This window comes from Cellulophaga lytica DSM 7489 (assembly GCF_000190595.1).
Classification (GTDB): Bacteria; Bacteroidota; Bacteroidia; order Flavobacteriales; family Flavobacteriaceae; genus Cellulophaga; species Cellulophaga lytica.
This window is the reverse complement of the sequence record NC_015167.1, coordinates 1,974,899-2,032,569: the sequence shown is the minus strand read 5'-3', so window position 1 is coordinate 2,032,569 and position 57,671 is coordinate 1,974,899. Positions and strand designations below refer to the sequence as shown.

The 57,671-nt window shown below is 33.4% G+C and carries 47 protein-coding genes and 1 tRNA gene (2 of these 48 running past the window's edge); 36 read left to right on the top strand and 12 right to left on the bottom strand.

The window, feature by feature from the left end:
* The 5 genes in view from CELLY_RS09105 to CELLY_RS09085 are tightly spaced (at most 43 nt apart) and all read right to left on the bottom strand, a layout consistent with a single transcriptional unit that may run on beyond the window.
* Positions 1-25: the beginning of a DUF4230 domain-containing protein gene (locus CELLY_RS09105; protein WP_013621383.1), read on the bottom strand. It extends 614 nt beyond the left edge of the window; the window shows 25 of its 639 coding nt (coding positions 1-25); the start codon lies at positions 23-25; its stop codon lies off the left edge, out of view.
* A 43-nt stretch (positions 26-68) separates the two neighbouring features.
* Positions 69-818, bottom strand: coding sequence for a cyclase family protein (locus CELLY_RS09100; protein WP_013621382.1), 750 nt, complete (start codon positions 816-818; stop codon positions 69-71).
* Between the two features lie 20 nt (positions 819-838).
* The gene (gene hemW / locus CELLY_RS09095; RefSeq protein ID WP_013621381.1) at positions 839-1,969 is read right to left on the bottom strand and encodes a radical SAM family heme chaperone HemW; all 1,131 of its coding nucleotides are present in this window, start codon (positions 1,967-1,969) and stop codon (positions 839-841) included.
* Between the two features lie 4 nt (positions 1,970-1,973).
* The gene (gene ruvC / locus CELLY_RS09090) at positions 1,974-2,528 is read right to left on the bottom strand and encodes a crossover junction endodeoxyribonuclease RuvC (protein WP_013621380.1); all 555 of its coding nucleotides are present in this window, start codon (positions 2,526-2,528) and stop codon (positions 1,974-1,976) included.
* A 6-nt stretch (positions 2,529-2,534) separates the two neighbouring features.
* The gene (locus tag CELLY_RS09085; protein ID WP_141103776.1) at positions 2,535-2,987 is read right to left on the bottom strand and encodes a hypothetical protein; all 453 of its coding nucleotides are present in this window, start codon (positions 2,985-2,987) and stop codon (positions 2,535-2,537) included.
* A 293-nt stretch (positions 2,988-3,280) separates the two neighbouring features.
* On the opposite strand from CELLY_RS09085, the gene CELLY_RS09080 reads away from it, so the two are divergent.
* From CELLY_RS09080 to CELLY_RS09025, 12 genes are all read left to right on the top strand, one after another.
* A complete protein-coding gene (locus CELLY_RS09080) occupies positions 3,281-4,168 on the top strand; it encodes an AraC family transcriptional regulator (protein ID WP_013621378.1) in 888 nt (295 codons plus the stop codon).
* A 97-nt stretch (positions 4,169-4,265) separates the two neighbouring features.
* Positions 4,266-5,570, top strand: coding sequence for a GntP family permease (locus tag CELLY_RS09075; RefSeq protein ID WP_013621377.1), 1,305 nt, complete (start codon positions 4,266-4,268; stop codon positions 5,568-5,570).
* A 164-nt stretch (positions 5,571-5,734) separates the two neighbouring features.
* Positions 5,735-6,745 (top strand): L-rhamnose/proton symporter RhaT, encoded by a 1,011-nt coding sequence (locus tag CELLY_RS09070; RefSeq protein ID WP_013621376.1) that lies wholly within the window; start codon positions 5,735-5,737, stop codon positions 6,743-6,745.
* 81 nt (positions 6,746-6,826) lie between these two features.
* Positions 6,827-7,993 (top strand): mandelate racemase/muconate lactonizing enzyme family protein, encoded by a 1,167-nt coding sequence (locus CELLY_RS09065; protein ID WP_013621375.1) that lies wholly within the window; start codon positions 6,827-6,829, stop codon positions 7,991-7,993.
* A complete protein-coding gene (locus CELLY_RS09060; protein WP_013621374.1) occupies positions 7,968-9,416 on the top strand; it encodes an aldehyde dehydrogenase family protein in 1,449 nt (482 codons plus the stop codon). The genes CELLY_RS09065 and CELLY_RS09060 overlap by 26 nt, the downstream gene beginning before the upstream one ends.
* The gene (locus CELLY_RS09055) at positions 9,417-10,376 is read left to right on the top strand and encodes a 2-dehydro-3-deoxygalactonokinase (protein ID WP_013621373.1); all 960 of its coding nucleotides are present in this window, start codon (positions 9,417-9,419) and stop codon (positions 10,374-10,376) included.
* Positions 10,354-10,998: a bifunctional 4-hydroxy-2-oxoglutarate aldolase/2-dehydro-3-deoxy-phosphogluconate aldolase gene (locus CELLY_RS09050; RefSeq protein ID WP_013621372.1), complete on the top strand. Its 645-nt coding sequence runs from the start codon at positions 10,354-10,356 to the stop codon at positions 10,996-10,998. The genes CELLY_RS09055 and CELLY_RS09050 overlap by 23 nt, the downstream gene beginning before the upstream one ends.
* A gap of 23 nt (positions 10,999-11,021) precedes the next feature.
* Positions 11,022-13,079: a DUF5696 domain-containing protein gene (locus CELLY_RS09045; RefSeq protein WP_013621371.1), complete on the top strand. Its 2,058-nt coding sequence runs from the start codon at positions 11,022-11,024 to the stop codon at positions 13,077-13,079.
* 26 nt (positions 13,080-13,105) lie between these two features.
* Complete coding sequence (locus CELLY_RS09040; RefSeq protein WP_013621370.1) at positions 13,106-16,336, top strand: glycoside hydrolase family 2 TIM barrel-domain containing protein; 3,231 nt, start codon at positions 13,106-13,108, stop codon at positions 16,334-16,336.
* A 17-nt stretch (positions 16,337-16,353) separates the two neighbouring features.
* Positions 16,354-16,674: a VOC family protein gene (locus CELLY_RS09035; RefSeq protein WP_013621369.1), complete on the top strand. Its 321-nt coding sequence runs from the start codon at positions 16,354-16,356 to the stop codon at positions 16,672-16,674.
* Between the two features lie 152 nt (positions 16,675-16,826).
* Positions 16,827-18,281 carry a sulfatase gene (locus CELLY_RS09030; RefSeq protein WP_013621368.1) on the top strand — a complete coding sequence of 485 codons (1,455 nt, stop codon included), beginning with the start codon at positions 16,827-16,829 and terminating at the stop codon, positions 18,279-18,281.
* Positions 18,282-18,300: 19 nt separating this feature from the next.
* A complete protein-coding gene (locus CELLY_RS09025) occupies positions 18,301-20,406 on the top strand; it encodes a glycoside hydrolase family 127 protein (RefSeq protein ID WP_013621367.1) in 2,106 nt (701 codons plus the stop codon).
* A gap of 77 nt (positions 20,407-20,483) precedes the next feature.
* Here CELLY_RS09025 and CELLY_RS09020 read toward each other — a convergent pair whose 3' ends face one another.
* Positions 20,484-22,664 carry a xanthine dehydrogenase family protein molybdopterin-binding subunit gene (locus CELLY_RS09020; protein ID WP_013621366.1) on the bottom strand — a complete coding sequence of 727 codons (2,181 nt, stop codon included), beginning with the start codon at positions 22,662-22,664 and terminating at the stop codon, positions 20,484-20,486.
* Between the two features lies 1 nt (position 22,665).
* Positions 22,666-23,124: a (2Fe-2S)-binding protein gene (locus CELLY_RS09015; RefSeq protein ID WP_013621365.1), complete on the bottom strand. Its 459-nt coding sequence runs from the start codon at positions 23,122-23,124 to the stop codon at positions 22,666-22,668.
* A 292-nt stretch (positions 23,125-23,416) separates the two neighbouring features.
* Between CELLY_RS09015 and CELLY_RS09010 the strand changes: the two genes are divergently transcribed.
* The 4 genes from CELLY_RS09010 (at position 23,417) to CELLY_RS08995 (ending at position 31,898) form a co-directional block, all read left to right on the top strand.
* Entirely contained in the window at positions 23,417-25,069 is a 1,653-nt protein-coding gene (locus tag CELLY_RS09010) for a sulfatase (protein ID WP_013621364.1), read from the top strand.
* A gap of 11 nt (positions 25,070-25,080) precedes the next feature.
* Positions 25,081-26,565 (top strand): sulfatase family protein, encoded by a 1,485-nt coding sequence (locus CELLY_RS09005; RefSeq protein ID WP_013621363.1) that lies wholly within the window; start codon positions 25,081-25,083, stop codon positions 26,563-26,565.
* 411 nt (positions 26,566-26,976) lie between these two features.
* A complete protein-coding gene (locus CELLY_RS09000; RefSeq protein WP_013621362.1) occupies positions 26,977-30,144 on the top strand; it encodes a SusC/RagA family TonB-linked outer membrane protein in 3,168 nt (1,055 codons plus the stop codon).
* A 17-nt stretch (positions 30,145-30,161) separates the two neighbouring features.
* Positions 30,162-31,898, top strand: a complete 1,737-nt coding sequence (locus CELLY_RS08995; RefSeq protein WP_013621361.1) for a RagB/SusD family nutrient uptake outer membrane protein — start codon at positions 30,162-30,164, stop codon at positions 31,896-31,898.
* Positions 31,899-31,994: 96 nt separating this feature from the next.
* Here the strand turns inward: CELLY_RS08995 and CELLY_RS08990 are convergent, their stop codons facing one another.
* Positions 31,995-33,590, bottom strand: a complete 1,596-nt coding sequence (locus CELLY_RS08990; protein ID WP_013621360.1) for a helix-turn-helix transcriptional regulator — start codon at positions 33,588-33,590, stop codon at positions 31,995-31,997.
* Between the two features lie 154 nt (positions 33,591-33,744).
* On the opposite strand from CELLY_RS08990, the gene CELLY_RS08985 reads away from it, so the two are divergent.
* From CELLY_RS08985 to CELLY_RS08905, 17 genes are all read left to right on the top strand, one after another.
* A complete protein-coding gene (locus tag CELLY_RS08985) occupies positions 33,745-35,367 on the top strand; it encodes a sulfatase (protein ID WP_013621359.1) in 1,623 nt (540 codons plus the stop codon).
* A 32-nt stretch (positions 35,368-35,399) separates the two neighbouring features.
* The gene (locus CELLY_RS08980) at positions 35,400-37,325 is read left to right on the top strand and encodes an FAD-dependent oxidoreductase (RefSeq protein ID WP_013621358.1); all 1,926 of its coding nucleotides are present in this window, start codon (positions 35,400-35,402) and stop codon (positions 37,323-37,325) included.
* A gap of 48 nt (positions 37,326-37,373) precedes the next feature.
* Positions 37,374-38,471 (top strand): hypothetical protein, encoded by a 1,098-nt coding sequence (locus CELLY_RS08975; protein ID WP_169309924.1) that lies wholly within the window; start codon positions 37,374-37,376, stop codon positions 38,469-38,471.
* A 328-nt stretch (positions 38,472-38,799) separates the two neighbouring features.
* Positions 38,800-39,417: a tetratricopeptide repeat protein gene (locus tag CELLY_RS16720; RefSeq protein ID WP_169309923.1), complete on the top strand. Its 618-nt coding sequence runs from the start codon at positions 38,800-38,802 to the stop codon at positions 39,415-39,417.
* 132 nt (positions 39,418-39,549) lie between these two features.
* Complete coding sequence (locus tag CELLY_RS08965; protein WP_013621355.1) at positions 39,550-40,752, top strand: GAF domain-containing sensor histidine kinase; 1,203 nt, start codon at positions 39,550-39,552, stop codon at positions 40,750-40,752.
* 277 nt (positions 40,753-41,029) lie between these two features.
* Positions 41,030-42,109 carry an SMI1/KNR4 family protein gene (locus CELLY_RS08960; RefSeq protein ID WP_013621354.1) on the top strand — a complete coding sequence of 360 codons (1,080 nt, stop codon included), beginning with the start codon at positions 41,030-41,032 and terminating at the stop codon, positions 42,107-42,109.
* 60 nt (positions 42,110-42,169) lie between these two features.
* Positions 42,170-42,598, top strand: coding sequence for a hypothetical protein (locus CELLY_RS08955; RefSeq protein WP_013621353.1), 429 nt, complete (start codon positions 42,170-42,172; stop codon positions 42,596-42,598).
* A 394-nt stretch (positions 42,599-42,992) separates the two neighbouring features.
* Entirely contained in the window at positions 42,993-44,345 is a 1,353-nt protein-coding gene (locus CELLY_RS08950; RefSeq protein WP_013621352.1) for a TrkH family potassium uptake protein, read from the top strand.
* 187 nt (positions 44,346-44,532) lie between these two features.
* Positions 44,533-45,267, top strand: a complete 735-nt coding sequence (locus CELLY_RS08945; RefSeq protein WP_013621351.1) for a hypothetical protein — start codon at positions 44,533-44,535, stop codon at positions 45,265-45,267.
* Positions 45,268-45,467: 200 nt separating this feature from the next.
* Positions 45,468-46,220 (top strand): hypothetical protein, encoded by a 753-nt coding sequence (locus CELLY_RS08940; protein WP_013621350.1) that lies wholly within the window; start codon positions 45,468-45,470, stop codon positions 46,218-46,220.
* A gap of 169 nt (positions 46,221-46,389) precedes the next feature.
* On the top strand, positions 46,390-47,193 hold the full coding sequence (locus CELLY_RS08935; protein ID WP_013621349.1) for a VanW family protein: 804 nt from the start codon (positions 46,390-46,392) through the stop codon (positions 47,191-47,193).
* Positions 47,194-47,360: 167 nt separating this feature from the next.
* Complete coding sequence (locus CELLY_RS08930) at positions 47,361-47,597, top strand: SMI1/KNR4 family protein (protein ID WP_174258349.1); 237 nt, start codon at positions 47,361-47,363, stop codon at positions 47,595-47,597.
* A gap of 95 nt (positions 47,598-47,692) precedes the next feature.
* Positions 47,693-48,646 carry a 2OG-Fe(II) oxygenase family protein gene (locus CELLY_RS08925; RefSeq protein ID WP_013621347.1) on the top strand — a complete coding sequence of 318 codons (954 nt, stop codon included), beginning with the start codon at positions 47,693-47,695 and terminating at the stop codon, positions 48,644-48,646.
* A 217-nt stretch (positions 48,647-48,863) separates the two neighbouring features.
* Positions 48,864-49,319, top strand: coding sequence for a RidA family protein (locus tag CELLY_RS08920; RefSeq protein WP_013621346.1), 456 nt, complete (start codon positions 48,864-48,866; stop codon positions 49,317-49,319).
* A gap of 182 nt (positions 49,320-49,501) precedes the next feature.
* A complete protein-coding gene (locus CELLY_RS08915; RefSeq protein WP_013621345.1) occupies positions 49,502-49,876 on the top strand; it encodes a cupin domain-containing protein in 375 nt (124 codons plus the stop codon).
* Positions 49,877-49,990: 114 nt separating this feature from the next.
* Entirely contained in the window at positions 49,991-50,926 is a 936-nt protein-coding gene (locus CELLY_RS08910; protein WP_013621344.1) for a TolB-like translocation protein, read from the top strand.
* A gap of 63 nt (positions 50,927-50,989) precedes the next feature.
* Positions 50,990-51,478, top strand: a complete 489-nt coding sequence (locus CELLY_RS08905; RefSeq protein WP_013621343.1) for a hypothetical protein — start codon at positions 50,990-50,992, stop codon at positions 51,476-51,478.
* Positions 51,479-51,527: 49 nt separating this feature from the next.
* On the opposite strand, the gene CELLY_RS08900 is transcribed toward CELLY_RS08905, so the two are convergent.
* Positions 51,528-51,607 (bottom strand) — tRNA-Leu (locus tag CELLY_RS08900).
* Positions 51,608-51,770: 163 nt separating this feature from the next.
* Between CELLY_RS08900 and CELLY_RS08895 the strand changes: the two genes are divergently transcribed.
* From CELLY_RS08895 to pth, 3 genes are all read left to right on the top strand, one after another.
* Complete coding sequence (locus CELLY_RS08895; RefSeq protein WP_013621342.1) at positions 51,771-52,712, top strand: ribose-phosphate pyrophosphokinase; 942 nt, start codon at positions 51,771-51,773, stop codon at positions 52,710-52,712.
* Between the two features lie 45 nt (positions 52,713-52,757).
* Positions 52,758-53,369, top strand: coding sequence for a 50S ribosomal protein L25/general stress protein Ctc (locus tag CELLY_RS08890; RefSeq protein WP_013621341.1), 612 nt, complete (start codon positions 52,758-52,760; stop codon positions 53,367-53,369).
* Positions 53,370-53,455: 86 nt separating this feature from the next.
* On the top strand, positions 53,456-54,091 hold the full coding sequence (pth, locus tag CELLY_RS08885; protein WP_034646620.1) for an aminoacyl-tRNA hydrolase: 636 nt from the start codon (positions 53,456-53,458) through the stop codon (positions 54,089-54,091).
* On the opposite strand, the gene CELLY_RS08880 is transcribed toward pth, so the two are convergent.
* The 3 genes in view from CELLY_RS08880 to CELLY_RS17225 are tightly spaced (at most 30 nt apart) and all read right to left on the bottom strand, a layout consistent with a single transcriptional unit that may run on beyond the window.
* Positions 54,092-54,772 carry a hypothetical protein gene (locus CELLY_RS08880; RefSeq protein ID WP_038505809.1) on the bottom strand — a complete coding sequence of 227 codons (681 nt, stop codon included), beginning with the start codon at positions 54,770-54,772 and terminating at the stop codon, positions 54,092-54,094.
* Positions 54,769-56,862 (bottom strand): proprotein convertase P-domain-containing protein, encoded by a 2,094-nt coding sequence (locus tag CELLY_RS17230; protein WP_244846994.1) that lies wholly within the window; start codon positions 56,860-56,862, stop codon positions 54,769-54,771. Before CELLY_RS17230 ends, CELLY_RS08880 begins: the two co-directional genes overlap by 4 nt.
* A 30-nt stretch (positions 56,863-56,892) precedes the next feature.
* Positions 56,893-57,671: the 3' end of a reprolysin-like metallopeptidase gene (locus CELLY_RS17225; RefSeq protein ID WP_244846992.1), read on the bottom strand. Its footprint extends 868 nt past the window's final position; 779 of the gene's 1,647 nt are visible here — the last part of the coding sequence; its start codon lies off the right edge, out of view; it ends in the stop codon at positions 56,893-56,895.

The window sequence follows — 57,671 nt, the reverse complement described above, 5'->3', positions numbered from 1 at the left end:
AAAAAACCTCTATTAAACTATCCATTATTTATTTTATACGTTACAAAACAGCACTATTTAATACTGTTTTACTCTTCAATTTTATACAAAACAGGCCTACTAGGACTTGCATCATTCTCAAAAGGAGCTACTTGCAAATTTAAAAAATATGTGCCATCTTCAATAGTATTAGCAACATATATAAATTCTGTTATAGTGGCATTTTCTCTAATTTTACCTTCAAAATTCCAAAATGCCTTATGAGAAACTAACTTACCATCATCTTTTTCCTTATCAACAGATGGCAAATCTATTAGCAAGTGCTCTACTCCTTTTTCTCTTAAAAAAACAGCTCCTTCCTCTAACAAGTAAGGTGGATTGGTATTGGAATATTGCGCTCCTATTTTATCTTCTAAATTAGGAATTGTTCGTATAACAACAGCCTCTCTCTTTTTTTTACCTAAAGCATATTGCAATTGCTTTTTAGAAATAACAAAATCGTCTCCTATTTTTTCTGGTGCAATGGTAATTACTTCTGCCAAAAAGAAAAATTGTTTTAATTTTTGATTTACAGACACAAATTTCTCTGTAATATGCCCCACACACTCTGTATGCGTACCGTGTGCATGCGGATTAAAACTTATATTATTAAAGTTTACAGATGAACCCTCACTTACCAAACCAACAAAATCACCATCTGTATGTGGCTCTATAACTGGCGCACCAACATACCAAGCATTTACATTAGACTTATCCCCTTTTAAAGGCATAGAAATATCTAATGCATCATTTAAATTTATTGAATATTTTTTTGTTCTTACTGTAATAACTGCCTTCATGAATCTCTTTCTATATTAATTTATAAGTTAACAATAAACAAATCTGCTGCTATACCATCACTTAAAAATTTACCTTTTGCTGTCACTAAAAGTGTATTATTTTTAAGTTGCAACAGACCTTTTTCAATTTTTTTATTTGCCTCTTTTTCTAAATAAGTCACATATTTTAATCCAAAATCTTCCTGTACCTTTTGTAGTGAAACACCCCAAATAGTTCTTAAACCGGTCATAACATATTCATTATACCTATCCACTACAGACAATTCTTCTATCTCTTGTGGCAGCTTATTTTGCGCTAATGCTTTTATGTATTTAGGGTTATTATTCACATTCCAACTCCTGCTTTCCCCGTTAAAAGAATGTGCAGATGGCCCAACACCAATATATTTTTTACCCAACCAATATGCGGTATTATTTTTAGAAAAAAAATCTGGTTTTCCAAAGTTAGAAAACTCATAATTTACAAAACCCTCTTTAGCCAATTCTTTTACCAGAATTTTATGATGCTCTTGAGCAACACTATCTTTTACAGGAGCTATTTCTCCTTTTTTAATAAATTTTTCTAAAGCAGTTTTTGGCTCTACTGTAAGTGCATAACTAGAAATATGTGGCAAACCAAAAGATAAAGCTTTGTGTATGTTTTGCATCCATTTATCATTGCTCATTCCTGGAATACCGTAAATTAAATCTATTGTTATGTCTGAAAAGTATTTGGTTGCCAAAGCAATACAACTTTCAGCCTCTTTAGCATTGTGCGCCCTATTCATCAGTTTTAAATCGTCTTCAAAAAAAGACTGCACTCCAATACTAAGTCTGTTTACCTTTGATACTGCAAGTTGTTCTATTTTTAAAGTAGATAAATCATCCGGATTAGCCTCCAAAGTTATCTCTGGATTTTTAACAACATTGTAATTTTCGTAAACTTTTTTTATAAGCCTATTTATTTCATTGGCATTTAAAACAGAAGGCGTACCTCCACCAAAATAAATGGTTTCTACACTGGTTTGCTTAAACTCGTTTTTACGTAAAACAAGCTCCTTAGAAATAGCCTGTAGCATTTCTTCCTTTTTCCCCATAGAGGTAGAAAAATGAAAATCGCAATAATGACAAGCCTGTTTACAAAAAGGAATGTGTATATAAATACCTGCCATTTTTTTATTTTTTTACCCTATTTTGGTTTTGCTTTACAAAAGAATCCCAACCAGAGTAACTTTTACCTGTTTCTAATTTTCCGCTATTGTAAAAATGACACACTGCAGCAGCCAAACCATCTGTAGCATCTAAGTTTTTAGGCAATTCTTTTAACCCTAAAGTACTTTTTAACATCCCAGCTACTTGCTCTTTACTTGCATTACCATTACCCGTAATTGCCATTTTAATTTTTTTAGGCATATACTCAGTAATTACTAGTTGCCTAGATAAACCAGCAGCCATAGCAACACCTTGTGCACGGCCTAATTTTAACATAGACTGTACATTTTTACCATAAAAAGGCGCTTCTAAAGCCATTTCATCTGGGTGATACGTATCTATAAGCTCTATAGTGCGCTCAAAAATAAGTTTAAGTTTGGTGTAAGGGTCATTATACTTCTGCAATAAAAGTTCGTTCATTTGCAAAAATTCCATTTTTTTACCTACCACTTTTATAAGGCCAAAGCCCATAATAGTAGTACCAGGATCTACCCCCAATATAATTCTTTCTTTAGCCACTAATTTTTATTTGGTATTTATTACTAAAGGAATTCTAAATTTAGCACGTACAGGTATTCCTCTTTTTAAAGCTGGTTTTAATTTAGGCAAGCTTTTAATACCACGAGAAATAATACCGTTAAACCCTGGTATTTGATTTGTAATAACAGAATCTTGCTCTATATCTAAAACAGAAATTTCTCCTTTGCTATCTATTAACACATCTATACGTATTGTATCTTTTATAGCTCTATCTAAAACAAACTCAAAGTCCCCTAATATTTCTGAGTAATGCAACAACAACATTTCTTCAAAACACTCTTTTTGTACTTCTTTTGAAGCAAGTTCGTCACACCCTTCAAACAAAGGAAATTGATCTATAGCATTCCAATTAATACCCTCCATTTCTTGCTTAATAATCTTCTGAGTTTTTTCGGCTCTAGAATCAAAAAAATCGCAAGAAACGCAAAGAAATATCATAAGAAATAAAGCTGCTCTTTGCATAAAAACTAAATTCTAGGCGAAATTTACAATTTTTTAATCAAGTGAACAGCATAGCACCAAAATTAGCACACCAAACTACACTATTATTTTGCCTAAAAAAGCAACTACTCTTTATAATACTGCTTACACTACACCAACAACAGAACACCCATTAGCACTATTTTACCTAAAAAAGTAATAATTAACATATATCAGGTTAATTTTTTATATTTATAACCACTTCAGAAATAAAAACTTATTTTTTTATTATGAAATTAAATTAAACTGCTATGAAGTTAACATACAAACAAACAGAGAAAAGGCCTGAAAACTCTTTCCTAGCTCGCCAAGATAGAATGCCATGTATTGAGCAAAATTGGCATTTTCATAAGGAACTAGAGCTTATCTATTTTATAAAAAGCACAGGCACTCGTTATGTTGGTAACTCTATAGGAAATTTTGCACCAGGGGAATTGTATTTAATTGGAAGCAATGTTCCACACCTGTTTAAAAACCATAAAGAATATTACGCAGATAAACTAGAAGACGAAGCGGTAAACCTCATAGTAATTAAGTTTGAAAATGATTTTTTAGGTTCAGACTTTTTAGATTTGGCAGAGGCAAAAAAACTACAAGTTCTTTTTAAAAAAGCCAATATGGGACTTCAATTTTCTAAGGCTGCAACATACTTAGCTCATAACCACATACTAGGTTTAGTGGGTAACAAAGGCTTATCTAGAATAATTGGCTTGTTAAAAATTTTAGACATTTTATCTGTAAGTGAAAACTATAAACCTTTATGCTCAGAGGTTATAACAAACACATACAACAAAAACGAAAAAGACCGTATGGCAAGAGTAATTTTATTTTTAACTGAAAATTTCGACAAAAAAATAGAATTAGAAGAAGTAGCCTCTATAGCTTTTATGACTCCAAATGCTTTTTGTAGATACTTTAAAAAAAGAACCCATAAATCTTTTACGCAATACCTTAATGAAATTAGATTAAGACACGCCTGCAAACTTTTAATAGAAGGAGAAATGCAAATTTCTACAGTTTGTTACCAATCCGGATTTAATACGCTTACAAATTTTAACAGACAATTTAAAGCATTAATGAAAGTAACACCTTCTGAATATATGGAGAAATACAATAAAAAAATAACCTCTATTATTTAATTAGGTAGTATAATGCTACTAACAGTTAAAAATGTCATATAACTATTTGTCCGTTGCCGCTATATTTGACTTTTATCTATAACAACCACACCAAACTATGCTTGCTTTAATTACATTAACCGTTTGTATTGCCTTATTAATTGTAGCTGTTACTGTTTTTAAAGTTCATCCTATACCTGCCTTATTAGTTTTTGGACTTATACTTGGTTTAGCCACTGGCGGGACAGTTACAACCGTAACAGAAAGTTTATTAAATGGTTTTGGAAACACTTTAAAATGGATTGGCCTTATCATACTATTTGGCGCTTTGCTTGGGGAGATTTTATCCAACACTGGAGGATCTGATTTAATTGCAGATAGTATTATAGCCCTCTTTGGCACAAAATACCTACCATTAAGTATGTCTATAATAGGCTTTTTAATTGGAATACCTGTTTTTATGGATGTTGCCTACCTTACACTTTTACCCACACTACACGTACTATCTAAAAAATCTGGCCATTCAATTTTGGTATTAGGCTTATCATTAGCTATAAGTTTAACTGTAGCCCACGCATTAATACCTCCTACACCTGGACCCCTAGCAGTAGCATCTGCTTTTAATATTAGCGTAGGAAAAATTATACCTCTTAATATAGTTGTTGCAATTGCTGCTATAATTGGCTGCTTGGTTTGGCTTAAAGTGAACAAAAACAAACTACAAACCACTAACACAATTGACACCAACAAACTACAAAAAACAGAAAACAAAAAATTAGGAGGATACAAAAAAATCTTACCTTTTGCCGCCTTACTTACTCCTCTTATTTTAATGTCTGTAGGTGCAATTATAAAAGAGGAAAATGCAATTATAGCTTTTATTAAAAACCCTATATGGGCATTGCTAATTGGCATTTTATTTGCATTACCACTACTTGACAAAAAAGATTTTTCAAGTAAATTAAATAGTTATTTTAATACTGCTGGCGCTAAAACAGCTATTGTTATTTTAATTACTGGGACGGGTGGTGCGTTTGGTCAGGTTATAAAAGACACTGGTATTGTTAGCTCCCTTTTCTCAAACACAGACTCTATTTCTTCAATGGGTATAATTGTGCCATTTTTACTTAGTATGCTTTTTACAACTGTAACTGGCTCCATTACAGTTTCACTAATAACTACTGCATCTATAGTTGCTCCATTAATTAGCAATGGCACACTAGATCCTACATTTACAACCGCCGCAATTTGCGCAGGATCTTTAGGAATTATACACGTAAATAGTAGTTTCTTTTGGTTGTTTAAGGAAATACATAATGTTTCTGTACCAAAACTTCTAAAATCATTTAGTTTACTAACCGCTATCGTTTCTTTATCTGGAGGAGTAATGGTTTTTTTAGCTTACACATTTTTAAGAGACTAATGCAATTGTCAATTTTGTGCTTATAGGGTAAAATAATGCTGCTCTAAGGTAAAATTCTTCAATAATCACGTTCTATATTAAGGTTTCTTTGTGATATATAAATGAAAAGTAAATTCATAACTCTTCATTACTAACATCAACTAACACAAAAAACCACTCTAGAAATGAACACATATTCATTAGCTATTATCCTAGTAATATTTGCAAGTTTTTTTCAGGGCACTTTTGGCCTAGGAATGAAATATATAGCACCATTAAAGTGGGAAGCTTGGTGGCTAATTCAATCTTTTGTTGCAATGATAGCGGTACCTGTAATATGGGCTTTTATTGTAATTCCAGATCTGTGCGGTGTTATAGCTGCAACAGACTCTAACACATTTTGGACTGCTGCTCTGTATGGCTTTTTATGGGGAATTGGAGGTATCCTTTTTGGCGTAAGTGTAGAAAAAACAGGAATATCAATTACATACGGCATTGTAATGGGACTTGCTGCTTCAATGGGTTGTATTATTCCTCTATTTCAAATAGAAGGTGCTTTTTCTCAACCATCTTTTCCTATAATTTTGGTGGGTGTGCTATTACTTTTAGTGGGTGTAGCCATTACTGCTGTTGCTGGTGTAAAGAGAGACAAGCTTAAAAGTAGTAATAGCAATGCTACAAATAAATCTATAAAATTAGGTGTGTTAATTGCAGTTGCATCTGGTGTATTATCTGCTTTTTTAAACGTTGGTTTTTCTAATGCTGCTCCTGTAGCAAAAATAGCTGTAGATAATTATGATGTTAGCACACAAAATGCAAGTTTGGCTTCATGGGTTGTTGTTTTAATTGGCGCCTTTGCAATGAATGGCGGTTATGCCATTTTTAGATTGATAAAAAACAACACTTGGAGCTCTTTTAAAGTTAATAACAGCAAAAAAGCCTATATGTGGGCTGTAGTAACTGGCATATTCTGGTTTGCTGCACTTGGTGTATACGGACAAGGAGCAGCATTAATGGGAGATTTAGGACCAGTTATTGGATGGCCAATTTTATTAGGCTTAGCGCTTATAATAAGTAATTTTTGGGCATACAGAGCTGGCGAATGGAACAATGCTAACGGTCCGTTTAGAATATTAATGGGCGGACTAGCAATACTTATCACTGCAATATGCATTTTAGGGTACGCTAATTATTAAATACACAACAACAACCATAATTATAAAAATACAACCCTAATTGTTTTACAAGCTTTTAGGCACTAAAAAATCCACTTTGGTATGAAAATAAAAAACATAGAACCTTACGTAATTAGCCACGAGTTGGATACACCCTTTTATTTTTCGCAATGGCAATACAATACCAGAAAAATATGTCTTGTTAAAATTACTTTAGAAGACGGAACTTACGGCTGGGGAGAAGGCTATGGCCCTGCTGGTGTAATTAAAGCTGGTATAGAGTTTTTTAAACCTTTTATCGTAGGAAAAAAAGCAATTGAAAACGAAGTTCTGTGGCAAGAAATGTACAGAAGGTCTATGGACTATGCCAGAAGCGGAAGTTTACAGGCTGCTCTAAGTGCTATTGATGTTGCCTTGTGGGACATTAAAGGTAAATTATTAAATAAATCGGTATCTGTTTTATTAGGCGGTTTAAAAAATCCCACCATTCAACCTTATGCTACAGGCTTATATTTTACACGTGTAGACGATTTAGAAAAAGTGCTGATTTCTGAAGCTAAACTATACAAATCTCAAGGTTTTAAGGCAATAAAAATGAAAGTTGGCTTAAGCATAAAGGAAGACGTAAAATATGTTGCCGCTATACGTAAAGCTATTGGAGACGACATTAAATTAATGATTGATGCAAACCACGCATACAGTTACCAAGAAGCAATAGAGCTGTGCAGAAAAGTAGAAAAATATAACATTTCATGGTTTGAAGAACCTGTTTCACCTGAAGATTATGAAGGGTATAAAAAACTACGTGAAAACACATCAATTCCTATTGCGGGTGGCGAGTGCGAATACCTAAAATTTGGTTTTAAAAGATTGCTAGAAAATAACTGTGTAGATATTGCTCAACCAGATATTTGTGCGTCTGGAGGCTTAACCGAAGCAAAAAGAATTGCTGCACTAGCACAGGCTTTTAACAAAGACATTGTACCACATTCATGGGGTACTTGGATTGCTATTAGCGCGGCCGCACATTTTGTTGGCAACCTAGATAAAAATCCAGGTAGAATGTATAATGACTTACCAACTATGGAATTAGACAGGTCTGAAAATGCCCTAAGAGATATTGTCACTAAATGCGACCTTACTATTAATAACGGACTATTATGCGTTCCTAACACTCCTGGTTTAGGTGTAGATGTAAATATGGACGAATTGGAAAAATACCTTGATAAAGAAACACATTACAATGAAAAAAGAATTGAAATTCGGTAACAAAAAACTGTATATAAATGGCGAGTTAAGAGATGCTTCTAATGGAGCGTCTTTTGATGTAATATGTCCTGCTGATGAAAAAGCTGTTGCTAACCTAGCATGGGCCAGTAAAGAAGATACAGAATATGCTTTAAAAACTGCTGAAGAAGGTTTTAAACATTGGTCTAACTTACCCATAAAAGAACGTTTAAACTGGATAGATAAACTAAGGAGTAAAATACTAGAAAAAAGCGACTTACTGCGCAGTAGTATAATGCATGAAATGGGAAAAACTTGGGAAGGCAGCGAAGAAGACCTTACAAGCATTACAAATTCACTTGAATATTACTCTAAGGAAATTACAAAACGTCATGACATAGAAATAGAAGACAAAGAAGGCACACACCAGCATAAAATTGTTTCTCAACCTTTAGGTGTAACCGTTGCTTTTTTAGCTTATAACTTTCCTTTACTAAATTTAGGTTTTAAACTTGGCCCAGCATTAGCTGCGGGATGCAGTATTATTCTAAAACCATCAGAATTCTCTCCTTTATCAGCATATATTATAGGAGAAATTTGTCATGAAATAAACTTTCCTAAAGGTGTAGTAACTGTTATTTGTGGTAATGTTTCTAATGTGGGCATTCCGTTATGTGAAAGTAAAACACCTAGACTAATTACTATGATTGGCTCCACAGAAACTGCTCAAAAATTAATAGAGCAAAGCAGTAAAACATCTATAAAAAGGTACAGTATGGAGTGTGGCGGCAATGCTCCTTTTATTGTTTTTGATGATGCAGACTTAGAATTAGCCATAAATATTGGCGCTGCATTAAAGGTTGGTAACACAGGACAAATATGTGTTGCTCCAAATAGGTTTTACATACACTCTTCTGTTCTTAAAGAGTTTACAGAAGGTATGGTTGAAAAATTTAAAAATACAACTATTGGTTTTGGAAAAGAAAACAAACCAGAAATGGGACCACTAACCAACAAGCAATCTGTAGAAAAAGTACAACGCATACTAAAACAAGCAGTAGCAGAAGGCGGAAAAATAGAATTTGGAGGAAATGCGTTAGATCAACCTGGATATTATTTTGAACCTACTGTAATAAGCCTAAATAACCCTAAAGCTCCAATTTTACAAGAAGAAATTTTTGGGCCAGTAGCTACTATTGTTCCTTTTTCTACTAAAGAAGAAGTTATAGAATACGCAAACAATACAAATGCAGGTTTAGCCTCTTATGTGTTTTCTAAAAACGAAGAAACTCTTCAATATTTTTCTGATAAGCTAGAGTTTGGAGAAGTGCAATTAAACGGAGTAAAGTACGATATTTACTTGCCTCATGGTGGTGTAAAAAATAGCGGAATTGGTGTAGACTGCTCTACATATGCATTAGATGATTATTTAATTAAAAAGAGAGTTTCAAAAGCCCTAAACTAAATGGCACTACCAAATTACTTTATTAGCTGCGATTGGGGAACTTCTAACTTTAGATTACGAGTTGTAGAAACAACTACATTAACAATTTTAGCAGAACACAAAACAGATTGCGGCATAAAATTGCTTTATGAAAATTTTTTAAAACAAAGAGAAAAAGAACAAACTCAATTTTTTGCAGACTACTTAAAAGAACAGATATCTAGCTTGCCTAAAGAGCACCAAAAACATATAATTGTTGCTGCAGGTATGGCATCTGCAAATATTGGTTTGTTTGAGCTTAATTATGCAGACTTTCCACTTAACACCTGCGGAAATAATTTAATTTGGAAACATTTAGTCTTTAATAATAACATAGAAATACTTTTAATTTCTGGCGCAAAAACTAATTCTGGAATGATGCGTGGCGAAGAAATACAAGCAGTAGGGTTAGAACAAGAACTAAAACCGTATAAAAAAGGATTTCTATTATTACCTGGTACACACAGCAAACACCTAACTTATGATAACGGAATTTATACGGATCTAAAAAATTATATGACTGGTGAATTATTTGAGGTACTTTCTAAAAAAAGCATTTTAGTTAATTCGGTTAGCACTACCTCATCAACATTATTAGAAAAACCTTTTTTAGAAGGCGTTTCACTTGGACTGCAAGGACAATTAAGTGCAAGTTTATTTTCAATTAGAGCTAAAGATTTACTTCAAACCAAAACAAAAGAAGAAAACTACTTTTTTTTAAGCGGACTTTTAATTGGTGATGAAATTAGTTACTTGGAGCAGACTACAGAAAACATATTTTTAGTTGCTCCAGATCCGGTTTTTAGTCTATACAAGTTAGCGTTAAAACAAATAATTAATCCAAAACAATTAATTCTCTTAGATGATAAAATATTAGAGAATGCTCTGTTGTTAGGTCAAAAGAAAATTTTATTACAGTATGAAAACAACAAAGCCCTTTAACTGGGAACTACATAACAAAGCACCAATTGTAGGTATTGTAAGAGGCTTACCTTTAGAGACGGTTGTAGGTATCGCAAAAGCGTATGTTACAGCTGGTTTGTCTACTATAGAAATAACAATGAATACTGTTGGTGCAGCAGATATTATTGCAACAATACAATCTAATTTTCCTGATTTAAATGTTGGTGCTGGTACTGTTTGCACAATAGAAGATTACAATACAGCAGTTGCAGCTGGCTCTCAGTTTATAGTAACACCAATAATAAATGAAGAAGTAATAAAAAAAGCAGTAGCAGACAAAATTCCTATTTTCCCTGGTGCTTTTACTCCAACTGAAGTTTACAAAGCTTGGTCTTTGGGTGCTTCTGCCGTTAAAATATTTCCTGCTACGCAATTAGGCCCAACTTATATAAAAGACGTATTAGCGCCGCTTAATAATATTAAACTATTACCAACTGGTGGAGTATCAAAAGACAATATAAAATCTTTTTTTGCTGCTGGTGCTACTGGGGTTGGTATGGGTAGCTCTCTATTAGACAAAAAACTTATTAAAAATAACGACTTTAACGGCTTAGCAGATCATTTTAAAAGCATTAAAGAAGAAATTAAAGCCTACATATAATTATTAATTTACAAGGACAGATTATGGAAATGATAAAAAAAATTACGGCACTTTGTATACTAACATTACTATTTTGTAGCACTTCTTTTGCTCAGAAAACTATAACATTAGAAGATAGCAAGATAAAAGTAACAGTAGAAAACAAAACTGGTAATTTTACTGTAACTGAAAAAACATCTGGTCAAGTATGGAATCCAGATCCTTGGGAAAATGCTGCTGGTTTACTAACACTTGTAGATAGCAAAAAAACTAAGCAGACAGTAAACATATCTAACAGTAAAAATATAGAACTTACTAAAAAAGGTAAAAATACTGTTGTAATAAAATTTAGCAACCCTACTTTTAAAGACGGCTCTGTAGCTAAAGGTGTTACACTACAAACTAAATTAAGTTTAGACACCAAAACATCTAAATTAAGAGTAGAAATTATAAGCTACACATCTAGCAACCACAAACTACTAAGTCTAAGGTATCCATCTCGTTACTTCAGTTTAAAAACCGACCAAGATATAGGTGCAGCTGTAATACCACAAAAACAAGGTATTATTTGTCCTTCTTATATTTTTCCTATGAATGGTGGTCGTTTTTGCAAATGGGATGACACTACATACAACAACAAATCTATTGGCACATTAGAGCTTTTTAATAACGGTACTGGCTTATCTATGCCTTGGTGGGGAACGTACAATAAAAAATCTGCAGTAGTTGGCATTATTGATAAAGACGTAAGACCAAAACTATTTTTTAATATTAATAATAACGGTCAGTACTTATTTAATGCAGAAGGTAAAATGTCTACCTACCAAAGAGTACAGTTTTTAGATCCTGTATGGGACATATCAACACCCAACCAAACAATTGGAGGTATATCATATTCTTTTATCCCAAAAGGAGACTATGTAGATATGGCTAAAGAATACAGAAAAGAAGCTAAAAAACGTGGTCATTTTGTTTCTTTAAAAGATAAACTAGCAAGAAACCCAGATGTAGATAAACTACCGGGATCTATCTACTTTGGTATTTACGGTGGTTATCCACATTATGTAAATATGCCAGGAATGGCTTTTACTTTTAATGATTTAAAAGATATGATTACTACAATACACGACACCTTAAAAGTAGACAATGCTTTTATTCACGCTTGGGGAACTTTCTCTAACTACGTACCTAACAATTGGCCAATAAGCGAAGAACTTGGTGGCGTTAAAAAACTTAAAGAAGCTGTAGACTTAACTAATAAATATGGTTATTTATACTCATCATACCACTCCTACTCTGCTTTGTTAGAGAACGATCCAGATTTTTCAACCGAGTTTATGTGGAAAGATGCTAACGGCAAATTACAAGAAACCAATAGCAGGTGGGCACGTGTAGATAGTAAATATCAATTAGGGTTAGCAAAAAAACACATTACTGAAGAAATAAAAGCTTTAAACTTAAAAGCAGATATTACAGATATTACGTTTGCTGCATACAGAGAAAAAGGGAAAGAAGACCGTATTGCTCTTGCCAAATACATAGACTCTTTAAACCTTGTAAACGGCACAGAACACGGACAAGAAGCTTGGATTCCGTATTTTGATATGTTTGAAGGTTTGACATACCTTGGCAATCCTCCGCTTTCTACTATTTCTAAAAAAGCCCCACTTTTTAGTCTTGTATACCATGATGCTATTGCAGTTTTTGGAAAAATACAAGATCCTGACAATGAGGTTACTAATAATGGTGATTTTAGAATTAAATCATTACGTAGCATACTTTTTGGTAGAGGAACAACTATTTTCTTTGCTCCGTATGAGTTTAATGGCATGGCAGATATGATAAAAATGGCTAACAAATTAGTAAGCCCAATACATAAAGAAACATTTTATGCTGAATTGGAGAGTCACGAGTATTTAAGTAAGGATTTTAAAGTACAACGCACAAAATTTTCTAATGGAACAACTGTAATTGTTAATGTAGGTAACGTAGACCAAAAAATAGAAAACGGACAAACAATTCCTGGTTACGGTTATTATGTTACCAGAGAAAACGGAAAAATAAATAAAGGAAGTTTTAAAGTTAGCTTACTAGAAAACTAATTACTAAGGCATTTTTAAGCGTTTTTATGAGACACGGACTAACAATTGCGCTTCTATTTTTTATAGTTGCGCAAAGCGTAACAGCACAAAATGATTGGGAAAACGAGCACATTTTTGGAATCAACAAAATGGAAGCACGCGTTGCCAGTTACTCTTACAAAAACTCAACAGACGCATTAGAAGGCGACAGAAACAAAGCACGAGTAAAGTCTTTAAATGGCATTTGGAAATTTAAATACACTGCTAAATCTACAGATAGACCAACAGATTTTTATGCTGCCAATTTTAAAGGTGAAGACTTTGCAAACATTCCTGTACCATCTAATTGGGAGTTACAAGGTCACGGGCAACCTATATACACAAATATTACGTATCCTTTTACTCCCAATATACAAGACCCAAATTTAAAGTACGGATGGCGAGGTCCACAACCTCCAATTCCACCTAAAATATATAGAGATAACCCTGTAGGTAGCTATTATAGAGATTTTAAAATTCCTGAAGAATGGAAAAATCAATCTGTAATTCTTCATTTTGGCGGTATATCTTCTGCTTTTTATGTTTGGGTAAATGGCAAAAAAGTAGGTTACAGTCAAGACAGTCGTTTAGCTGCTGAGTTTGATATATCTGCTTATATAAATCCTAATACTACAAATAGAGTTGCAGTACAAGTGTTTAGGTGGAGTGACGGTAGTTATTTAGAAAATCAAGATATGTGGCGTTTAAGTGGTATTCACCGTGAGGTATTACTATTAGCACAACCCAAAATAGCAATTAACGACTTTTATATTAAAACTAAGTTTGATGCCAATATTGAGGATGCAAAATTGCAAATTAGACCCAAGGTTTGGATAAAAGAAAATAAAACCAATTTACAAAACTGGACTATAACAGCAATGTTATTTAATGCTGATAAAAAAGAAGTCTTAGACAAAGAAATTTCTGTGCCTGTTAGTACTGTTTTTAATGAAAGATGGCCCGCAAGAGATATCACAAAATTTGGCTTATTAGAGGCAAATATTAGAATGCCAAACAAATGGTCTGCAGAAAATCCGTATTTATACACCGTAGTTTTAAATGTAAAAGACCCTAACGGAAAGATAGTAGAATCTAGGAGTCAGAAAATAGGCTTTAGAAAAGTTGAGTTTAGTAAAAAAAATGAACTGTTAATTAACGGAAAAGTTGTAAAACTTATGGGTGTTAATAGGCACGACCACCACCCAACAAGAGGTAAAGCATTAACACGTGAAGATTTACGCAAAGATGTAGCGCTAATAAAACAATATAACTTTAATGCTGTACGTACATCTCACTACCCAAACGACCCATATTTTATAGAACTTTGTAACGAGTATGGTATTTATGTTATGAGTGAGGCTAATATAGAAACGCACCACCTAGGTAGTTACATACCACAAACACCGTCATGGACAGCACCTATTTTAAGTAGGGTTTACCGTATGGTAGAACGCGATAAAAACAACCCAAGTATTATATCTTGGTCTTTAGGAAACGAGTCTGGTACTGGCCCTGCTTTTGCAGCTGCCGCCGCTTGGATAAAAGATTATGACAGCTCTAGATTTATACATTATGAAGGCGCACAAGGAGCCCCAAACAACCCTGCCTATATAGAAAACGCAGGTTTTACCTCTAACAATTGGCCCAGTATGGCCAACCCAACAGACCCAGCGTATGTAGATGTTATAAGCAGAATGTATCCAGATCACGAGCAATTAATAAATTTAGCCAATAGTCCACATATTAACAGACCAATTGTAATGTGTGAGTATATGCACGCAATGGGAAACTCTATGGGTGGCTTAGGTGAGTTTTGGGATATTATAAGAGCTAAACCAAATTTAATTGGTGGTTTTATTTGGGATATGGTAGACCAAGGGTTAGAGAAAAAAGACCCAAATGGCAATATTTTTTATGCTTATGGTGGCGACTTTGGTGATGTGCCCAACGACCACAATTTCTGCATTAACGGTGTTTTTGCTTCAGACAGAACTCCAAACCCACACGCGTGGGAGGCAAAATATGTTTTTCAGCCAGTGGCTTTTGAAGCTGTAGATTTAGCAAACAAAAAAGTACGAATTATAAACAGGTTTACCACAACCAATTTAGATAAGTACACCATTAAATGGAGTGTTTTTGAAAACGGTAAAGAGTTAGAATCTGGAGAGCTTGATAGTCAAGATATAGCAGCTTCTTCATCTGCCATAGTTACAATCCCTTTTAAAAGCAATAATCTAAAAAGTAATTCAGATTATTGGCTACGTTTATCAGCACACGAAAAAACAGATCGTTTGTGGGCAAAAAAAGGTTATTTAATAGCAAAAGAGCAGCTTAATATAAAAACCAAAAAAGCTACATCAACTTACACATCAAGCTCTAATAACCATATTACTACTTTAGAAACCGATAAGACAATTACAGTCAAAGGCACAAAATTTTCTGTGTCAATATCTAAAGAAAACGGACAATTAGCATCTTACAAAACAGAGGGTAAGGAACAGGTTATTTCTCCTTTAAAGCCAAATTTTTACAGACCTCCTGTAGATAACGATATTAGAGGAGCAAGTAACAAAGTGCTTAAAAAAGGAAGACAGTTTTGGAAAAATATTATAGACAGTGTTAAAACAACTAAAGTTACAATTAGTAAAAAACACGAAAAATTTATTGAAATTACGTCTGAGCAATACATAAGTAAAAAACTTAGTTTTAAAACCTCATTTACAGTTTATAATGATGCTACTGTACTAATTTCTTTTAGCACCCAAGCTAGTAAATCTTTACCAGCTCCTATTAGAATTGGGCTAACAATGGGTGTTAGTAAGCAACTAAAAAACACTAGTTATTACGGTAATGGCCCGTATGAGAATTATAGTGATCGTAAACGTAATTCTGAAATTGGAGAATATCATACCAAAACAGATGCTATGTTCACCAATTATGTAATGCCGCAAGAAAACGGTAATAGAACAGAAACGCGTTGGCTAAAATTAACTAATAATAAAAAAAGTGGAATAGCCATAATAGCAATGTCAGAATTTAGTTTTTCTGTTTGGCCGTATTCATCAGAAAATATAGAACAAGCAAAACATCCTTATGAGCTTACTCCACAAAATTATTATACACTAAATATAGACTATGCACAAACTGGTTTAGGAGGCACACTATCGCACTTATTACCAAAATACACATTAAAATCTGGCGAGTATAATTTTCAATTTCTTATTCAGCCATTACAATAAACTTTAAACTTAAAATTATGGATTACAAATTTAGTCACATAGGCATACCCACCACAGAAAATAAAAACTGGGACGGATTTTACGAACCTGGAAAAATACACTATACAGAATTTAACAAGGATGAGTATAGTATAGAATGGGTAAAGTTTGATGCTGATAGTCCAATGCCAGAACTAATGCGTACTGTACCACACGTAGCTTATTTTGTAGATAATATGGAAGATGCTTTACAAGGCAAAGATATTTTAGTTGATACTTTTTCTCCTGCAGAAGGTGTACGGGTAGCTTTTATAAAACACAACGGTACTCCTGTAGAATTTATGGAAGTAAAAGAATAACATACTTGGTGTATACAAGTCAATTATTAACCTTAAACACTACAATAGGGTTAAAATAATACCATACCTAGGTAATTTGCATTAATCACGATAAGCAATTTTTCATTTAATTTGTTCCAAGTCACTCATTTTTAACAATGATACACAAAGAGATGAAAAGAAATTTAATTTTTATTCTACTACTAACAGTAGCAATTAACCTTAATGCACAAGAAAAACCAAATATCATTTTCTTGTTTTCTGATGATGCTGGTTACGCAGATTTTGGTTTTCAAGGCAGTAAAATAATGAAGACTCCTAACTTAGATAAACTAGCTAAATCTGGAGCAAAGTTTACACAAGGCTATGTAACCGACGCCACTTGCGGGCCGTCTAGAGCAGGCTTAATTACAGGAAAATACCAACAACGCTTTGGGTATGAAGAAATAAACGTGCCAGGTTATATGAGTGCAAACTCTAAATTTTTGGCAGATGATATGGGCTTACCCTTAGACCAATTAACCATTGCAGATCATTTAAAAAAACTAGGGTATAAAACTGCTATGTACGGCAAATGGCATTTGGGTGACGCAGACCGTTACCACCCTACCAAAAGAGGTTTTGATGAGTTTTACGGATTTAGAGGAGGTGCCCGTAATTACTTTGGTTACAATGATGTTTCTAAAGCAAACTTAGACAACAGAATGGAAAGAGGCTTTGGTAATTACCAAGAACCAACAGAATACGTAACAGATGCATTAGCCAAAGAAGCAGTTTCATTTATTGAAAAAAATAAAGGCAATCCATTTTTTATTTATTTAGCCTTTAATGCAGTACACACACCAATGCAAGCCACAAAAGAAGACCTAAATAAATTTCCTAATTTAACAGGAAAACGAAAAGAATTAGCCGCTATGACTTTAGCCTTAGATAGGGCTTGTGGCACTGTTTTAAACAAGTTAAAGGAACTTGGTTTAGACAAAAATACAATTGTTGTTTTCTCTAACGACAATGGCGGACCTACAGATAAAAATGCATCATTAAACCTACCACTAAGCGGCACAAAATCTAACCATTTAGAAGGCGGCATTAGAGTTCCCTTTTTAATAAGTTGGCCAAAACAAATAAAGTCTAAAACTGTATACAATTTTCCGGTAAGCACACTAGATTTACTCCCTACTTTTTATGCAGCAGGTGGTGGCAATGTTGCAGATTTAAAAGATATAGATGGTGTTGATTTACTTCCGTACATTAACGGACAAAACAACAGCAGACCACACAATACTTTATTCTGGAAAAAAGAAGTACGCTTAGCTTATAGAGAAGGTGACTATAAATTAATAAGATTTGCAGATAGACCTGCAGAGTTGTATAATTTATCTACAGACATTGCAGAGCAAAACAATATAGCATATAAACATCCAGAAATGGTAAAGTCTATGTTTAAAAAAATGTTTGAATGGGAATCTAGCCTTCAACGTCCATTATGGATGCTTAAAAGGTCTTTTGAAAATTATGACATAGACCGTATGGACCGTTACAGAACCCCAGAAATGGTTAAAAAAGAAATAGAACAATACGCCATCCCTTTAAAAGAAAGTAATGGATATAAAAAAATAGAAAACTAACTATAACTCAACTTAATATATGAAACACATTACAATTTTGGCATTTAGCGCACTTGTGCTTGCTTCGTGCGGCCAAAAAGAAAAAACTAATGATACCGTTATTACTGCTAATACAGAAAGTAAAGATTTGGCTTTAAATCTAGACCCCAATGCAGGCATTATTAACAATGCTAATAGTCCGCATGTTGCTTTTAAAAGTATAGATATGGGCGACTGTCAGTGGACAGAGGGTTTTTGGGCAGATAAGTTTAAAATTGCTGAAACAAAAATGGTTCCTTATATGCGTAGTTTATTAACCGGTGATACTGGCCACGCGCTTAACAACTTTAAAATTGCTGCCGGCTTAAAAGATGGTGAGCACAAAGGAATGCATTGGCATGATGGTGACTTTTATAAATTTATGGAAGCCACAATGTATGTTTATGCGCAAAACAAAGATGAAGCTTTACTAAAAGAAATAGATAGCTATATAGACATTATAGGAAAAGCGCAAGAAAAAGATGGCTACCTACAAACTCAAATACAGCTAAATGAAGATAGGTCTAGGTATGAAAACAGAAAGTTTCATGAAATGTACAATTCAGGACATTTATTAACAAGTGCATGTATTCATTACAGAATTACTGGTCAGACTAACTTCCTAGACATTGCCGTTAAACACGCAGATTTGTTATACTCTTTATTTATGACAGATGATGAACGCTACGGTCGTTTTGGATTTAACCAAACTCAAATTATGGGCTTGGTAGAACTGTACAGAACTACAAAAGACAAGCGTTATTTAGAATTGGCTGAAAAATTTATAAACAACAGGGGTGCCTACAAGGTTGCAGAAACACCAGAAACCAAAGGATATCCTATTGGGGATATGGTACAAGAACGTACTCCTTTACGTAAGTCTGATGAAGCAGTTGGCCACGCCGTTTTAGCATTGTACTACTACGCAGGCGCAGCAGATGTATACGCAGAAACAGGAGAGCAAGCCTTAATTGATGCTTTAGATAAATTATGGATGAATGTTGCGCTTAAAAAAATGTATGTAACTGGCGCTGTAGGCCAAACTCACTATGGAGCATCAACCAACAGAGATAAAATAGAAGAAGGTTTTATAGATGAATATATGATGCCTAATATGACTGCCTATAACGAAACTTGTGCAAATGTTTGCAACTCTATGTTTAGCTACCGTATGTTAGGCGTACACGGAGAATCTAAATATGCAGATATTATGGAAACCGTATTGTACAACAGTGCATTGTCTGGTATTAATTTAGAGGGAGACAGGTATTACTATGCCAACCCACTTAGAGTAATTCATGGCTCTAGAGACTATGATAAAATGAACACAGAGTTCCCTACAAGACAAGCTTATTTAGACTGTTTTTGTTGTCCTCCAAACCTGGTACGTACCATAGCAAAAGTATCGGGCTGGGCTTATAGCAAATCTAAAAATGGTATTGCCGTAAACCTTTATGGTGGCAACACACTAAAAACAACACTAACAGACGGTTCTAAAATAGAATTGAAGCAAGAGACCGCTTACCCTTGGAATGGAGATGTAAAAATAACAATGCAAGAATGTAAAAACACTCCTTTTGATATGCTTGTTAGAATTCCTGATTGGGCAGAAGGCACAAAAGTTTTTGTAAACGGAAAAGAGGCTGAAGTCTCTGTAAAAGCAGGTGAGTTCACTACTATTAATCGTGAGTGGAAAAAAGATGATGTTATACGCATTGCAATGCCATTAGACATAAACTTTGTTGAAGGCCATGAACGTATTGAAGAAGTGCGTAACCAAGTAGCTATAAAAAGAGGTCCGCTTGTATATTGTGTAGAGTCGGCAGATTTACCAAAAGATACTAGTATTTTAGATGTCTTTATTAAGGGTGATGCGTCTCAATTAAAATCAGAATATAGACCAGACTTTTTAGGTGGTGTATCTGCTATAACAGGTAATGTTTTATTACGTAAAGACGCTGCTAAAACAGATAAAATGTACCATAAAGTAAACAAGCCACAATGGGAAAAGTACAATACTACATTTGTACCATACTATGCATGGTCTAACAGAAATAATGAAAAAGAAAGCGAAATGACTGTATTTTTACCAGTTGTTTGGGAATAAGATTTAGTTTTTATTAGTAAAAAAAGGGGATAAGTTTTACAACTTATCCCCTTTTAATTTGTGTTAATTATGGTGTATTAAACTAACTTATAATCTTTAAGTGGTAATGTTCTATATCTATTACCTGTTGCTTTAAAAATTGCATTTACAATAGCTGGTGCAATAACTGGCACCCCTGGCTCACCAACACCTGTTGGTTTTTCGTTATTTTCTACAATTTCTATATGTATGTTTGGTGCTTGTGGCATACGTAACATTTGGTAATCACCAAAATTGGTTTGTTCAATAGCGCCATCTTTAGCAGTAATTTTACCATAAAAAGCCAAAGACATACCAAAAATAGCAGCACCTTCCATTTGTGCGGTAATTGTATTTTTATTTACAGCCAAACCACAATCTATAACAGAATGTATGTTGTGTACTTTTACTTTATTATTTATAACAGATACCTCAACCACAGACGCAACATAAGATAAAAAACTATAATGTACTGCAAGCCCCATTGCATGTCCTTCTGGTAATTTTTTACCCCAATCTGCATTTTTAGCAGCCTGCTTTAGCACGTGTTTTAAACGAGCAGTATCATACTTATATTCATTTTTAGTATCTTCAATGCGGTCACTACCAATAAGATTTAATCTAAACTCAAGCGGGTCTACTCCTGCTTCATTAGCTAACTCATCAGCAAAAACATTAATAGCAAAACCGTGTGGTATGTTTATAACAGAACGCATCCAACCAATTCTAACATGCGCTGGTGCTCCTCCTGTTTCTACCTGCATATTAGGAATCTCAAAAGGTACGTTTGTAGCACTAGCAGCTTCAAAAGGAGCAGGATCTACAGTTCCCGGAGCAAAAGTAGACGCTATAGAAGGCAACGCAAAACGATGCAACCAACCAGTTACTTTTCCGTCTTTATCCAAACTACCTTTCATATATTGTGCAGCTATAGTATGGTAATAACTATGTTGTATATCATCTTCACGTGACCATACAACTTGTACAGGAGCGTTAATTGCTTTTGAAACGGCTGCTGCTTCAACCACATAATCTGGCTTGGATTTTCTACCAAACCCACCTCCTAAAAACGTAACATTAACAGTTACATTTTTTTCATCTGTTTCTAAAAAAGCACTAACTTCTGTTCTTGTACGCTGTGGTTCTTGTGTTGGAGCCCAAACTTCGCACGTATTCTCTTGTACCCAAACAACAGCATTAGGCACCTCCATAGGTGTATGCACTAAATGTGGTAATTGGTATGTACTTTCTATAGTTTTTGTTGCAGATTTAAATGCAGAATCTACATTACCTACCGTTTTAGCAACCTTTCCTTTTTTCTGCACATTGGCTGTTATCTGCTTCATATACTCTTCAGTATCATAATTAGCATTTGCACCAAAATCCCACTCTACTTTTAAAGCCTCTTTACCTTTAAAAGCAGCCCAAGTATTTGTAGCAACAACAGCTACACCTCCTAATGGACCAAAAGGTTTTTCTACCCTAGGAATTTCCACAACATCTAAAACACCTGCAATTTTTAAGGCTTCAGTTTTATCAAAAGATTTTACTGTACCAAAAGTAACTGAGCAACGTTTTATAGCTGCAAATTTCATATTATCTAAACGCTTATCTAAACCAAAAACTGCACTTCCGTTAGATAAGTTTTCTACATCTTTACTTGGTAAATATTTACCAATAAATTTAAAATCTTTAGGATCTTTTAAAACAACATCTTTAGGAACCTCTATAGTTTTAGCAATCTCTACAAGTTCTCCAAATCCTATTTTTTTTCCACTATTACTTATAACAAAATGGTTTTCTGCTTTTAGTTCTGATGTAGGAACCTCCCATTTTTTAGCTGCTGCTGCAATTAAAACTGCCTTTGTAGCGGCTCCAATTTTACGCATTTCTTCATACAAAAGACGTACACTTTTAGAGCCATCTGTATTTTGATCACCGTACTTAACATCACCTACAGCCTGCTTTATACTTACTCTATCCCAATCTGCCTCCATTTCATCTGCAATAACAGACGTTAAAGAAGTACGCACACCTTGACCCATTTCTGATCTAGACGCTACTAAAATTAGATTTCCATCAGAATTAAGCTGAACAAATAAATTAGGATTAAACTCTATTACTTCTTTAGGTTCACAGCCAATAAAAAGTGTTGTTCCAGAGGCAATTATTAATCCGCCTGAAGCCAAACCTAATCCTTTTAAAAAACTTCTACGACTTACATTTTTTACATCTTTCATACTAGCCTTTGTTTTTTAATTCAACAGAATGGTTTATAGCCTTTTTTATACGCGGATATGTACCACAGCGGCAAATATTACGCACCATAGCATTATTTATATCTTCATCAGAAGGGTTGCTATTACCGTTTAACAATGCAGTTGCTGTTATTAATTGTCCAGATTGACAAAAACCACATTGCGGAACATTATGCTCTGCCCAAGATTTTTGTAATAACTGAAGATTTTCTGTCTGTCCCTCAACTGTAATTAATTCATTTTCACCCACAGCAGAAACAGGAAGCTGACAAGAGTTTACCGCATTACCATCCATTAAAACCATACAAGCACCGCAAAAACCTTTTCCGCATCCAAATTTAGTTCCTGTAAAACCTATAATATCTCTTATTGCCCATAACAAAGGCATTTCTGGATCTACATCTATCGTATGTATTTCTCCGTTAATTTTTAGTTTGGTCATAAATCCTATATTTAGTTTTGTAAAGATGTCTATGTTTTAAATTTAAGCAAAAATAAGCACAACAAACCGCTATAATTAACCTATTAACACTTTATTTTACCAACATAAGTAAAATTAAACATATCCTAAAAACACTTTTAAGGTACCCAAAAAGCAATGGTTACTCATTAAAATAATACAAGTATAAACAAATAGGGTAAAATAGTGCAACGCAAGGATAAACTAAAAGAACATTTAATTGCTTGTTTTAGGTTATTTTGATAGCACTTAATATTAACTTTTGAAATACTAAATGAGATACGCGCAATTAATATTACTACTTTTATTTATAAGTAGTTGCCAATCACAAAAAGAGACAAAAAAAGAAATCAAAAAAAAGCCAAATATTTTATTTATTGCTGTAGATGATTTACGCCCAGAACTTGGCACTTATGGTTCTGAAATTGCCATTACTCCTAACATAGACGCTTTAGCTAGTAATGGCTTACAATTTAATAATGCCTATTGCCAAGAAGCAATATGCAGCCCTTCTAGAGCTAGTTTAATGACAGGAGCCAGACCAGAAAGCATAAGCGTAGTAGAAAACTTCACCTATTTTAGAGATGCTAACCCAGATATTGTAACACTACCTCAGCAATTATGGGCAAACGGATATGAAACCGTACACACAGGCAAAATTTACCACGGAAAATACAATGACCCTAAATTATCATGGAGTAGAAAACCTGTGCCACATAGCCAAATGAGCGCTAGTAAAAAGCCAAAATTTGGCTTTAAACTACCAGAAAACATAAAATTGCATAAAGAAAATAGCGCTGCTATGGTAGCCAAGTACGGAGAAAATGCATTACGTAATGGACTAGGTAAAGGTCCGGCTTATGAGTTTGCAGATTATCCTGATAATGAATATGAAGATGGTTATAATACAGACCTTGCAATAGCAACTTTAAAAGATATGCTAAACAAAAACCCTAACAAACCATTTTTTTTGGGATTAGGAATGAAAAAACCACATTTAGACTGGCAAGCTCCAAAAAAATATTGGGATATGTATAATGAAGATGATATAAAATTGGCTCAACAAAAGCAAGGTCCAAAAGACGGGGCTGCTATGGGGTTACACGCTTCGTTTGAGTTAAGAGCTAGAGCAGACATTCCTAAAAAAGGAGATATTACAGATGAACAAGCAATTAAATTAAAACACGCATATTTAGCCTGTGTAAGTTATATAGATGCACAAATAGGACGTATGTTAAAAGCCCTAGAAGAATCTGGACAAAGAGACAACACCATAGTTATATTATGGAGTGACCACGGTTGGCACCTTGGTGATATGGGCATTTGGGGCAAAGCAACAAACTATGAAATTGCAACAAGAGTGCCTTTAATAATTAACACTCCCAATATGCCAAAAGAAATAAAAGGCAAAAAAACAGATGCCTTAGTAGAGCTTGTAGATATGTACCCTACTCTTTGTGATTTAGTAGATGTAGCAGTGCCTAACACAGTAGAAGGACAAAGTTTTAAACCATTATTAAGCAACCCAAATTTAGATTGGAAAAAAGCTGTTTTTAGTCAGTTTCCTACACCAGCGTTAAGAGAATGGGCTGCTAACCCATTATCTAAAGGAATGAAAGAAACATCATTTGGCCCTTTAATTGAAGAAGTTGAAGAAAAGATAAAAAAACAACAAGGAGATAAATGGAATAGAGATTTGTTTGAGAACAAATTAATGGGCTACTCTATGCGCACAAAAGAATATAGATTTATTGTTTGGAAAGATTATAAAACCAAAAACGCAAAACCTATTTTTATTGAACTGTACAACCATTTAAACGACCCTAACGAAACTATAAATATAGCTAAAGAAAATCCAGAGATTGTAAAAAAGCTACTTGTTCAATTTAACAAAGGTTGGAAAGGCAATTTAGCACAACTTAACTAAGTATTAAGAGTATGATTTTTAATAAAAACTCAAAGACACTTGTATTAGCAGTTTTACTAACTGCATTAAGCTGCAACAACAAACCTAAAAAAGTTGCCCAAGCAGCAACAGAAGTTAAAACAGAAACAAAACAACCTAATATTTTATTGGTTCTTTGTGATGATTTAGGGTATTCTGATGTTGGTTTTAATGGCAGTACAGATATTAAAACACCAGAATTAGACAAACTAGCAAATGCAGGAACCATATTTACATCGGCTTACGTAGCACATCCTTTTTGTGGACCAAGTAGGGCTGCACTATTAACTGGTAAATATCCGCATACTATAGGCTCACAGTTTAATTTACCTGCTAACGGAGAATCTTTAGGCAAAGGAATTGATACCAACGAGCAATTTATAGCTAAAACATTACAAGAGTCTGGCTATTACACAGGAGCTATTGGAAAATGGCATTTAGGCGCCACAGAAGAGTTTCATCCCAATCAACGTGGTTTTACAGATTTTTATGGCTTTTTAGGTGGAGGGCACAATTATTTTCCAGAACAATACCAAGCACAGTACCAAAAGCAAAAAAAAGCTAAGAAAAAAATAATTAGAGATTACATACTTCCGCTAGAACATAATGGTAAAGAAGTTAAAGAAACAGAATATTTAACCGATGCTTTTTCTAGAGAAGCATCTCGTTTTGTAAAAGAAGCGTCAAATAAAAAGAAACCGTTTTTTTTATACTTGGCATACAATGCACCGCACGTACCACTTGAAGCAAAAGAAGAAGATTTGGAAAAATTTTCAGTCATCAAAGATAAAGATAGAAGAACTTATGCTGCTATGGTTTATGCTGTAGACCGAGGGATTAAACAAATAGTAAACACTTTAAAAGAAACAAATCAATTAGAAAATACACTAATTATCTTTTTAAGTGATAATGGAGGCAATACAGATCATGGCGCTACAAACAATCCTTTACACGGAAGAAAAGGAGATACTTGGGAAGGTGGTTACCGCGTTCCTATGTTTATGTATTGCCCAAAAAATATTGCAAAAGGGCATACAAACAACTTCCCTATTACAAGCTTAGACCTTTACCCTACACTAGCTCATATAGGAAAAGCAAAGCTTCCTGACAACAAAGTTTTACACGGAAAAAATGTTTGGGAATCTATACTAAACAACAAAAACATACACAAAAAAGAAACGTTGTTTGCTATGCGACACAGAGAAGGCTATACAGATGTAGCTGCAAGAAAAGACGAATGGAAAGCATTAAAAGTTAGTAAGCAACCTTGGAAACTATTTAAAATTACGGAAGATATAGGCGAAAAAAAAGATTTAAGTGCTACACACCCAGACATATTAAAAGGGCTTGTAAACGATGCAGAACAATGGAGTAAAACACACACAGAACCACTGTGGTTTGACCCAACCTATTTGCAAGAAATGTGGAAAGACAGCACAATGGCTACTTTTAATAATACCTTTGCATTACCTAAATAAATACAAACATATATTTTAATACAAACTCCTTATACTACTAAGGAGTTTTTTTACGCCTACTGTTAGGTGCTGTAAAAGAAACAATTAACGCTCTAAAAATTAATTATAGCGGTTACCTACCCCAAAAAACTCCTCTTTACCCTAAAATAGCCCCTTTTTAATTAAAAAGGTTAAAATAATGTTATCGAAAGGTAAAATTGATAAATAGATACCCTGTTTTTTACACTTCTTTTGAATTATGAAACTAATTTTTATGATATGCTCATTATTATTGTTTGAAATTACGTTAAAAACAATGTACTGCTTCATATCTAAAAAACAACTAAAAACTACTAGGCTATACTTATACTAAATAAGTATTAGACAAAACACTATGTAACTAAAAAACTCCTAACGTAACAACTCAGAATTATGAAAAAACCAAAAATTAAAAAAATAGGAAAGTACTTTCTCCTATCTAACAAATTGCTATTAACGCAACTTTTATTATTTAGTTTGCTAACCATACCTTTACATGCAAGTGCTACACCTAATGCACCTATACTACCACAACAAAAAACAATTACTGGTACCGTTTCAGATGAACTAGGCCCAATGTTAGGCGTTAGTATTGTTGTAAAAGGAACTACAAACGGTACTACTACAGATTTTGATGGTAATTATAGTATTACTGTAGAAGGAGATAATCCTGTATTAATATTTACTTATATAGGATACAAAGCACAAGAAGTAACAGTAGGTAGCCAAACTACAATTAATGTAACAATGGCTGCTGATGCAGAAAACCTAGAAGAAGTTGTTGTTTTAGGATATACTACTCGTAAAAAAGGAGAAGTAACAGGTTCTGTAAGTGCCATAAAAAGTGAAGAGTTAGAAAAAACATCTAACAAGGATTTAGCTAAATCATTAGCTGGTAAAGTTTCTGGTTTAATTGTAAATGATAGAGGTGGGTATCCTGGTTCTACAGGTGATGTATCTTTATTAATTAGAGGTAAATCTACCTTAAACAATAACTCACCATTAATTTTAATAGATGGTGTTGTAACAGGAACTTTTTCTCAACTATCTCCGCAAGACATTGCATCTATAACTATACTAAAAGATGGTGCAGCAGCAATTTATGGAGCTAGAGCAGCAAATGGTGTAATATTAGTAACTACTAAAAGAGGTAAATCTGGTAAGCCAAAAATTAACATCTCTTCATCATACAACCTATCTTCTTTTTCTGTAACTCCAGAACTTATGTCTTCTGAGCAGTACGCAATTTACGAGAATGAAATTAATGATAGATTAGGGCAAGCTCCTCGTTTTACACAAGAACAAATAAATAATTATGCAGCAGGTACAGACCCTATTAATTACCCTAGCACAGATTGGAGCGATTTAACCTTTGCTAAAACATCTCCAGAATCTAGAAACTCAATTTCTATTTCTGGTGGTAGTGAAGATGTAAAATATTTTGTAAGTGGCGACTTTATTAAACAAGTAGGTTTATTTAAGTCTGGAGATTTAAGATTTAGACAGAACCAAGTTCGTTCTAACTTAGATATTAAATTAACAAACAACATAAAATTAGGTGTAGACCTTTCTGGTAGGTTTGGAAACACGCAAGAGCCAGGTGTAGATGCTAACTTTATATACAAGCACATTTATACTAACGAACCTACAGAAGTAGGTATTTACCCAAATGGTTTACCAGGATGGGGAGGAGAAAACGGAGCTAACCCATACGTTATGTCTAGTAACGAGTCTGGCTTTGTTAAAAGAATTGACAATACATTAAGAGGTCGTTTTTCTTTAGATTGGGATTTAAAATCTATTACTCCGGGATTAACATTTAAAACTTTTGTTGGTGTACGTAGACAAAATAACGATCAAAAATCATGGTATACGCCATGGACGGTTTATTCTTTTCAGGAATCTACAGGAGAATATGTACCAACAACAGGTAAGTCTCAAAGAGGAGGAGAAAGAATACTTACTGAAAGCTTCTGGAAGTTTGATGAAGTACAGGCAAACGCTACTTTATATTACAAGAAAAAACTAGGAGAAAATCACTCAATCAACACATTTGTTGGCTATGAGCAAGCACAGTCAGAACAACGTTCTTTTTGGGCTCAACGTCAAGGTTTTCCTACCAAAGAACATACAGAGCTTTTTGCAGGTAGTGATGAAGGTCAACAGTCTTTTGGTACATCACAAGAATGGGGAAGAGTTAACTATTTTGGTTCTTTCTCTTACGATTATAAAAAGAAATATTTTGTAGACTTTACAATTCGTCATGATGGCTCTAGTAACTTTGGCCCTGGAAAAAGGTATGGTACCTTCCCAGGTGTTGCTGCATCATGGGCAATTAATAAAGAATCTTTTTTAGACAATGCAGACTGGTTAACAGACCTAAGACTAAGAGGTTCGTGGGCAAAAATGGGTAACGACCGTATTGGTGCTTTTCAATACTTAACTCGTTTTGATTATGGCGGACCAACCAATACTGCTAATCCTAATTACTATGTTTTTGGTAATCCTGGAGTAACTTTTAATGGCTATACTCCAGACAATGTTCCAAACCCTAACATTACTTGGGAAACTGCTTATATGAAAAATATAGGTTTGGCTTTTTCTATGTTTGAAAGTAAACTTACTGGTGACTTTAACTACTTCTACCAAAACAGAGAAGATATATTAGTTACTAGAGCAGCTGCTATACCAGATGCAGCTGGTTTAACATTACCAGCAGAAAACATTGGTAAAGTAGATAACTTTGGTTGGGAACTAGAGTTAGGCTGGAACCAACAAGTAAATGATAATTTTAGCTATAACATTGGCGGTAACGTTACCAAAGCTAAAAATGAAGTGGTATTTTTAGCAGAAGCTAGTGATGTACCAGAATGGCGAAAAAGAGAAGGGTATTCTATAGACTCTTACATAACTTATCCAACAGCAGGAATTTTTAGAGATCAAGCACAAGTAGATGCTACAGATGTTAAACTAGGCGGTACTGTAGAAGGAGAGCCAATATATTTAGATACCGATGGTAACGGTAAAATAGATGCTAATGATAGAGTTAGAGATTACAGTTCTAACATTCCACAAATTCAATATGGTGTTTACGGTGGTTTTAAATACAAAAATTTTGATATGAGCTTCCTTTTTCAAGGGCAAGCAGAGGCTAAAATGTTAGTGTTTTTTGATCAAGCAGGAGCAAAACCAGAATATGTATTTAACCAAAGATGGACACCTACAAACAGAGACTCTAGATACCCTAGAGCTTTTGGACAAAGTGACAAGTATAGTGGTAACCAAAGTGGAAATTCTGAAAACTTTCAAGGAGCAGATTTATGGTTGCATGATGCATCTTTCTTAAGGCTAAAAGAAATAGAAGTAGGTTATACTATTCCAAAAGACAAAATTGAGTTTTGTGATATAAAAATATTTGCAAGAGGACTTAACCTAATTACAATGTTTTCTGATGTGCAAAAGCTAGGTTTAGACCCAGAAGCAGCCGGTTACAATAACTTTAGAGGTAGTACTTACCCGTCTTTAAAAACATATACATTAGGTGTAAACTTTAGTTTCTAATTTAAAAAAATACAGATATGAAAAATTTAAAATTAATATATACATTTATAGCAATTGGCCTGTTTTGCTTGTCTAGTTGTAATGATGTATTAGATGTAGAGGCTACAGATGCCTTTGCAGAAGACTTAATATATAACGACCCAGAACAGTTAGAAAGACTAGTATATACTGTTTACAACAGTACAGAAAGTTGGGGCGTTAATAAAAGGCAATGGTGGGGACGTAGATTTAATCTAGAGGTAGGTTCTTATGAGGCTATTTTTAATTTTAAACTACTAGACCAATTTAGACTTAGAGCTGGTATGACACCTGGTACTGTTGGTATGTTAAACGGAAAATGGGATAACTATTGGGATTATGTAAGACTTGCTAATGAGTTTTTAGATAAAGTAGATGATAGCCAAGCAATGCAAAAAGACCCAGAAAAAGTAGCTGTTTTAAAAGCTGAAATGCGTTTTTTACGCGCTAATGTTTATAGCAAATTAATTCGTTTTTATGGTGGTGTTCCTATTTTAGAAAATGCTTTAGGTTTAGATGACGATTTTGCTTTAGTACGTAATAGTTATGAAGAGTGTGTAGATTTTATTGTTACAGAGTTAGATGATGTTGCTGCTGTTTTACCAGAAACAAGACCAGGTAGCGAGTTTGGTAGAGCAACTAAATTAGCTGCATTAGCCGTAAAGTCTAGAACATTATTATATGCCGCTAGTAAATTACATGACCCTGCATTTGCTCCTAGTAATGACCCACTATACACCTACTCTAAACCTACAAAATGGCAAGATGCTGCAGATGCTGCTAAAGCTGTAATAGACCTAGTTGGTGCGCGCGATTTAATTGCTGTTGCTAATGCAGAAGAATACCAAAAATTATTTTTATCACCCAATGAAGACATTCTTTTTGCAAGGCCTTACAGTGCTCTTTATTATGATTTTGGCACAGATGCAAACTCTTTGCCAGACCAAACATTTTCTCCTAGCGGATACAGTGGTTGGGCTTTAGCTGCTCCTACTCATAACTTTGCTTTACAATTTAATATGGCAGATGGTAGCACTACTAATGACGCTAGCTTTGATCCTGCAAACCCTAATATCAATAGAGAAATGAGGTATTATGCAGATCTTAATTACAACGGAGCAGAATTTAGAGGTCGTAAAGTACAGTATTATTTATCTAATGATACAGGTGCTCACCCACACGGCTTAGACTCTGAGCAGGGTTTAGGCAACCAACAACATTCCTCTAAAACAGGCTATAACATTAGAAAGTTTCAAGATGAAAGTATTGGAACTTTAAATGCAGAAGGTTTGGTAGACGGTTTAACTGGTATATCTCCAGAGCGACCTTACATACTATATAGGCTAGCAGAAATTTATTTAAATTATGCAGAAGCACAATACCATTTAGGTGATGAAGCTACAGCCAGAACATTTGTAAACAAAATATCTACTAGAGCATTGCAGCCAGACATTACTGCTACAGGAGCAGATTTACTTGAAGCTATAAAAAGAGAAAGACGTATAGAATTATGTTTTGAAGGTCATAACTTTTTTGATGAAAGAAGATGGATGAATGAAGACCACTTAGGGTTTGATGTAAAAGGATTAAGATGGACAAAAACTACTGATGGCTCTGAAATTAGTGAAGAAGTAACTGTGGTAGAAAGACCTTGGATGGCACAACACTACTACCTTCCTATACCTGCAACAGAAGTAGAAAAAGCACCAACTATGGTACAAAACTTTGGTTATTAATATAACAGTTAGTTTAGTTCTCAATTGTTTGAGTTAGTTTATTTGTAAACACTAAAGAGCCTTACTTATGTAAGGCTCTTTTATTTTATAGCTCCATTAAATAGAGTTTATGTAATTTACTAAATTTACGTCTCTATCAATTTTCATTTTTTTACGCAGCCTATGCCTTGCTACGTGTACACTACCTAAAGAAATACCAAGTAAATAAGCCATTTCTTTTCCACTAAAATTAAGTTTAATTAATGCACACACTTTTAAATCTGCAGAACTTAAATCCGGAACTTTTTGTTTTAAACGCTCATAAAAACCTTCATTAAGAGCTAAAAATCTATTATTAAAGGCTTCCCATAATGTAACAGAACGTTTTCTTATTAACTTTAAAATTGCTGGTGCTTTGTTAGATGTATTTTCTTTTTCTATGTAATTACTTAGTTCTTTTATTACTTTTTCACGCTCTATTAGCTGCAATGTATTAATCATTAACTCACTATTTTTAATTGCAATTTGCTCATTAGAGTCTTGCTGCTTTTTTTGGTGTTTTAAAAAGCGTAACCTAGATCTAATTACCAATGCTGCTATTATTAGCAAAAACACTATTGCAAAAAACAGTATTCTAAATCGTAATATTTCTTGTGTTTGGCTAGCCAGCTCTAACTTTTGATTGTTTAACAATTCATTTTTTGCATTTAGTTGCTCACTATAATGGCTATGTATGGTTAAAAAACCTTGGTTACTATCATTTCTTGGGTTAAGGTATCTGTCATTTATTTCATTAGCAATACGCAAATTCTGGTAAGAGCTTTTATAGTCTTTTAGTTTGTACAAAACATCTGCATACCTAGAGTACACATAACTTCTATAAAAAGTTAATTCGCCCTCAACATCTTTTATTGTCAAAGCTTTTTCATAATTCTGTTTTGCAAGCTCTGTTTTTTTCTGCTTTCTGTATATTCCTCCTAACCTTGAGTAAAGTACAATTAAAAAACTATTATGTATTAGTGACGACTTTTTGTTAATAGCTTTAATAGAACTAGTTAATAGTTTAGATGCTTCATTTAAATTGCTACTCTTTTCTAATATAGATGCTCTTTTTTCGTCTAAATAAGCTTTGTAAATGGGGTCCATTTTTTCTCTTTTGGCAATAGCAGCACAATTTGCAATGTATTTTTTTAGCATTACAGTATTAGATGTACGTTGGTAATACAAGGCTAAATTGTAATTTGCGCTATACATATCCTTTGCTGGTATTTTTTTTTCATCAAAAGAAATCTTAAAATAAGTATAGGCCTTTTTAAAATTTATACCAGCCAAATCATCTTGCTTAAACAAATAATTTAAATACCCAATTTCTTCATTTGCTCTAGCCATTAAAAGTGTGTCTTTTAATTCCTCTGCTCTAAACAAAGCATCTCCTCCGTACATAAAAGCATCACTATAATTCAAATTAATTCGCTCTAAATAACACAAACTAAGTAAACTCTCAATTACTGCAGATGAGTCGTTCTTTTTTAAAGCAATAGCATATTCATTTTTAGCTTCTTTTAAACTAGTGTCTAAATATTCTTCTGTAATAACAGGTTTATTTTTAAAGGCCTTAAACTGTTGGGCTTGTAAGGTGTTAAAAAATATAGCATTAAGTAAATACGCAAGAAAAACAAATAACTTTAAACGCTTTAATATGTTGAAAATCATACATTTAATATCATTTAATTTAAAATTTAAATTACTTTAAAGTTAAGTAAAAAAACACGAAAAAATAGCAATGTTAAGTTTTTGTAAGGTGATATTTTACTGCTTTTATAAGAGTTTAATCTAGATTTGAGAAGACTCACAAACTTAATTTTGAATGAAAAAGTTAATTAAGATAATCTGTTTTATTTTGATAACAACTAGCTGTTATTCTCAAAAAAAACCTAATATACTTTTTATTGCTATAGACGACTTAAGACCAGAATTGGGTTGTTACGGATCTAACATTGCTATTACTCCAAATTTAGACAAGTTAGCAACTGAAGGCTTGTTGTTTAATAATGCATATTGCCAACAAGCAATTTGCGGACCATCTAGAGCTAGTGTGCTTACAGGCATACGCCCAGAGACTAGTGGTGTTTACCACAACTATATAAAGTTTAGAGATGCAAACCCAAATGTAGTAACCCTACCACAACAATTTAAAAATAACGGTTATGAAACCGTGTATTGTGGTAAAATTTTTCATCATGGTGATTTAGATGATGGACTGTCATGGAGCAGACAACCTGCAATTGATAGTATGCTTTTAAAAAACATTAAAAGACCTGGAGGTTTTGTACTAGAAGAAAATAATAAAGATAGAAAAGAACAAAGAGCTAAAATGATTGCTAAGTATGGTGAAGTTGCCAAATACGGATTAGCAATGGGTACGGCTTATGAAAACGCAGATGTAGCAGATAATGAATATTTAGATGGTTACAACACAGAACTAGCCATTGCAACAATGAAAGAAATGGCAACCAACAACAAGCCATTTTTTCTTGGTTTAGGCTTTAACAAACCACATTTAAACTGGACATCTCCAAAAAAATATTGGGATCTATACAACCCTAATACTATAAAACTGGCATTAGAAAAACAAGGCCCAAAAGGAGGTGCAGAAATGGGCTTACACGCTTCTTTTGAGTTAAGAACCAGAAGTGGCATACCAAAAAAAGGAGAGTTAAATAACAATTTAGCTGTTACCTTAAAGCACGCATACTTAGCTTGTGTAAGCTATGTAGATGCTCAAATAGGTAAAATAATAACTCAGCTTGAAAAAGAAGGACTAAGAGACAATACCATTATTATTATTTGGAGTGACCACGGATACCATTTAGGAGATATGGGTATTTGGGGTAAAGCTACCAATTATGAAGTAGCCACTAGAGTTCCTATGCTATTTTGGGCTCCAAATATGCCTAAAAAAAGCAGCGGTAAAAAAACAAATGCCTTGGTAGAACTTGTAGACATTTACCCAACCTTATGCAGCTACGCTAATATTCCTGTACCAAATTATGTAGAAGGCTACAGTTTTAAACCAATAGTAAACAAGCCAACTAAAAAATGGAAAACTGCAGCTTTTAGTCAGTTTCCTACACCAGCACTTAGAGAATGGGGAGCTTACCCACTAAGGCCTGCAATGAAAGAAACCTTTTTTGGCCCGCTTATTAAAAATGTAGAAGCAAGAATAATTCATCAGCAAAAAGGCAAATGGAATAGAAATGTATTTGAAAATACACTTATGGGATATGCTATGCGAACAAAAGACTACCGCTTTATTGTGTGGAAAGATAAACACAAACCTAAAAACGAACCCATTTTCATAGAGCTGTATAACCATAAGTTAGATCCATCTGAAACTGTAAATATTGCCAGTAAAAATCCAAAATTGGTAAAAAAACTAATGCTACAGTTTACTAAAGGGTGGCAAGGAAATAAACCAAAATTAAAGTAAAACCAAACAAACTTTTTACAAAATATAGAATTATGGAAAGAAGAGATTTTTTTAAAAAAGGAACCAAGGCCGCAGTGGCTGCTAGTGTTGTGCCAATGATAACCACTGCCCACGGAGGTCCAAAAGATATTGTTTACAACAGAGATACAGACAAATGGTATAATTTAGGTAGCGGAAAAACAGGTATACCAAACCGTAAAAAAACAGCAGATTATGATGTTGTTGTTATTGGTGGTGGCGCAGCTGGTATAAGTGCCGCAGTTGCTGCCGCACGCAATGGGTCTAAAACTGTACTTGTGCAAGACAGACCTGTTTTAGGAGGTAATGCATCTAGTGAAATGCGTGTACATTTAAATGGTGTAAACAGATTAAAAAACGGAAAAGCAGAAAGAGAAACTGGTATTATTGAAGAAATGCTACTTTTAAATAGGTTTTGCAACGAACAAGAAGCCTATACTGTTTTTGACCATGTTTTGTACGAGTATGTTATGCGTGAGCCAAACCTAACTCTAATGCTAAACACACAAGCAATAGAAGCTGTAATGTCTGGTTCAAAAATTAAATCTGCTTTATGTTGGCAATCTACAACAGAAATGCTGTACACACTAAACGCACCTATTTTTATAGACTGTTCTGGAGATGGTTTGTTAGCTGCAACGGCAGGAGCAGAATACAGAACAGGTAGAGAAGCTGCATCTGAATTTAACGAAACATTTGCACCAGAAAAAGCAGATGGTTGGCAAATGGGAGCTACCCTACTTATGTCTTCTAAAGATATGGGAAGACCTATGAAATACACTCCTCCTTTTTACGCAATAAAATACGATTATAAAAAAGCACATCCTAAACGTAATATTGCTGGTTTTCAAAACGGAATTTGGTGGATAGAGCTAGGTAGTGATGATGATATTATTGCAGATTATGAAGAAAACAGACACCGTTTAATGGGGTATTTACATGGCGTTTGGGATTACATAAAAAACTCAGGTGAATTTCCGGAAGCAGAAAACTTTGCCTTAGATTGGGTTGGCTCACTGCCATGCCGTAGAGAATCTCGCCGTTTTATAGGAGACTACATTGTGTCTGAAAAAGATTTAACAGAGTATAAACATTACCCAGATGCTGTTGCTTTTGGTGGTTGGCCAATAGATGAGCATATTCCGGGAGGAATAGACAATATTACTGAACCACCAACTCATTTTCATTATCATTTTCATGATCTTTATGAATTTCCGTTTAGAAGCTTGTACTCTAAAAACATCACTAACTTAATGTTTGCTGGGCGTAATGTTAGTCAAACTCACATTGCGCTATCATCTAGCCGTATTATGGCAACTTGTGCATTAATGGGGCAAGCAGTGGGTACAGCAGCAGCTATTTGTAATCAAAAAAACACAACACCTAGGGAAGTTGGTAAAAAATACATAAATGAGTTGCAAGAGCAATTGTTAAGAGACGATGTTTACATTCCTAAAAGACCTGCAAAAGATCCGAATGACTTGGCTAAAAAAGCAAGTTTAATTTTTGCTTCTACTACTTCATCTGGCGATGCAAAACTACTTACCAACGGAATTTCTAGAGACATAGACGGCAAAATTAATCATTGGATGTCTAAAGGATTACCCGCAGAATTACAATTAGAGTGGAATGCACCTATAGCACTATCTGCCGTAGAAATAAAATGCGACACCAATGTAAATCGTAATATTATGATGCGTAAAGACAGTAGAAATGATGAGTTATTTACAAATGGTGTACCTGAAGAAATGACCAAAGCAATTAAAATACAAGGTAGGGTAAATGGCAAATGGACAAACCTAGGAGCTATTGACAATAACCAAACTAGGCTTATTAAATTTAAGTTTAACAGCACCAAAGTAACCGCCATTAAAATTAACATAACAGAAACGTATGGCGCTAAAGATGTAAAGTTATTTGAGGTTCGTTGTTACGCATAAATGATGCTAAATAAATTAAACATATATAGTTGCATTGTGTTTTTCTTTTTGATTCCGCTTCAAAAAGAAAAACACAGCTACCAAAATTATTATGCTAATAATTACAGCACTATAAAGCATGTGGTTACAGTACAGCACCCAGGAGAAAAAGCACCTACCAAAGTAGTACTTACACAAGTTAAAAATGCTGCAGGTATTACCACAGAGTATTTTATGGACGTACAGTCTGTAATTTGTTTAGAAAATGTGTGTAAAGTAATTCCGGTTCGTATGTACTGGAATGCCATAGGAGAATACCAACGGTACACTTTACAAAAAGGAGCAACTTTAGAAAAGTATGAAGCAGATGTATTTGCACCCAAAGATTATGATAAGTTACACACCATACTCAAAAACAAAAAATCACCTTTTAAAGAAGTGTACATAGAAGATGTTTTAACAGTAAAAAATGAGTTAAGTGACAATATAGATGCCATATCTGGAGCAACAGCATTAGACCTAGCTGAAGAAGACACTGTACCTGGCGCAGCACTTACCTGTTTTACGCTTTGGCATTGGGCTAACGGAGAAATAATATCAATTGCCCAACAAATAACTGCAAGCACAGCAACAGATGCGCAATTACTTGCTTTTATAAACAAAAAAAATACAACTTACTACACACTTGCTTTAGCAGAGTTGAGCAAAAGAAAATTGTATAAAAACAACTTTATAAACGCAATTTTTAAAAATTTAAAAGAGACACAAAAAGAGGTAAAACCTACTATTAATTACCTAGAAGGTTCTCCTAAAAACACCTATTTAAAAACCATTAAAAAGCTATTTATAAATGGGAATTTAACACAAAAGATAGCCGCACTAAAATCTATAAAAAATACTACACACAATATAAAACCCAAGTATTTAGACAGTATTAGTGCTTATGCTGGTAAATTAAAAACGTATCAAGAGATAGCTGCATTGTTGCAAATGCTAGAAAGTAAAAATTACTTTTCAGAAAAAACCGCAGATCACCTAATACCATTACTAAATGCTAACTTTATTACTGCTAGGCGTGTGTATTGGTTTTTACAAGATAAAAATCTAACTAAGAATCAAAAAAGTGCAATTACCAACTTTAAGCAACTGCATAAGAACAAATTATAACTTAATTTAAAACACAATTGTATTTAGTAAAGAGTCTTGCCCACGCAAGGCTCTTTTATTTTGTTATAAATTTAAACAGCTACTAAAACGTTATATGTTAATTAATTACAAGTTTTTTCTTGATTTGCAAGAATAACCTTATTTTTGTACCTTAAATAACTTACCTTTAATTTATTAATAATTATAAAAACCAATAAAAATTTACAAATGATATAAAACTAAACGTCTTTTTTAAGCCACCATTTCTTCCCCAGAAAAGGCAAGTAATTTTTGAACGCTATTACGGGCTATAAAAAGAAAACAAACCTAAGAACTTTAACCTATGAAAATGAAGAAATTACTACAAATTTCTGTATTTGTACTCTTGCTAAACAGTTGTAGTCCGTCTAACGAGTCTTTAGCAGATAAATACAAGAAAAAAGGAGATATAGAAAAAGCCATAAAACACTACAAGTTGGCTATTGAAGACGGCAGCACAAAATCTATGAACAAGTTAGCATTATTATATGTTAACAACCATAACCTTAGTGAAGCTAAAAAATATTATCAAATGAGTTTTGAAAGAGGCAATGAGTCTGCAGCTCAAATACTAGCTTCTTTGTGTGCAAGTAATCAAGATTATGAAGGCACAATTAAATACGCAAAAAACCTTGCAGACAAAGGCAACTTAGACGTTGTTTACAACTTAGGCAATGCTTATTTAAAACTTAAACAGTATGACGAGGCTATAAAATACCTAGAGCTAGACTCTACTTCTGTTTTTACGAAAAACTTATTAGGAGAGGCTTATTACAAAAAGGGCAACTTGTTAAAGGCAGAAAAAGTATGGAAATCTGCTGTAGACAATCATAAAAAAGGAAATGCAAGCTCATTACAAAAGTTATTAAAACTCTACCTAAAACAAGGCAAAACAGCCCAGTACAACAAATATAAAAGGCTAGAATAAAATAATACGGTATTATATTTAAACACCATACAATAAACACATTAAAACATCGTTTAAGTGTGTGGAAAGTCCCGTGAAATGCATTTTTTGTGTTTTTTACAACCTACTATAAGTAAAAAAAGCTACGGCCCCATGATAGCACCAAAAGAGCACATTAAAGAAAGAGAGCGATTAGACTCGCTACAATCTTATTCTATATTAGATTCCTTACCAGAGTCTGACTATGATAATATTACCGCTATAGCTGCAGAAATCTGCAATATGCCTATGGCAATGATAACACTTATAGACAAAGACAGACAGTGGTTTAAATCTAGCTACGGTATAGATGTAAATGAAATGGACAGGCAAGTATCTTTCTGTGGGCACGCAATACATGAAAACGGACAAGTTTTTATGGTACCTAATACTAGTGAAGATGAACGCTTTCATGACAATCCTTTGGTAACAGGAGACACACATGTTATGTTTTATGCAGGTGTACCATTTACTACAGAAGAAGGTTTGCCACTAGGCACATTATGTGTAGTAGACCAAAAACCAAACACACTTACAGAGCATCAGCAAAAATCTTTACAAGCCTTATCTAAACAAGTAATGAATTTACTTAGCCTTAGAAAAAGCAAAAAAAGATTAGAAGAAGAACTACAAAAGCAAGAAGAAAAAAACCTAGACCTAGAACGTTTTGCTTTTATTGCTGCGCACGATTTAAAGTCTCCTTTAAACAACGTATCTAGCTTAACAAGTATGTTTTTAGATATGTACCAGTCTAAAATAGATGATGAGGGCAAACAAATTTTAAAGATGATTATAGACTCATCAGACAAATTAAAAGGCTTAATAGAAGGTTTATTAGATTACAGCAGAAGCGAAAGTATTTTAGGTAAAAACAAGGTAGATGTAAAGGTAGAAACTGTAAAAAATACCATTTTTGGTTTGTTTTCTTTTGAACAAAATATAGATTTTACCCTAAAAAATACAATTACAGACTTGTATATTAATGAAACTGCATTAGACCAAATATTAATAAACTTGGTAACCAATGCAATTAAATATAGTGACAAAAAACAAATAAAGATAGAATTGGGTGTGTCTGACTCAGAAACTCATTACCAGTTTTACGTAAAAGATAATGGCCCAGGAATACCCCAAGAAAAACAAGAACAGATTTTTAAAATATTTGAAGTAAACGCCAACCAAGACAAATACGGTATACGTGGTAATGGTATTGGTTTAGCTACCGTAAAAAAAATAGTAGAAAAATCTGGCGGAAACATACAAGTAAGCTCTACTTTAGGCCAAGGAGCCACCTTTAGCTTTAGTATAAAAAAATAAAAACGTTAATTATAAGTAATTGTAGCCATACAATAAACAACAGCCCTAAGTAATTAGCTTAGGGCTTTTTTTATGTAAACAAACCATACACATTTTAATACCAAACAAGCAGCAAAATGGTACAACCATACATTTTATTTTTTGCTATAAAAAAACATTTATAAATTGTAAGAAAAATAAGTAACTCGCAAAAAGTGCATTTATTTACCCATATTGGTGGAATAAACGCAATACATTGCGTTTATTTACTAGTTGGCGGTAATTACAGAAAAATCATATGACAGAAGATATTTGGAAACAACCTGCAAAAGGATTTACTGATAAAAGTATTGGAAGAACGGAAGAACAAATCGTTCAAAAAGAAACTGAAATTGGATTTAAATTTCCAAGTCTTTACAGGGAACATATGAAAATCCAAAATGGTGGATATTTATGGAAAAGTGCTCTAATCCATAATGGTGATGTCAATGAACTTTTATTTAATGGTTCAACAATTGACCAAATTATCAATCACGGAGGTTATAAAATTTTAAAAGATGTATTGCTAGAATATATGGACAAAGAAGAACTTGAAAGTTCGACAGAATCCGAATTCATTAATTTAGAAAGACTTCCTATTCTCTCACATATGGATGGTCATACAATGTTATGTTTTGATTATGGTTATAATGTTGAATCAGCATATGAAATTCCTCAGATTGTACATTTTGAATTAGAATGTGCTGATAATGGATATGAAGAAAAACTAAGAGTTAAATCCTATGATGACTTAATTAACAAATTAGTCTATTACGGTTATGAATCAACTTCATTTTTTATTGGACTAAAATCTGATGAGCCAATAGAGCAAATTGCAGGAATAATTAATAAGACGTTTGACCTAGAACTTGAGCAAAAGACAAATGATGGTTATGGGTGGTATAATTTTGAGAAATGGTATTACGGAGAACTAAAGATAAATTCAAAGCTATCTGCTCATCTTAGAATAACCCCAAATAAATTTCAAAGTAAAACCTTTCTTTTCCAAAACAACAAAGATTTTAATTATGTTTTGGATATCGACTTAAGAATTGGAGTAGAATCATTTCAAGACAATTCAAATTATTTAAAGTCAATTATTGAGGAATTTCTTCAACCATTTTTATCAAAACAAAACTGGGACTTTTTACAAATTCCATATCATAAAGAAAACCCTGAAGAGATAGAAAAATTGAAGAAATCATTTGAATTCAAAGAGAAGTCGAATGATGAAAAACTACCGCCAACAATGTATAAAAGCAATGGCGGAGAAAGTGATAAAACAAACGATAATACTAGTAACAAAAGCAGGTCTTGGTGGAAAAGGCTGTGGTCTTAAATCCGCCACTGCTCTTATACTAAACGTTGTAGGTAATTTAACAAAACCGAAACGAAACTAATGAACGAAATAAGTTTACCATATCATTTAATAATTCCAAGCCAGATTTCAATAATGACTTTGGGAATAATACTTCTGAAAAGAAAAAAGTTATTCGCGAATGGAAAATGGAAATGGTTTTGGATAAGCACAACTGTGTTTTTCGGAATTTATCTTCTGATTGTTGGAGGAGCGACTTATTCTGACATTACATCGGAACTGGCTCTACAAAAATTTGACTTAAATGGAGACGGATTTTTTAACGGAGAGGAAATTACAACTGAGCAAAAAGAAGCGATGCAAAAAATGATTTTGGATACAGGACGGAATTTTTCATTTATAACCGGACTGATTTTTTCTGGAATTATATCATTGTTTGTTTTTATTGGTGGAAAAATTGTTGAATATGTAAGTATGAAAAGAATAAAAACTGCACCTAACAATACCTAAACCTAATGCGGACTTTGGGGCAAAACAAAAAGGTTCTGTGCATGTGTATATTTATAATGCACCTACTGTGTGGCTCAATACTAATCTAAAAAAAATAGCATATTATTACACGCTAGCAGCAAGAACACAAAAACACTATATAAACAAAATACAGGGTGTTAACTTCTCTAGTTTTTTATGTATAATTACAAATTGTACTAAAAATATGCCAATTACACATTTCCATTATTACAGTATAAAAAATTAATATATATTATAAGAAAATAAAACAACCAAATAACAAACTAGCAAGCCAAATGTGCATTTACTCACCCATATTGGCGGAATAAACGCAATAAATTGAGTTTATTTACTAGTTGTGTGTCATTTACAAACAAAAACCTGAATACAAAAAATGAAAAATAAAACATACAAGAAAATATCTAATTGGTACCGAAAATTCCAAATTAGTAAATCACCTCAAATGAATTTAGTTTGGGGATTCTTTTTATATACGCTCATTGGATTTATTTTACTGTCTATTCCTTTTTTTCACAAAACCGACATATCCGTTTTAGATAATTTGTTTATTTCGACTTCTGCAATTTCAACTACTGGACTTGTAACTATAAGCGTTTTCGATTCCTATAATTTTTTCGGTCAGTTTGTTATTATGGCATTAATACAAATTGGCGGAATTGGATATATGACGCTAACGACATACTATTTAATATTTACCACAAAAAAAATAACTCATTGGCATAGTAAGTTAATAGGTACTGAATTTACTTTACCCAATACAATTCAGATAAAAGATTTCATCAAAAGCGTTATTGTTTTTACCCTAATAATGGAAACTATTGGAGCTATACTTTTCTACTTTGCCTTTACCAATTCAGGAATGGGAAGTTTAAAAGCAATTTGGTTTTCAATTTTTCATAGTATTTCATCGTTTTGCACAGCTGGATTTGGATTGTTTAATGATGGTTTCGAAAGCTATCAAGACAATACTTTTATTAATACAATTATTTCTGTATTAGCAATTTCTGGTTCTTTGGGTTTTATTGTAATTACAGATTTGTGGTATCGAATTAGAGGTAAATCAAAAGAAATTTCGTTTACAACTAAAATCATTGTTTATGGCTTTTTGTTTTTGCTTTTTTTAGGTACTTTACTCATTTACACAACAGAGTCATCATCTATTCTTGGCTCAAATAGTTCACTAATGACCTCTTTCTTTCAAGCAATGTCAGCTATGACAACTGTTGGATTTAACACGATACCTATCGGTGAATTATCTTTGCCAATATTGTTGCTTGTAACCTTTCTTATGTATATCGGTGCTTCGCCTTCGGGAACAGCAGGAGGAATGAAAATAACGACATTAACGGCAATGCTATCGATATTGAAAAGTCGATTGTTTGGTCAGAAAAAAATCACATTTTTAAACCGACTTATTCCATTTGAGAGAATATATGTTGCGACATCTACTTTTATGCTTTATACGAGTTTAATTTTCTTGTTTTCATTTTTACTTTCTTACTTTGAAAACTTTTCTTTTGAAAGCATATTATTTGAAGTAGCATCCGCTTTAGGAACTGTTGGATTAAGCACAGGAATTACAGGAGATTTATCTAATATTGGGAAAACATTGATAATTATTTTAATGTTTATTGGTCGAGTTGGAGTTCTAACTTTTGGATTTGCTTTGTTGCAACAAAAAGATAACGATTCTAAAAAAATCAGAGCTGATGATTTGGCTGTATGAAAAAATTAATATAAGGAAAAATAGAAAAAAACGCCACACAACAATGGCTATAAGTAATTGCTTGTTCTCGCCTTCTTTGGAAATTCCGCAGGAATTTCCAACTTGGTGTGTACTTGCAAAGTTAAGTGCTAACCCACGCAACTACTCATAGCCGAGACCGTTAACATTAATTAAAAAAAATACAAATATGACAAGAGAAGATCATTTGAAATTTTGTAAAACCTGTGTTAATAGAAAACCAGATTTCAAACAAGGCTTGATTTGTAATCTAACTGGTAACATTGCTGATTTTAATAATGAATGTGAATTTTACGAAAAAGATTTAACTCCGCCACCTCCTCCAAAAAATAACGTTGGATTTGACATAAAAAATATTACCGCTAAATTTACTGTTGAAAACTCAAAAAAAATACTATTAAGTCTTATTCCTTTAGTTTTAGCTTTAGTAATATATCGACTTCTGGGAATAACGAGACAAACTATTTGGGGTATACTATCAATAATACTAATAGGAATATCTTGGGGTGTCTTTTTCTCTGTTTTAAAAGGGATATTCTTTCCAAACAACAAAACTAAAAAATTAATATTGCTTTTATCTGTATTGTGTATAATACCTACTACTATTGTTTTTGACAACATTTTTTATGGTGATGAAATAAATACGATATTGAGTAATTTAAATGAAGAATCTCCTAAGACTTCAACTGTAATACTAGAAAAAGAGTTTAGAGATGCATATATAATAAAACGAAAGGAAATAGCCGCTAAATGGATTTATTCTTATCAAATAGAAATTGAAAACAAAATTATTGATTGTCAATTTTCATCAACAAAAGATTTATATAAAGTCGGGGATTCCATAATTGTTGCTTACGACAAAAAAACACCTGAAATAAGTAAAATATTAAAAAAAGCAAACTAATGTTAACACTATATATAGTAAATAGGGCTGGTTTGTGTTAGTTCAAAAGTCTGTGTTTATTTGCGATGTCGCAAAACCTTTTGATTTGGTATTAAAGAAATAAATTAAAACAAAATATAAAAATTCGGCTCTGTGTTTATCCGAAAAATTAGTGTCTTTTTGCACGCTACGTTCCATACACAAGTCCGTTGCCATCAATTATGAAAAACATCCTGCAAATCACAATATTTCTATTTTCAATCGGAGTTTTTGCTTGCGATTGCGATGAACCGAAAATAACGGAAAAATTTATTGAGTCGGAATTTGTCGCTAACATAACAATTCTAAAAATCTATCCGAATCAAAAAAATGAACAAGGATATAAAGCAGACATAAAGATTAATGAATTGTATAAAGGAGAACAATTGAAATCAATTTATGTTTATGGCAGAAGTGATAATGGAATTGGAAGTTCTTGCGACATTTATATTCCTACAAACACAAAGTTAGTTGCTTATGCACGAAAAAACAAAGACGGGAACTTTGGAATTGGAATGTGTTCTGGTATACTGTATCTTAATAAAACTAATCAGAATAGACAGAAACGTGAATTAGATATTTTAAGAACATTCAAGAAAAATAATATTAATTCGACTGATAAAATAAGTTATCGAGAAATATCAAAACTTCATAAAAACTTAGAACAATTTAAAGGAATTGAACTTGATAAAAATTTTGGGATTTATGAAATAACATTCGCATCTGATTTGACAATTAAAAGTGTGACTGAAATAAGTGGATTTGGAAATCCGATAGACCAAAAACTGACAGGAATTATCAAACAAACGGAATGGACAAGTAATGACAATGGAATTAATGACAAAGTACCTGACAATAGTAAATTAATAATCGGAATTTATTATTACTCTGAAGAAAAAGGAAATCCGAGTTTTTTAAGTCAATATTATCACTAAAAAACTGCGTAGAACAACGTATAAAATTCATTGCTTGTTTCTCGCCTACTTGCGAATCCCGAAACGTCGGGACTCGCGGATTTTCTATTCGGTTTGTATTTGCTAAATTAGTAGCTGAAACACGCAACTACGCTTAGCCCAACCGTTACCTTTATTAAAAATAGCCAAAATGAACGAAATTGAAAAACCAATAAAAAGAGGTCAATTAAGACAAGTTTTAGGAAAAGAATACTTTATCCTAAAACGAAAATGGAATTGGTTTTTTACGGATAAAAAATACTCAAAAAGCAATGCAAAAAAAGATTTCGATTATTCAGTATTCAAACACAAATCACTAATTCTAAGACCGCTAAAAGATGTAGAAATGTATCTTCAAGAAAACAAAAGAACAAATCTTGAAATTGCTATAAAACATCTAAATCAAATTGAAATTAAACCGAATGAATATTTTTCACTCTGGAAATTAGTTGGTAGGCCTACAAAAAGAAAAGGCTATTTAGAAGGTTTAGTTTTAAAAAGCGGAAAAATTGATAAAGATATTGGCGGAGGACTTTGCCAACTTGGAAATTTGCTTTTTTGGATTTTCGCACATAGTCCATTAACAATTAAAGAGCGATATAGACACGGATTTGATGTTTTTCCAGATGTAAATAGAAAAGTACCTTTTGGTGCAGGAGCAACTTTATCGTACAATTATATTGACCTACAAATAAAAAATGAAACAGATAATAATTTCATCATCAAATTATGGATGGACGAAACTCATTTATACGGAGAATTATTATCTAAAGAAAAATTGAATGAAACATTTAAAATTGAAGAAAGAAATCATCAAATAAAACAGCAAATTTGGGGAGGATATTCACGACATAATCAGATTGTTAAAATAACGTCAACAGAAAATACAATTACCGAAAAAGTTATAGTTGAAAATCACGCTATTATGATGTATAATCCGTTTCTTAAAAATTAAAATAATAAAGGGTAAAACCGTGTATAATTCATTGCTAGTATTAGTATGCTTACAAATTACGAAGCGTAGGAACTAGTAGACTTTTTATCTGTGATTTACTTGCTAACTTTAGTGCTTAAAATCTGCTACTGCCAATACATTAGACCGTTCTGCATAATTTACTAGAATTGCAGAATAAAAGAAAGTCAACAAAAAATGAAACGAAAATGCCTTTTCCAGTAGAAGAAAAATATATAATAGAAACAGAATCTGAACTGAACGTAACATTCTCAACTGAATTTAAAAACCGAATGAAAAAATCAAATGGTGGAGAAATAGACACTGATGATTTCTTCTTTCAACTTTACCCATTTTTTGACAAATCTGACAAAAAAAGAATGATATTAAACTATAACAATCATTAGTTACCTCGTTTTTTACCAAAACCTCATTAATTTTTACAAAGCTTAAACAGTAGTCTGCACGTAATTTTGTGTTATAATTTTAAAACACAGAAAAAATGACAAATACTAATGCACTGGCACAAGCACGCTCGCTTACATTGCCTACTCGTGAAGCTTCTCTTCATCGTGAAGAGTCGGTCTCTCATTTTTGGAATAACAACCGTAAATTACTTGAAGATGCTTGGGTAGAATGGGAAATTGAAAATAAAGACAATTTATTAATACCAGACCAATCATTATTAGATCCGCTTTTAAGAGAAGCAGTTAATAGCGCTTGGAAAAATCCAGAAAAAGAAAATGCTGTTGCAGATTTATGGGAAGAGATTATACCAGGTGTTTACAAAATACAATTTTTTGATCTTGAGCGTTTAGCAGAATTTCGTAATTATTTAGAAGCCGCAGCCAACTCTAAAATTCCTGCACGCCCACCATACGGTATACAATTAAACCGTTATGGGGTTATGTTAGACCCAAGATCTGAGGGACACCTTGGCGCACCTAATTTTCAGGCATTTTATAATGATATTATGGACCGTTATATGAGGCCTATTTCTCGTTTATTACTTGGCACACAGGGTTATGATAGTCAAACTTTTGGGTTTTCTATTAGATACAATCCAGACAAAGAAAAAGACTTACAAGCACACACAGATGCTTCATCGGCTACTTTAAACATTAACATTAACCTACCCGATGAGGAGTACACCGGCTCTGAAGTAGATTTTTATGACAAAAGCACTAAGCAAACGGTACAAACGTTTTTTGAGCCAGGTAAAGCAATACTTCACCGTGGTAACGTACCACACGCTACACACCCAATAACAAGTGGCCAGCGTAGCAACTTGGTTGTATGGCTATATGGAGATCGTATGCAAATACCAAGAGGCAGCACTAGTAGTTATGGTAATTTTGGTAGTGCTGGTTCTAATACTGCTGCTCCAGAAAACATTACACCTCGCCAACGTTGGAGCTTGCCTAAAGAACCAAAAGATACTTTTGCTCCTTTTTAAAGAAAAAAAAGCTACAATAACGCTCTTTTTATACAAAAACAGTAAAAAATACTATTGCCATACCGTACAACAACAATTGCTAGTACTTGCCTATATGTAAACCTTAAGGCATTGGTACTAGCTTTTTTTGGTTAACAACGTTTTATCCTGTTTTAATTTGTTAAATTAGGCTTGCTAAAAGCGTATGTTTTTAAAGCCAAAAAACAAGTTAAAAAGTATGAGTGCAGAAGAGAATTTAAAAAAGCTAAATTTAGAGCTTCCTGAAGTATCTACACCAGGTGGCAGTTATATTTCTGTTAATGTTAGAGGAAATATAGCGTACATAGCAATTCAATTTCCAATAATTAACAATACTTACCTATACCAAGGGCGTTTGGGAGATAAAATTTCTACTCAAGAAGGGTATAAAGCAATGGAAATATGCGCATTAAATGTATTGGCACAGGTAAAAAACAAAATAGGGTTTAATGCTATTGTTGGCCTAAATCATATTGATATTTATTTTCAGTCGGGGCAAGACTGGGATGATTCTCCCATTGTTGCAAACGGAGCATCGGACTTATTTGTTAAGGTATTAGAAGATAAAGGAAAACATTCTAGAGCCATTTTTGGGGTTCATAAACTACCTCGTAATTTTAGTGTGGGCTTAACAGCTACTTTTACCCTAAAGTAATAATTAACTAACAATACCACTAAAGCGTAAAACAGAATACAAAAAACAATAGCTGCTAAATATGTACGGTTTATAACAAACCCGGTTTTACACCCATTTACTTAAAAAGTTTCTAATACATTACTCCATACTTTTTTAAAAATAAATTATATTGCTAAAATCATTAAAAAGTATAAAATAAAATGGAACGATTTAGTAAAAAGTTTATTGCCACAAAAGATTTGGAATGGGAAGAACTTGGCGGAGGAGTGTCAAGAAAATTCTTAGGGTATGACAACCAAATTATGATGGTAAAAGTAAAGTTTGAAAAAGGTGCACTAGGTGCTCCACACCAACACTTTCACACACAAGCTACCTATTGTGTATCTGGTAAGTTTGAGTTTGAAATTGATGGTGAAAAGAAAATTGTTGAAGCAGGAGATGGGGTTTATATAGAACCAAATTTACTGCATAGCGCTGTTTGCCTAGAAGAAGGTATGCTTATTGACACGTTTAGCCCTGTTAGAGAAGATTTTTTAAGCGGTGGCGGTGTTTCTTATTTTGGAGATAAGAAGTAACACTTAAAAAACGCTGTTTTATAAGTAAACAGTAAACTATTTATTAAAATTTCCGAAGCTTCGTTGCACGCGTTCCTGAGCTTCGGATTTTTTTTGGCTTATATTAAAAAAACTATGAGAAAAATTAAATTACTACTTGCTCTATTTTTATTTTCTAATTTATTAAGTGCCCAAACTGAAAATGAAATTACAACGTTTAATAAAAAGCTAAATCAGTTCTACAACGTACGTGATTTTTGCATTTCTAATAACGGTAATGAAGCCTATTTTACAATACAAAGTCCAGATGGTGGAATTTCTCAGATAGCCACACTAAAAAAAGAAGGCAACAAATGGTTAGAGCCAGAACTACTACCCTTTTGTGATGAGTTTATGTATTTAGAGCCATTTTTAACTCCAGATCAAAACAGACTATTTTTTGTGTCAGACAGGCCTTTAAACAACTCTAGTAGTCAAAAAAAAGATTTTGATATTTGGTATGTAGATAGGGATACCAAAAATAACGGTTGGTCTAATCCAAAAAACTTAGGAACACCAGTAAACTCTAGTTTAGATGAATTTTACCCTACCGTAAGCAGTACTAATAATTTATATTTTACAATGGCTTCTCCTAAAGGATTAGGTAAAGATGATATTTATTTTTGCGAATGGAAACAAGGCAAATACCAAGAACCCGTTCTTTTAAACAAAAATATTAATAGTGATGGTTATGAGTTTAATGCATTTATCTCTAAATCTGAAGACTTTTTACTATTCACAAAATACAATGCCAAAGACGGTCAAGGAAGTGGGGATTTATACATTTCTAAAAAAGACAAAAATAACAACTGGTCAAAAGCTAAAAACTTAGGGCTTCCTATAAACACAAAATATATGGAGTATTGCCCTTTTTATGATGAAAAAAATCAAAAATTATACTTCACTAGCAAAAGAAAAAACATTAAGCCTCAAGAGTTTAAAAAAGTTTTAGACTTTAAAAACTATATAAAAGAGAGCAAAAATGGTTTAAGTAAAATATATGTTACCAAATTAAATATAATTAAAAACTAAACTTATAAATACGTAAGTGGTACAATAATTGGTTAAGACACACAGAACCAAAAATCTTATGTTATGAATAACTTTAAATTATTAATCTTATCACTATTTATTTTAATAATTACAGTTTCTTGCAGTAGTGATGATGATGATGCCAGCCAAGAACTATACTCGTCAGAAGATTTAACCATTTTACACAATAACAGCTCTAAAGCCTGGAAATTAGAAGCGTATTATATTGATTACAATTCTAAACAAAAAAGTGAACAAAACGATTGTCTTGTAGATGATATTTACACTTTTAAACAAGACGGAATTATAGAAGTAGCAACGGGATTAGAAAATTGTTACTACGGAGATAACGAAATTGCCGAAGCAGAATATAGTTTTTATGAAGATGAAGGGCGTTTATACATAACTATAATAAGAGGCGAAGTAACTGAAGATCTTGTTAAAAGTACTTCTTTTACCTTACAACTTATAGAGCTAACAGAAAACAGAATGGTATTTGCTAGTGGAGACAAAGACAACTATAAAATATCTTTAATATTTATAACAGAATAAGTCTAAAAATCTAAAAAGCCTTGATATCACTATCAAGGCTTTTTTATTGTACTCGAGGTGGGAATCGAACCCACACTCCGAAGAACTGGATTTTGAATCCAGCGCGTCTACCAGTTCCGCCACTCGAGCAATTGTAACGGGCTGCAAAAGTAAAAATAATTTCTAATTATTTTACAAAAAATAAAAACAATTATCCTTTAGCTTCACAAATAAATTTATAAATTTGCACCTCGTTTAAAAAAAGGTATTTAAAATACTGATAACGACCAACATAGAAATCAACAACACAACAATGTCATACACAGTCCCAGAACCTAAAATTTTTGCCTGTACACAAAGTACTGCTTTAGCTGAAAAAATTGCCAAATCATTTGGATCTGACTTAGGAAAAGTAAAATTCTCTAGATATAGTGATGGCGAGTTTCAGCCTTCTTTTGAAGAGTCTGTTCGTGGCGCAAGAGTTTTTATTATTGGATCTACAAATCCAAGCTCAGAAAACTTAATGGAAATGCTTTTAATGTTAGATGCAGCTAAAAGAGCATCTGCAAGACACATTACAGCTGTTATGCCATACTTTGGTTGGGCAAGACAAGACCGTAAAGACAAACCTAGAGTACCTATTGCTGCTAAATTAGTAGCTAAAATGTTAGAAACAGCTGGTGCAACAAGGATTATTACAATGGACTTGCACGCAGACCAAATACAAGGTTTCTTTGAAAAACCTGTAGACCATTTATTTGCCTCTACATTATTTTTACCGTACTTAAAAAGTTTAAAACTAGACAATTTAACTATTGCTTCTCCAGATATGGGAGGTTCTAAAAGAGCTTATGCATATTCTAAAGCATTAGAAAGTGATGTTGTTATCTGCTACAAGCAAAGAGAAAAGGCAAATGTAATTTCTCATATGGAGCTTATTGGTAACGTAGAAGGTAAAAACGTAGTACTTGTAGATGATATGGTAGATACAGCAGGTACATTAACAAAAGCAGCAGATCTTATGATGGAAAGAGGTGCACTTAGCGTAAGAGCTATTACAACGCACGCTTTATTATCTGGTGATGCTTATGAAAAAATTGAAAAATCTAAACTTTCAGAACTTATTGTAACAGATTCAATTCCGTTAAAAAAGCAAAGTCCTAAAGTTAAAGTTGTAGAATCTGCAGAGTTATTTGCTGATGTTATGACTAGAGTACATAACAATACGTCTATTAGTTCTAAATTTTTAATGTAATATAGATCTAATACACTAATTTCGCACATTAATTAAATATATATAATGAAGTCAATTACAATTACAGGATCAAAAAGAGAAAGCGTGGGCAAAAAAGCAACTAAAGCCTTACGTAATGCTGGAATGGTTCCTTGCGTAGTATACGGAGGAGAACAACCACTACATTTTTCAGCACCAGAATTAGCGTTCAAAGATTTAGTGTACACTCCAAACGCGCACACAGTTGTGATAGATTTGGAAAACGGAGAAAAAGTGAATGCTGTTATTCAAGACATTCAGTTTCACCCAGTATCAGACAGAATTATACACATAGATTTTTACCAATTATTTGATGATAAAGCGGTAACTATGGATATTCCTGTTCGTTTAGTAGGTAACTCTCCAGGGGTTAGAAATGGTGGTAGATTATTATTTAGAAAAAGAAAGCTTACTATTAAAGCTTTACCAGCTAAATTACCAGATTTCTTTGATGTAGATATCAATAAATTAAAAATTGGTGGTAACATAGCAGTATCTTCATTAGTAAATGATGATTTTACTATTTTACACCCAGACAATACAGTTGTTGTACAGGTTAAATCATCTCGTAACGTTGTTGCTGCTGATGATGAAGAAGAAGAAGGAGAAGCTGAGGCTGAAGCTCCTGCTGCTGAGTAAATCTTTACAGATACAAATTAAAGCATCCTGCCTTGGAATTTACCAAGTTTCAGGATGCTTTTGTATTTTTGGTGCTTTTGTTACATATGATAGCACAAATATTAAAATCAATTTTTAGAACAAAACCGTTGTTCTTTTTAGAAGAAAAAGATCCTATGAAAAAGTTTTTAGTAGTTGGCCTAGGCAATATAGGCACAGAATATACAGAAACAAGACATAATATTGGGTTTAAAATACTTGATGCCTTTGCTAAAAAAGAATCTTTAACTTTTGAACCACAAAAATTAGGCGCTGTTACCACATATAAAATTAAAGGGCGCACTATTCTTTTTTTACAACCATCTACTTATATGAATCTTAGCGGAAAAGCTATTAGGTATTGGTTAGAGAAAGAAAAAATTCCTTTAGAAAACTTATTGGTTATTACAGATGATATTAACCTACCTTTTGGTACAATACGCGTTAAAACTAAAGGTAGTGATGGCGGCCATAACGGCTTAAAAGACACACAAAACATATTACAAACTACTTCTTACAACAGATATAGATTTGGTGTTGGTGCCGATTTTGGAAAAGGCAGACAGGTAGATTATGTTTTGGGGGAATGGAACCAAGAAGAACAAGAGAAAATGCCAGAACGCTTAGAACGTTCTATTGAGCTTATAAAATCTTTTGTACTAGCAGGCATAAAAACTACTATGAACCACTTTAACAACACTTAATTACCTAACTTTAAACTCATAAGTACCAGAGTCTGATAAGTTTCCTTCTTCATCTACAGTTACAACTTTCCAATAATACACTGTATTGGCTACCACACCTACTTTTACTGTTGTATTATCTGGTGCGTTAGTTGCTAACAAATCTGTAGGCGGTGAAACACTACCAAAATACACTTGGTAACTAGCTATATCATTATCTACATCTTCTGCTACCCACTCTAATTCTACATCGTTATTGGTATCCTTAAACACTGTTTGTCCAGATTTAGGCGCTATTATTTCCGCAGCAAAAGGCGGATATGTAGTTTGCGATCCAGCATTGTAAAACTTCCAAATTTCACTGGCTGTTGTCTGCGAAACCTCATCGTTTTTAGCTATTACAAACCAAGAATAGGCTACACCTTTATCTAAAACAACCTTTTGTGTTATGGCTGTTGTACTTAGTGTTTGTGTTAAGTTAGTATTTAGGTTAGTTATTTTAACTTCATACAAATCTGTTCTTGCAGATGCATTCCACTGCAACTCTACCTCACTTGTATTTGTTGTACCTATAGTAATACCAGTAGTACACTCAGAGCTTTTTAAAGGAAAAAGAAGTTCTGGTGATGATGGTGGCTTTGGAGAGCTTTTAGAACAAGACAGTGCCAATAATAGACACAAAAGCATTAGTAATTTTTTCATTTCTTAATTAATTTTGTTTCACCTTTAACCGCTCCTCCATCAAACAACACTACATACATCCCTTTTGCTAAGGCAGATACATCTAAATTTATTTTTCCGTCTTGAACAGCGTATTCTTTCTGCTCTAATATTTGTCCGCTTAAAGTGTAAATAGTAACCGTTACAGAGCCAGATAAAGTACCTAAATAAGCCACAGCCTTGCCTTGTGTTGGGTTGGGTGATATTACCGGATTTGCTGCAATATAAATTTGCTGCTGGTACACCCCTTGGCATTCTATACCTGTTGACACTTTTACTGTATTTAAACCGTTTTTAAGCGCCAAGCTAGCTGTTTTATCTGTAGTTTGTAGCGTTACTCCATTTAACTCTACATTGTACAAATTAGCACCACTTAACTGCAAATTAAGTGTTTTGTTCTGTACAGCAGATAATACTTGTAACACATCTGGTTGGGTAACAACAACTGTTACACAATAATCTTCATAAGTAATTGTACCGTCTGTACCAGATATACAAATTTGGTACGTACCAGCACTTAAATCGTCTAAACTTACTGTATCTGTAAATGCTTCTGTAATATTAACTCCGTTACCAGTTATGGTTACACTGTAATTAATTTCTTCTACAGCATCAATAAAAATTTCTCCATCATTGCTAGTGGTACAAGCTTCACTCTCTATAGAAATTGCAAAATTATCTGGTCTAAATCTATAAATGGCACAACCATTAACATCTACCTCTGCCCCATTTGGTGTTCCTAAGCAAGCATCATCTCCATCATCAAAAACACCATCATTATCTGCATCTGGCCTAGACAAACCTTCTACGCAAATTTCTAAATTAAAGTTATTTATTTGCCCTCCATCAGAAGAGGCACCATCCTTAACTTCTAAAATCCATTCACCTAAAACAGATTCGCCATTTAATGAAGCCAAAGAACCTAACGGCCTAACACTACCTTCAATTGCCGCATTAGCTCCACTGCCACATACAAAACTTGGACTATCATCATCAAAAACAGCATTAATATCCTGAAAATCACCACAAGAATTGGAAGTTAACACCACTCTTGTTCCTTGAGGAGATATTAGACTTATTGTTAAATCGCTTAAAAAACTATGTGCAATATCTACACTAACATTAACATCTGTAATTGGTAAATCGTCTAAAAAAGTAATTTTAGACTGTAGTACAGACGTACCTACAGTTGGTATTGTTTTTGGTAAGTCTTGAGCCTGTTTAGTATTACAACTAACTAAAGCCGTAGTAAAAGTATATGCAGGTCCAAAAGTACCTTCGGCACATAAACTTTTTGGCTTAACACGCCAGTAATATGTTGTTTCTGCCAACAAATTAGTAGGTCTATAGCTTGTAAAAGGAGTAGATTTAGTTTCTATTATGTTTGCAAAAGCTGCATCTGTAGCTATTTCTAAATCATAAGAAGAGTACGCTACGTTTTCTTCCCACAGTAATGTTTCGTTCATATTAACACCAGCTGCACCATTACCTGGAGAAATTAACCCTACATCTGCAAAACTAGTATTGCCAATTACTAAGGTAACAACCACTCCTGTAGTGTTAGAAACCGAGTTAGAAAGTACAGTAAGCTCATAAGTTCCTGGCGCTACATTTTGGGTGTTAGACAAAGTAAGGTCTACATCTGTATTATTGGTATCTGCTGTAGGCGCAGAAAATGAAACACCTAAGTTTGCTGGCGCTCCAAAAACACTAAACGTAGAGGTCTCATCAAAACCATTATTAACAGTATACTTAAAAGGTATTACCACGTTGCTAGGCTGACAAACGTTATAAGTTAATTTTTCAAACTCTAAATTAACATCTGAGGTATTTATTGTAAAGTTAGATGAATTTATTGCGTAATACACATTATCTGTAGGCATTACACGTATTCTAGCTGTTGTTGTTACCACATTTGGTATTTGCACTATGTGCGAACCATCATTGACTACATTCTCTGCCAATAAGGTAGGGAAAGACAAACCAGAATCTATAGACAAATATATATTTACCGTTTCTGTATTAACAGGCGCTGCATTAGTACCGGCAACATCCCAAGTTACCAATTGCACAGAGCCAGATTGGTAAACAACATTAGAACTTTATGATGTTACAGCAAATGGCCCAGCTGCATTAACAACCCTAACATTCATAGTTTCAGAGGCTACTTGTCCGCCACCTACTGCATTGTCCCTTACTGTAAATGCAAAATTTAAATCTCTTTCTACATCAGAAACTGTTTCCCAAGAAGAACCCTCAGATGGGTTTGTTTGTGTTAAATTACCCTGTATTACACGTTCTATTTTAGGAAAATAACGCTCTTTTTCTGTACTTGGCTTTAAAGATCTAAAATTTGCTCCACTAGGATTTTCTGGCCCAAAGTTAGTACGTGTTACTACTCCGTTATCTATTTGTTCCCAGGAGTACGTTAACAAATCGCCTGTATCTAAATCTGTTGCCTCACCAGACAATACAAACGGTGTAGATTTAGGGATAATATAGTTAGATAAAGGACTTATAACTGGCGGATTATTGGTAATTGCAGTATTTACGCCACAACTTAAACCACTAACATATTCTGCTATCTGAAAAATACTATAATAATGAAAATAATCATCTCCATTGCTCTGTACATTATTGCCATCTGCAATACCTGCATACCCCATTATTGTAGATCCACTTGCTGGTTCTGCTTGCACCAAAGTACCTTCTGAATCAAAAGACCAGGTATGGTTAGCCCCAAATTGATGCCCTATTTCATGTGCAACAAAATCTACATCAAATAAATCTCCTTCTGGTGTACTGCGAGAAGAGTATGCTCTACCTTTCCAATTGTCGTCACAAACAGACCCAACAGTACCTGCATTACCGCCGTTTGGTC

Excerpts from the sequence above, each read along its gene's own strand:
- CELLY_RS08940 (WP_013621350.1), top strand. The coding sequence starts at position 45,468 with ATGAAAAACATCCTGCAAATCACAATATTTCTATTTTCAATCGGAGTT.
- CELLY_RS09070 (WP_013621376.1), top strand. The coding sequence starts at position 5,735 with ATGAACACATATTCATTAGCTATTATCCTAGTAATATTTGCAAGTTTT.
- CELLY_RS08950 (WP_013621352.1), top strand. The coding sequence starts at position 42,993 with ATGAAAAATAAAACATACAAGAAAATATCTAATTGGTACCGAAAATTC.
- CELLY_RS08910 (WP_013621344.1), top strand. The coding sequence starts at position 49,991 with ATGAGAAAAATTAAATTACTACTTGCTCTATTTTTATTTTCTAATTTA.
- CELLY_RS09050 (WP_013621372.1), top strand. The coding sequence starts at position 10,354 with ATGAAAACAACAAAGCCCTTTAACTGGGAACTACATAACAAAGCACCA.
- CELLY_RS09055 (WP_013621373.1), top strand. The coding sequence starts at position 9,417 with ATGGCACTACCAAATTACTTTATTAGCTGCGATTGGGGAACTTCTAAC.
- CELLY_RS09010 (WP_013621364.1), top strand. The coding sequence starts at position 23,417 with ATGAGATACGCGCAATTAATATTACTACTTTTATTTATAAGTAGTTGC.
- CELLY_RS08880 (WP_038505809.1), bottom strand. The coding sequence starts at position 54,772 with ATGAAAAAATTACTAATGCTTTTGTGTCTATTATTGGCACTGTCTTGT.
- CELLY_RS08965 (WP_013621355.1), top strand. The coding sequence starts at position 39,550 with ATGATAGCACCAAAAGAGCACATTAAAGAAAGAGAGCGATTAGACTCG.
- CELLY_RS09025 (WP_013621367.1), top strand. The coding sequence starts at position 18,301 with ATGAAACACATTACAATTTTGGCATTTAGCGCACTTGTGCTTGCTTCG.
- CELLY_RS09075 (WP_013621377.1), top strand. The coding sequence starts at position 4,266 with ATGCTTGCTTTAATTACATTAACCGTTTGTATTGCCTTATTAATTGTA.
- CELLY_RS08945 (WP_013621351.1), top strand. The coding sequence starts at position 44,533 with ATGACAAGAGAAGATCATTTGAAATTTTGTAAAACCTGTGTTAATAGA.
- CELLY_RS09030 (WP_013621368.1), top strand. The coding sequence starts at position 16,827 with ATGAAAAGAAATTTAATTTTTATTCTACTACTAACAGTAGCAATTAAC.
- CELLY_RS08890 (WP_013621341.1), top strand. The coding sequence starts at position 52,758 with ATGAAGTCAATTACAATTACAGGATCAAAAAGAGAAAGCGTGGGCAAA.
- hemW (WP_013621381.1), bottom strand. The coding sequence starts at position 1,969 with ATGGCAGGTATTTATATACACATTCCTTTTTGTAAACAGGCTTGTCAT.
- CELLY_RS09100 (WP_013621382.1), bottom strand. The coding sequence starts at position 818 with ATGAAGGCAGTTATTACAGTAAGAACAAAAAAATATTCAATAAATTTA.
- CELLY_RS09040 (WP_013621370.1), top strand. The coding sequence starts at position 13,106 with ATGAGACACGGACTAACAATTGCGCTTCTATTTTTTATAGTTGCGCAA.
- CELLY_RS09060 (WP_013621374.1), top strand. The coding sequence starts at position 7,968 with ATGAAAAAAGAATTGAAATTCGGTAACAAAAAACTGTATATAAATGGC.
- pth (WP_034646620.1), top strand. The coding sequence starts at position 53,456 with ATGATAGCACAAATATTAAAATCAATTTTTAGAACAAAACCGTTGTTC.
- CELLY_RS16720 (WP_169309923.1), top strand. The coding sequence starts at position 38,800 with ATGAAGAAATTACTACAAATTTCTGTATTTGTACTCTTGCTAAACAGT.
- CELLY_RS09085 (WP_141103776.1), bottom strand. The coding sequence starts at position 2,987 with ATGATATTTCTTTGCGTTTCTTGCGATTTTTTTGATTCTAGAGCCGAA.
- CELLY_RS08905 (WP_013621343.1), top strand. The coding sequence starts at position 50,990 with ATGAATAACTTTAAATTATTAATCTTATCACTATTTATTTTAATAATT.
- CELLY_RS09035 (WP_013621369.1), top strand. The coding sequence starts at position 16,354 with ATGGATTACAAATTTAGTCACATAGGCATACCCACCACAGAAAATAAA.
- CELLY_RS08915 (WP_013621345.1), top strand. The coding sequence starts at position 49,502 with ATGGAACGATTTAGTAAAAAGTTTATTGCCACAAAAGATTTGGAATGG.
- CELLY_RS09015 (WP_013621365.1), bottom strand. The coding sequence starts at position 23,124 with ATGACCAAACTAAAAATTAACGGAGAAATACATACGATAGATGTAGAT.
- CELLY_RS08935 (WP_013621349.1), top strand. The coding sequence starts at position 46,390 with ATGAACGAAATTGAAAAACCAATAAAAAGAGGTCAATTAAGACAAGTT.
- CELLY_RS09005 (WP_013621363.1), top strand. The coding sequence starts at position 25,081 with ATGATTTTTAATAAAAACTCAAAGACACTTGTATTAGCAGTTTTACTA.
- CELLY_RS08895 (WP_013621342.1), top strand. The coding sequence starts at position 51,771 with ATGTCATACACAGTCCCAGAACCTAAAATTTTTGCCTGTACACAAAGT.
- CELLY_RS08955 (WP_013621353.1), top strand. The coding sequence starts at position 42,170 with ATGAACGAAATAAGTTTACCATATCATTTAATAATTCCAAGCCAGATT.
- CELLY_RS08980 (WP_013621358.1), top strand. The coding sequence starts at position 35,400 with ATGGAAAGAAGAGATTTTTTTAAAAAAGGAACCAAGGCCGCAGTGGCT.
- CELLY_RS09045 (WP_013621371.1), top strand. The coding sequence starts at position 11,022 with ATGGAAATGATAAAAAAAATTACGGCACTTTGTATACTAACATTACTA.
- CELLY_RS08925 (WP_013621347.1), top strand. The coding sequence starts at position 47,693 with ATGACAAATACTAATGCACTGGCACAAGCACGCTCGCTTACATTGCCT.
- CELLY_RS08985 (WP_013621359.1), top strand. The coding sequence starts at position 33,745 with ATGAAAAAGTTAATTAAGATAATCTGTTTTATTTTGATAACAACTAGC.
- CELLY_RS09000 (WP_013621362.1), top strand. The coding sequence starts at position 26,977 with ATGAAAAAACCAAAAATTAAAAAAATAGGAAAGTACTTTCTCCTATCT.
- CELLY_RS08960 (WP_013621354.1), top strand. The coding sequence starts at position 41,030 with ATGACAGAAGATATTTGGAAACAACCTGCAAAAGGATTTACTGATAAA.
- CELLY_RS09080 (WP_013621378.1), top strand. The coding sequence starts at position 3,281 with ATGAAGTTAACATACAAACAAACAGAGAAAAGGCCTGAAAACTCTTTC.
- CELLY_RS08990 (WP_013621360.1), bottom strand. The coding sequence starts at position 33,590 with ATGATTTTCAACATATTAAAGCGTTTAAAGTTATTTGTTTTTCTTGCG.
- CELLY_RS08920 (WP_013621346.1), top strand. The coding sequence starts at position 48,864 with ATGAGTGCAGAAGAGAATTTAAAAAAGCTAAATTTAGAGCTTCCTGAA.
- CELLY_RS09065 (WP_013621375.1), top strand. The coding sequence starts at position 6,827 with ATGAAAATAAAAAACATAGAACCTTACGTAATTAGCCACGAGTTGGAT.
- CELLY_RS08995 (WP_013621361.1), top strand. The coding sequence starts at position 30,162 with ATGAAAAATTTAAAATTAATATATACATTTATAGCAATTGGCCTGTTT.
- CELLY_RS09020 (WP_013621366.1), bottom strand. The coding sequence starts at position 22,664 with ATGAAAGATGTAAAAAATGTAAGTCGTAGAAGTTTTTTAAAAGGATTA.